The 57,671-nt window shown below is 61.7% G+C and carries 47 protein-coding genes (2 of these 47 running past the window's edge); 15 read left to right on the forward strand and 32 right to left on the reverse strand.

Translation table 11 applies throughout. From position 1 onward, the window contains the following. The 15 genes from HX792_RS10740 to HX792_RS10810 all read right to left on the reverse strand — a co-directional run. Nucleotides 1-622: the 5' portion of a DUF3829 domain-containing protein gene (locus tag HX792_RS10740; RefSeq protein WP_176996055.1), read on the reverse strand. The gene continues 362 nt to the left of window position 1, outside the view; only the first 622 of its 984 coding nucleotides appear in the window; its start codon is at nucleotides 620-622; its stop codon lies beyond the left edge, outside the window. Then, on the reverse strand, nucleotides 619-2,232 hold the full coding sequence (locus HX792_RS10745; RefSeq protein ID WP_176996056.1) for a J domain-containing protein: 1,614 nt from the start codon (nucleotides 2,230-2,232) through the stop codon (nucleotides 619-621). The genes HX792_RS10740 and HX792_RS10745 overlap by 4 nt, the downstream gene beginning before the upstream one ends. 43 nt (nucleotides 2,233-2,275) lie before the next feature. After that, complete coding sequence (locus HX792_RS10750) at nucleotides 2,276-4,768, reverse strand: fused MFS/spermidine synthase (RefSeq protein ID WP_176996057.1); 2,493 nt, start codon at nucleotides 4,766-4,768, stop codon at nucleotides 2,276-2,278. A gap of 115 nt (nucleotides 4,769-4,883) precedes the next feature. Further along, the gene (locus tag HX792_RS10755; RefSeq protein ID WP_176996058.1) at nucleotides 4,884-6,470 is read right to left on the reverse strand and encodes an arylsulfatase; all 1,587 of its coding nucleotides are present in this window, start codon (nucleotides 6,468-6,470) and stop codon (nucleotides 4,884-4,886) included. A 75-nt stretch (nucleotides 6,471-6,545) separates the two neighbouring features. Then, the gene (locus HX792_RS10760; RefSeq protein ID WP_176996059.1) at nucleotides 6,546-7,547 is read right to left on the reverse strand and encodes an HAD family phosphatase; all 1,002 of its coding nucleotides are present in this window, start codon (nucleotides 7,545-7,547) and stop codon (nucleotides 6,546-6,548) included. Beyond that, on the reverse strand, nucleotides 7,544-8,593 hold the full coding sequence (locus HX792_RS10765) for a BatD family protein (RefSeq protein WP_176996060.1): 1,050 nt from the start codon (nucleotides 8,591-8,593) through the stop codon (nucleotides 7,544-7,546). The genes HX792_RS10760 and HX792_RS10765 overlap by 4 nt, the downstream gene beginning before the upstream one ends. Continuing rightward, nucleotides 8,590-10,056, reverse strand: a complete 1,467-nt coding sequence (locus tag HX792_RS10770; RefSeq protein WP_176996061.1) for a VWA domain-containing protein — start codon at nucleotides 10,054-10,056, stop codon at nucleotides 8,590-8,592. Before HX792_RS10770 ends, HX792_RS10765 begins: the two co-directional genes overlap by 4 nt. Next, entirely contained in the window at nucleotides 10,043-11,038 is a 996-nt protein-coding gene (locus HX792_RS10775) for a VWA domain-containing protein (RefSeq protein ID WP_176996062.1), read from the reverse strand. The genes HX792_RS10770 and HX792_RS10775 overlap by 14 nt, the downstream gene beginning before the upstream one ends. Then, nucleotides 11,025-11,489, reverse strand: a complete 465-nt coding sequence (locus tag HX792_RS10780; protein WP_176996063.1) for a DUF4381 domain-containing protein — start codon at nucleotides 11,487-11,489, stop codon at nucleotides 11,025-11,027. The genes HX792_RS10775 and HX792_RS10780 overlap by 14 nt, the downstream gene beginning before the upstream one ends. Further along, the gene (locus HX792_RS10785) at nucleotides 11,486-12,409 is read right to left on the reverse strand and encodes a DUF58 domain-containing protein (RefSeq protein ID WP_176996064.1); all 924 of its coding nucleotides are present in this window, start codon (nucleotides 12,407-12,409) and stop codon (nucleotides 11,486-11,488) included. The genes HX792_RS10780 and HX792_RS10785 overlap by 4 nt, the downstream gene beginning before the upstream one ends. Further along, nucleotides 12,406-13,380, reverse strand: coding sequence for a MoxR family ATPase (locus tag HX792_RS10790; RefSeq protein ID WP_176996065.1), 975 nt, complete (start codon nucleotides 13,378-13,380; stop codon nucleotides 12,406-12,408). The genes HX792_RS10785 and HX792_RS10790 overlap by 4 nt, the downstream gene beginning before the upstream one ends. A gap of 174 nt (nucleotides 13,381-13,554) precedes the next feature. After that, nucleotides 13,555-14,607 (reverse strand): hypothetical protein, encoded by a 1,053-nt coding sequence (locus HX792_RS10795; protein WP_176996066.1) that lies wholly within the window; start codon nucleotides 14,605-14,607, stop codon nucleotides 13,555-13,557. 80 nt (nucleotides 14,608-14,687) lie between these two features. Continuing rightward, on the reverse strand, nucleotides 14,688-16,088 hold the full coding sequence (locus HX792_RS10800) for a DUF1254 domain-containing protein (protein ID WP_176996067.1): 1,401 nt from the start codon (nucleotides 16,086-16,088) through the stop codon (nucleotides 14,688-14,690). A 63-nt stretch (nucleotides 16,089-16,151) separates the two neighbouring features. Continuing rightward, nucleotides 16,152-16,913 (reverse strand): hypothetical protein, encoded by a 762-nt coding sequence (locus tag HX792_RS10805; protein ID WP_256349830.1) that lies wholly within the window; start codon nucleotides 16,911-16,913, stop codon nucleotides 16,152-16,154. A gap of 222 nt (nucleotides 16,914-17,135) precedes the next feature. Beyond that, nucleotides 17,136-17,501: a response regulator gene (locus tag HX792_RS10810; RefSeq protein WP_176996069.1), complete on the reverse strand. Its 366-nt coding sequence runs from the start codon at nucleotides 17,499-17,501 to the stop codon at nucleotides 17,136-17,138. Between the two features lie 255 nt (nucleotides 17,502-17,756). Between HX792_RS10810 and HX792_RS10815 the strand changes: the two genes are divergently transcribed. The 6 genes from HX792_RS10815 (at nucleotide 17,757) to HX792_RS10840 (ending at nucleotide 28,548) form a co-directional block, all read left to right on the forward strand. Then, nucleotides 17,757-21,254 (forward strand): response regulator, encoded by a 3,498-nt coding sequence (locus tag HX792_RS10815; protein WP_176996070.1) that lies wholly within the window; start codon nucleotides 17,757-17,759, stop codon nucleotides 21,252-21,254. Continuing rightward, nucleotides 21,255-22,085, forward strand: coding sequence for a protein-glutamate O-methyltransferase CheR (locus tag HX792_RS10820; protein ID WP_371319340.1), 831 nt, complete (start codon nucleotides 21,255-21,257; stop codon nucleotides 22,083-22,085). Continuing rightward, nucleotides 22,082-22,687 (forward strand): chemotaxis protein CheB, encoded by a 606-nt coding sequence (locus HX792_RS10825; protein WP_176996072.1) that lies wholly within the window; start codon nucleotides 22,082-22,084, stop codon nucleotides 22,685-22,687. The genes HX792_RS10820 and HX792_RS10825 overlap by 4 nt, the downstream gene beginning before the upstream one ends. Continuing rightward, the gene (locus tag HX792_RS10830; protein WP_176996073.1) at nucleotides 22,681-23,874 is read left to right on the forward strand and encodes a hybrid sensor histidine kinase/response regulator; all 1,194 of its coding nucleotides are present in this window, start codon (nucleotides 22,681-22,683) and stop codon (nucleotides 23,872-23,874) included. Before HX792_RS10825 ends, HX792_RS10830 begins: the two co-directional genes overlap by 7 nt. A gap of 79 nt (nucleotides 23,875-23,953) precedes the next feature. Further along, nucleotides 23,954-24,331: a response regulator gene (locus HX792_RS10835; protein ID WP_176996074.1), complete on the forward strand. Its 378-nt coding sequence runs from the start codon at nucleotides 23,954-23,956 to the stop codon at nucleotides 24,329-24,331. A 173-nt stretch (nucleotides 24,332-24,504) separates the two neighbouring features. Next, a complete protein-coding gene (locus HX792_RS10840; RefSeq protein WP_176996075.1) occupies nucleotides 24,505-28,548 on the forward strand; it encodes a hypothetical protein in 4,044 nt (1,347 codons plus the stop codon). 36 nt (nucleotides 28,549-28,584) lie between these two features. On the opposite strand, the gene HX792_RS10845 is transcribed toward HX792_RS10840, so the two are convergent. From HX792_RS10845 to HX792_RS10860, 4 genes are all read right to left on the reverse strand, one after another. Further along, nucleotides 28,585-30,192 (reverse strand): ATP-binding protein, encoded by a 1,608-nt coding sequence (locus HX792_RS10845; protein ID WP_256349840.1) that lies wholly within the window; start codon nucleotides 30,190-30,192, stop codon nucleotides 28,585-28,587. A 74-nt stretch (nucleotides 30,193-30,266) separates the two neighbouring features. Further along, nucleotides 30,267-31,766 carry an ATPase domain-containing protein gene (locus HX792_RS10850; RefSeq protein WP_176996077.1) on the reverse strand — a complete coding sequence of 500 codons (1,500 nt, stop codon included), beginning with the start codon at nucleotides 31,764-31,766 and terminating at the stop codon, nucleotides 30,267-30,269. A 143-nt stretch (nucleotides 31,767-31,909) separates the two neighbouring features. Continuing rightward, nucleotides 31,910-32,968 carry a tetratricopeptide repeat protein gene (locus HX792_RS10855; RefSeq protein ID WP_176996078.1) on the reverse strand — a complete coding sequence of 353 codons (1,059 nt, stop codon included), beginning with the start codon at nucleotides 32,966-32,968 and terminating at the stop codon, nucleotides 31,910-31,912. Nucleotides 32,969-33,044: 76 nt separating this feature from the next. Continuing rightward, a complete protein-coding gene (locus tag HX792_RS10860) occupies nucleotides 33,045-33,938 on the reverse strand; it encodes a bestrophin family protein (protein ID WP_176996079.1) in 894 nt (297 codons plus the stop codon). Nucleotides 33,939-34,164: 226 nt separating this feature from the next. On the opposite strand from HX792_RS10860, the gene HX792_RS10865 reads away from it, so the two are divergent. Genes HX792_RS10865 through HX792_RS10885 form a run of 5 tightly spaced genes read left to right on the forward strand, consistent with a single transcriptional unit; the run spans nucleotide 34,165 to nucleotide 39,719 of the window. Continuing rightward, on the forward strand, nucleotides 34,165-35,808 hold the full coding sequence (locus HX792_RS10865; protein ID WP_176996080.1) for an AMP-binding protein: 1,644 nt from the start codon (nucleotides 34,165-34,167) through the stop codon (nucleotides 35,806-35,808). 21 nt (nucleotides 35,809-35,829) lie between these two features. After that, nucleotides 35,830-36,597, forward strand: coding sequence for an SDR family NAD(P)-dependent oxidoreductase (locus HX792_RS10870; protein ID WP_176996081.1), 768 nt, complete (start codon nucleotides 35,830-35,832; stop codon nucleotides 36,595-36,597). 12 nt (nucleotides 36,598-36,609) lie between these two features. Continuing rightward, nucleotides 36,610-37,794, forward strand: coding sequence for an acetyl-CoA C-acyltransferase (locus HX792_RS10875; protein ID WP_176996082.1), 1,185 nt, complete (start codon nucleotides 36,610-36,612; stop codon nucleotides 37,792-37,794). 12 nt (nucleotides 37,795-37,806) lie between these two features. Continuing rightward, nucleotides 37,807-38,934 carry an acyl-CoA dehydrogenase gene (locus HX792_RS10880; RefSeq protein WP_176996083.1) on the forward strand — a complete coding sequence of 376 codons (1,128 nt, stop codon included), beginning with the start codon at nucleotides 37,807-37,809 and terminating at the stop codon, nucleotides 38,932-38,934. An 11-nt stretch (nucleotides 38,935-38,945) separates the two neighbouring features. Next, the gene (locus tag HX792_RS10885; RefSeq protein WP_176996084.1) at nucleotides 38,946-39,719 is read left to right on the forward strand and encodes an enoyl-CoA hydratase; all 774 of its coding nucleotides are present in this window, start codon (nucleotides 38,946-38,948) and stop codon (nucleotides 39,717-39,719) included. Nucleotides 39,720-39,938: 219 nt separating this feature from the next. On the opposite strand, the gene HX792_RS10890 is transcribed toward HX792_RS10885, so the two are convergent. The 12 genes from HX792_RS10890 to arnC form a co-directional block, all read right to left on the reverse strand. After that, nucleotides 39,939-41,090 (reverse strand): acyl-CoA dehydrogenase family protein, encoded by a 1,152-nt coding sequence (locus HX792_RS10890; protein ID WP_176996085.1) that lies wholly within the window; start codon nucleotides 41,088-41,090, stop codon nucleotides 39,939-39,941. A gap of 3 nt (nucleotides 41,091-41,093) precedes the next feature. Continuing rightward, nucleotides 41,094-42,197 (reverse strand): enoyl-CoA hydratase/isomerase family protein, encoded by a 1,104-nt coding sequence (locus tag HX792_RS10895; protein ID WP_176996086.1) that lies wholly within the window; start codon nucleotides 42,195-42,197, stop codon nucleotides 41,094-41,096. A gap of 131 nt (nucleotides 42,198-42,328) precedes the next feature. Continuing rightward, nucleotides 42,329-43,039, reverse strand: coding sequence for an HPP family protein (locus HX792_RS10900; protein WP_176996087.1), 711 nt, complete (start codon nucleotides 43,037-43,039; stop codon nucleotides 42,329-42,331). 164 nt (nucleotides 43,040-43,203) lie between these two features. Continuing rightward, nucleotides 43,204-43,407, reverse strand: a complete 204-nt coding sequence (locus HX792_RS10905) for a type VI secretion system contractile sheath small subunit (protein ID WP_256349841.1) — start codon at nucleotides 43,405-43,407, stop codon at nucleotides 43,204-43,206. A gap of 290 nt (nucleotides 43,408-43,697) precedes the next feature. After that, a complete protein-coding gene (locus tag HX792_RS10910) occupies nucleotides 43,698-45,320 on the reverse strand; it encodes a glycosyltransferase family 39 protein (RefSeq protein WP_176996088.1) in 1,623 nt (540 codons plus the stop codon). 3 nt (nucleotides 45,321-45,323) lie between these two features. Next, nucleotides 45,324-46,703 carry a UDP-glucose/GDP-mannose dehydrogenase family protein gene (locus HX792_RS10915; RefSeq protein ID WP_176996089.1) on the reverse strand — a complete coding sequence of 460 codons (1,380 nt, stop codon included), beginning with the start codon at nucleotides 46,701-46,703 and terminating at the stop codon, nucleotides 45,324-45,326. Next, a complete protein-coding gene (gene arnF / locus HX792_RS10920; protein WP_176996090.1) occupies nucleotides 46,700-47,113 on the reverse strand; it encodes a 4-amino-4-deoxy-L-arabinose-phosphoundecaprenol flippase subunit ArnF in 414 nt (137 codons plus the stop codon). Before arnF ends, HX792_RS10915 begins: the two co-directional genes overlap by 4 nt. Next, entirely contained in the window at nucleotides 47,110-47,457 is a 348-nt protein-coding gene (gene arnE / locus HX792_RS10925) for a 4-amino-4-deoxy-L-arabinose-phosphoundecaprenol flippase subunit ArnE (RefSeq protein WP_176996091.1), read from the reverse strand. Before arnE ends, arnF begins: the two co-directional genes overlap by 4 nt. After that, nucleotides 47,454-49,109 carry a lipid IV(A) 4-amino-4-deoxy-L-arabinosyltransferase gene (gene arnT, locus HX792_RS10930; RefSeq protein WP_176996092.1) on the reverse strand — a complete coding sequence of 552 codons (1,656 nt, stop codon included), beginning with the start codon at nucleotides 49,107-49,109 and terminating at the stop codon, nucleotides 47,454-47,456. The genes arnE and arnT overlap by 4 nt, the downstream gene beginning before the upstream one ends. Next, entirely contained in the window at nucleotides 49,106-49,990 is an 885-nt protein-coding gene (gene arnD / locus HX792_RS10935) for a 4-deoxy-4-formamido-L-arabinose-phosphoundecaprenol deformylase (RefSeq protein ID WP_176996093.1), read from the reverse strand. Before arnD ends, arnT begins: the two co-directional genes overlap by 4 nt. After that, nucleotides 49,990-51,981 (reverse strand): bifunctional UDP-4-amino-4-deoxy-L-arabinose formyltransferase/UDP-glucuronic acid oxidase ArnA, encoded by a 1,992-nt coding sequence (gene arnA, locus HX792_RS10940; protein WP_176996094.1) that lies wholly within the window; start codon nucleotides 51,979-51,981, stop codon nucleotides 49,990-49,992. The genes arnD and arnA overlap by 1 nt, the downstream gene beginning before the upstream one ends. After that, nucleotides 51,978-53,018, reverse strand: coding sequence for an undecaprenyl-phosphate 4-deoxy-4-formamido-L-arabinose transferase (gene arnC / locus HX792_RS10945; protein WP_176996095.1), 1,041 nt, complete (start codon nucleotides 53,016-53,018; stop codon nucleotides 51,978-51,980). Before arnC ends, arnA begins: the two co-directional genes overlap by 4 nt. A gap of 471 nt (nucleotides 53,019-53,489) precedes the next feature. On the opposite strand from arnC, the gene HX792_RS10950 reads away from it, so the two are divergent. Both HX792_RS10950 and xerC read left to right on the forward strand, forming a co-directional pair. Then, nucleotides 53,490-54,293 carry a M949_RS01915 family surface polysaccharide biosynthesis protein gene (locus tag HX792_RS10950; RefSeq protein ID WP_176996096.1) on the forward strand — a complete coding sequence of 268 codons (804 nt, stop codon included), beginning with the start codon at nucleotides 53,490-53,492 and terminating at the stop codon, nucleotides 54,291-54,293. A 115-nt stretch (nucleotides 54,294-54,408) separates the two neighbouring features. Further along, on the forward strand, nucleotides 54,409-55,323 hold the full coding sequence (gene xerC, locus HX792_RS10955) for a tyrosine recombinase XerC (RefSeq protein ID WP_176996097.1): 915 nt from the start codon (nucleotides 54,409-54,411) through the stop codon (nucleotides 55,321-55,323). Nucleotides 55,324-55,329: 6 nt separating this feature from the next. Here the strand turns inward: xerC and HX792_RS10960 are convergent, their stop codons facing one another. After that, entirely contained in the window at nucleotides 55,330-55,596 is a 267-nt protein-coding gene (locus HX792_RS10960) for a DUF2790 domain-containing protein (RefSeq protein ID WP_176996098.1), read from the reverse strand. A gap of 201 nt (nucleotides 55,597-55,797) precedes the next feature. On the opposite strand from HX792_RS10960, the gene HX792_RS10965 reads away from it, so the two are divergent. Continuing rightward, entirely contained in the window at nucleotides 55,798-56,559 is a 762-nt protein-coding gene (locus HX792_RS10965) for a GntR family transcriptional regulator (RefSeq protein WP_176996099.1), read from the forward strand. Beyond that, nucleotides 56,556-57,671, forward strand: partial view of a fumarate reductase/succinate dehydrogenase flavoprotein subunit gene (locus HX792_RS10970; protein WP_176996100.1) — the 5' portion only. It continues 606 nt past the right edge of the window; only the first 1,116 of its 1,722 coding nucleotides appear in the window; its start codon is at nucleotides 56,556-56,558; the stop codon falls past the right edge of the window. Before HX792_RS10965 ends, HX792_RS10970 begins: the two co-directional genes overlap by 4 nt.

A 57,671-nucleotide genomic window follows, 5' to 3' on the forward strand; every position in this document is an offset into this window, starting at 1 on the left:
GCCAGTGCAGGTCGCGGCCGAAGCGTGACTCCAGCAGCGCCAATTGCGCCGGGCGTACGCTCAGGTCTTGCTCTTCCAGCTGTTGACGCAGTTGGGTGGAGACCCTCAGGTAGTCGTCGCCTTCTTGCACCAGCTCCTGCTTCAACGATTCTGTGACGGGCAGCACCACGGCTTGCCGGCCGCTCAGCGAGAGCCGTTCGGCCTGGGTCGGCGTGACCCGGTCGGCCACGGACGTGAACCTGTGCAGCCTGTAGGCATACACCGAGGCCAGGCCGACCAATTGGCTCCCGGGCTGTTGGCGCTCCAACTTCAGGGTGTACAGCTGGGAGCAGACAGCCGCCTGGATAACGCGCGGTTCAGGCTCGCTGCTGTCGCCAAACTGATCGTGGTCCGGCGCTTCGGGCTCGGTTGAACGCATGCGGTAATAGGCCAGGCGCGTGTCGCGGTCGATGCGGTTCGCGCAATCGATGATCGGCGCCAGGGCGCTCGCTGCTGCGGTGTGGGGGCTGTCCCGTTGATCCAGCCAGAACTGAATCCGCTGCAGGGGTTTGGTGGCGCCGGCCAGGCCGAGCAAGGCCAGGCCCAGGATCAGGCCGATGGGTAACAACCATTTGGGGTTCATTGTGCGGCCTCCTGGCCGTACCACTGTTTCTGGGTGGCGGGCGCCTGACACTCGGCATCGCTGCGCGGCATGCGGCTGCACAGACGCTCGGTCCACTGTTGCAGGCCCTGGTTGCGCACGACCCGGTGGCCGTTGTCGAGCAACACCAAGCCCGCGTAGAGCGCAATCACACCGACGACGCCGAGGGCCGCACCCAACAGGGTCCAGCGCGGGTGGCTTGCGGTCCAGGGCGTGTGACGGCTCATGCTGGGGCGCTTGATCCCGCCGATCAGTGCCAAGGCCGCGATCAGCGTCACGCTGGCCAGCGGGCCGAAGATGTAGCCGAGGGTTGCCACCAGGACCAACCCGGGCACCAGATCACGTACCGGCAGCAGCGGCAGGTGGGTAGGGCTGAGCCAGCCGGGCAGGCGCTGACTAAAAGCTTCGTCCTGCACACGGTAGTGATGGGCGAGGGGGCGCCAGCCTTGCCAGGCCAGCCCGGCGCCGACCACGAAGGCCAGCGACCACAAGAGCCCGTGGCCCAGCGTCGGCACCACATTGCCGGCCAGGAACTCGGCTTTCTCCAGCACGCCCACCAGGCAGCTCACGACCAGCGCGACGACCCAGGGCCAGGTGTCCATGGCCTTGTCCCAGTCTTGCCAGAAATACACGGTGCCGCCGGGCATGGCTTCAGCGACGACCACGTGGTCGGCATAGATGTCCGCGCTGAGGCTTTGGCAGGCCTTCCAGTCGTCTTCGTTCAAGCGCTGGGCGAAGGCACGGCGCTGGCCCAGGCTCATCGGCGCCAGCAGTAAACGTGCCGCGCGTTGCTGAGGGCTGTAGGGCGGTTCAGCGGCCAATGCCCGCTGGCGTGCGAGGAAGGCTGGCCCTTGCTGGCGCTTCAACAGCAGCGTCCAATCGCTGGCAGGGCAGTTGTGGTCGGCGCCGCCGTGCCAGCCTTGGCCGGCACACACGGCATCGAACACGGCACTGGACCAGAAATGGCTCTGGGCAAGCAGCTTGGCCAGCCATTCGTTGAACCACTCGCCGTGGGGATGATTGTGCACCCACGGGTGCTCGTCACGCGCTGCATAAGCGGCAAGAAACGCCGCCTCATCTTTCTGCTCAAGCGCCAGGCGCAACGGTTGCTGTAAAGCGGCGCGGTGTTGGCGTTCTAGCGTGTCGATCAGCTCGACCGGCAGCTCCAGCCGTTGCCAGGCCGTGAGCCAGTTGAAAGCCTGGAACGCCCAGCGGGCGTCTTCGGCGCTGAGTTCGCCGTCAACGCAGCGATGCAACAGGTGGATTTCGAAAAACAACGCCGTGCCGTTGGCCATTGCCGCTTGATAGCGTTGTTCCAGGGTTTCCTCCACGTGTTCGGTGACGACCTCAACGGCTTCACCCACGTGCTCGATGACCACCTCAGCGGTTTCCCCCACATGCTCGATGACCACCTCAACAGTTTCCCGCTGCTCCTGACTCCACCGCAGAGCCTGCTCGTAGGCTTCGCGCAGGCGCTGGAACCCCTCGGGATCATCGTCCGGCCGGGTTTTCTTCAGCAGCGCAGCGTATTGGCGCTTGATCGCGCGGCTGTCGGCGTCAGGCGTGAGGCCCAGGATATTCCAGCAGGTCATGTGCGGCGCAACTCCCTAAACAATCGCGCGCACATTACCTGTTTTAGGGGCTGATAAACCAGCGGTAGTAGGGGTTGGCACTGTCTTGTTGCAGCACGTCACGAATATCCCGGCCCCAGGCGTCGCGGTCACCGTCGTAGGCATGCAGGCTGGCGCGGTAGAACTGCATCAAGCGTTGTTGTTCAGCGGCCAGGGTGCGGGCAAAAGACGCCTCTGCGTTGATCAGCGGCGCCGGTACACGCAGGTCCAGCAGGGCCGGCAATACCCGGGTGATTTCCTTGCTGCGCACCCATGGGGCGTATTCGATGCGCGGCCTGTCGTCGGTGACCGGCAGCGCATCTGCGGCAAACCGCTCCAGGCCCTGGCGGTCAGTGACCCAGGTGGCGAGCAGCGTGGCCGCCGAATCGATGCCGACCTCAGCCAACGCCGAACGCACCTGGGGCTGTTCAAAGCGCTGGCGAATACGCTCGGCGTCCAGCGCCATAGGCTCCAGGGAGCCCACTAGCAACATCTCGTGGAACTCGCTGGTCCATAGCGAGGCGTGGGGGAATACATTGAGGAAACTGCGTACCAACGCGCGGGAGTCATCGATGTTTTGCGTGGGCAGCGGCAGCCACTGAGCCAGCAGCCCATGTTTTTCCAGCCGTGTTGCAGCCAACGCATAGAAGTCCTGGGAATACAGGTTGACCACCCCTGCAGCAGACGGCGGCGGTGGTTCCAGGGTGATCAGGTCATAGCGCTGGGCATTGCGCAGCAGTTCCTGGCGGCCATCGCGCAGGCGCAGGTCGATGGCCGGGTCCTGGGCAGCATTGAAGTTGCCCTTGAACAGCGACGCAGCCTGCACCACCGACGGCAGCAACTCAGCCACCACCCGATGCTCCAGCCCCGGGTAACGCAACAGCGCACCCGCTGTGATCCCGGTGCCAAAGCCAATCACCAGCGCCGACTTGGGCTCGGCATTGTGGATCAGCAATGGCAGCAACGCCTGGACGCGCATGTAGCGCAACGACGGCATCGCATCACCGGTATTGGAAACACCCTGGATATACAGACGCTGAAAAGCCCGCGCCCCTTGACCCTGGGTGACCACGGCCACCGTCGCGCCGCGACCTTCCTGGTAAAACGCCAAGCTGGCGTTGCGTGCGCCGGGCAACAGCTTGGCCAGGCGGTCCACCGGGGTTAGCCCGGCAACCGCCAGCGACACCAGGCCCACCACGATCACCGCCTGGCGCCGCGATTTTTTCACCCCATGGCTGCGACGTACCGCCAGATAACCCACGGCGCCGGCAATCACTGCCAGCAGGCCGAGGGTGCGCACCAGGCCCAACCAGGGAATCAGCACAAACCCGCAAAGCATTACCCCGACGATCCCGCCCAAGGTGTTGAACGCCACTACCGCGCCGACATCACGACCGACATGGCGATTACCCACGCTCAAGCGCAACGCCAACGGAAATGCCGCCCCCAGCAGCAAGGTCGGAACAAACACAATGCACAGTGCCGCCACGGCGAACCGTGCACTCATGCCCGGCAATTCGCTGCCGCCCAGGCTCAGCACCAAGGCTTCAGCCTGGGTTTGCAGCAGAATCAGCCAGCGCCCCAGCACCGCAATTTCCAACAGCGCCACCAACCCCGCGCCCGCAATCAGCAGGCCAAACACACCCCAGGGATCGCGAATGCGCTCAACCCGCTGTGACATCAATTGGCTGCCGATAAACAAGCCGGTCAGATAGGTGGCCAGCACCACGGCGAACGCGTAGGTGCGCGTGCTCATGAACTGCACGATGGACTGTGACCACACCACTTCATAACCGAGGGCGACACCCCCCGCGATGGCATACAGCACCAGCGCCAGGCGGGCCGGTTGAACGCTGCGCGCAGGGGCGACAACGACGGGAGCGTGATGACGCACAGACAACAACGCGCTGGCCGCTGCGACCAGGTTCAGCATCGCCGCCACCAGCGCACTGCCACGCACGCCAAACTGCGCGATCAACACAAACGCCGTGAGCAGGGTGCCGGCAATTGCCCCTGCGGTGTTGGCCGCGTACAAACGGCCACCGGCCTGGCTCAGGCCCTTGGCATTGATATCCAGTGCACGCACCAGTACCGGCAGCGTGCCTCCCATCAACAGCGCAGGCAGGCCCACCAACGCAAAAGGCAGCGCCCAGGCCGCAAGGCCGATGCGTTGTTCCAACCAGGCAAACGGCTCGGCCGCCATACCCAGCGCCACGGTGGCGCCCACGCCGAACGCGGCGACCAATAATTCCAGGGCGGCATACAACAGCAGCGGCCGCGAAAAGCGGTCTGCCAGCCGTCCAAACAACACACCACCCAGGGCCAGCCCGGCAAAAAACGCGCTGATGCCCGTGGTGATCGCATACACCTCCACGCCCACCACCAGCGACAGTTGCTTGATCCACAGCACCTGATAGACCAGCGCCGCGCCACCTGAGACAAACAGGAGCAGGGCAGGGATCAGGGTCGAGGTGGCATTGCCGATTTCAACAGGCTTGCTGGCGGTGCGAGAAGTCATTACAAAATTCCAGAACGTACAAAGAACCCCTGTAGGAGCCGGCTTGCCGGCGATAGCGGTGTGTCAGGGTAAATCGCTATCGCCGGCAAGCCGGCTCCTACACAGGGTGTTTGAATCAGGACGCCGGGACGGCCTTCATCTTCTCTTCAATCTTCTTGTCCACCGCCCCACGGATCTGGTCGATGCTGAAGCTCGCCGGTTTCTGGCTGGGTGGGTACTCGATAAAGGTCTGGAGGAACTTCGCGGATTTGGTCACGGCGACCGCCACGAGGTAGACGTTTTTGGTACTCCAGTCGTAATACTGGTCAGAGACCACGTCCGCCCGTTCATAAGGGTCCATGCGCAGGTTGAAGATCTTCGGCACCCGCAGGCACACGAAGGGCTCGCTCCACACGGCAAAACCACCCGGAGCACGCTGCTCGCAGTACACGGCTTTCCAATTGCCGAAGCGCGCCGACACCAGCACACCGTCATCGTTGAAGTAGTAAAACTCGTCACGAGCGCCCTTAGGTTGCTGGCCTGTCAGGTAGGGCAACTGGTTGAAGCCATCCAGGTGCACCTTGAAGCTCTGCCCGCCGGATGTCGGGGCCCAGCCCTTGAGCAGCTTGTCCTTGACGTCGGCGTCACCCGCTGCCGCCAACAGGGTCGGGAACCAGTCCATGCCCGAGAACATTTCGTTGGAGACCTCGGCCGGCTTGATCTTGCCCGGCCAGCGGATCATCGCCGGCACGCGATAGGCGCCTTCCCAGTTGGAGTTCTTCTCGTTACGGAACGGTGTCGTCGCCGCGTCCGGCCAGGAGAACTGGTTCGGCCCGTTATCGGTGGTGTAGACCACGATGGTGTTGTCGGCGATTTTCAGGTCGTCGAGGGTCTGCAGCAGTTTGCCCACATCGCCGTCGTGTTCCAGCATGCCGTCGGCGTACTCGTTGCCGGGCATGCCGCTCTGGCCCTTCATCGAGTCACGTACATGGGTGAACAGGTGCATGCGCGTGGTATTCATCCACACGAAGAACGGTTTGTTGGCCTCGGCTTGTTTCTTGATGAACGCCTGGGCTGCCGCGGTGGTTTCGTCGTCGATGGTCTCCATGCGCTTGGTGGTCAAGGCGCCGGTGTCCTCGATCTTGCCGTCCGCGAAGCTATGAATGACGCCACGGGGTGAGTTGGCCTTGACGAACTCGGGGTCGTCCTTGGGCCAGTAGGGGCGTTCGGGTTCCTCTTCGGCATTGAGGTGATAGAGGTTGCCGAAGAACTCGTCGAAACCGTGATTGGTCGGCAGGTATTCGTCTTTATCACCCAGGTGATTCTTGCCGAACTGCCCGGTGGCATAACCCAGAGACTTCAGCGCCTGGGCAATGGTGATGTCGCGCTTTTGCAGACCGACCGAGGCCCCTGGCGCACCGACCTTCGACAGGCCCGTGCGCAACGGCGTCTGGCCGGTGATGAAGGACGAACGCCCAGCCGTGCAGCTGTTCTCCGCGTAGTAGTCGGTGAACATCATGCCTTCTTTGGCGATCCGGTCGATATTGGGCGTCTTGTAGCCCACCACGCCCATGGAATAGGCGCTGATGTTGGTTTGCCCGATGTCATCGCCGAATATCACCAGGATATTCGGCTTCTCGGCGGCCAGGGCGGATGCCGAGGCGCCTATTACCGACACCGCCACCAGGGCGAGTTTCGGCAGCCACTTACGTATGCGAGTCATAAGACTTGCTCCTTTTAGGGCTTGAGTCGCATTGCCTGCGACCAACGTTTTTGTACAGTCCGTCGTGACGTTTTGTTATTGCACCTTTGCTTGCACAGCCGGCTCGAAGGGGTAGATACGGCGCCAGTCGCTCGCCATGTCCACCACGATCCAGCCGTTTGCCCTGGCCAGGTCCAACGCCTTGTCGAGGCGCCCCACCTGAGAGTTTCGGTCATAGGCCCACTCGCGCTGGGCGTCGGTGTGGTGCACCAGGCCCATCAAGCGCTTGCCACTGCCAGCGGCGGTCCACTGCAGCATTTGCAGGTCGCCGTCGGAGTTGCCGAAGGCCAGCAGGGGCCGCCGGCCGATAATCGCGTCGATGCTTTCCGGCTTGCCCGGGCCATCGTCGTTGTGCGCCAGCTTGGCGGTGCGCAGGATCTGGGGTTTGCCGTCCTTGAGCTGGTACTGGGTGACAAAGTTGGTGCCGATCACCTGTTCCGGTGGTACGCCATACACCACCTCGGCAAAGGCGCGCATGAAGGCCGTGTCGCCGCCCGAGACGATGTAGGTCTTGAATTGCTGGCTGCGCAGGTAGTCGAGCATTTCCAGCATCGGCTGGTAGATCATCTGGTCGAAGGGCTTGCCCGTCTTGGGGTGGCGCGCCTGCTTCAGCCAGGCTTTCGCGTTGTCGATGAAGGCTTCGGTGCTGATGCCGGTGTGGGTGGCGCCGATGATCTTCAGCAAGCCCTGCATGCCCGTGGCCGCGAGGGCCTGGTGGTCGCCTTCGAGTACCGCCTGGAATGGCTGGGTGGTTTTCCACTCGGGGTGCTGGGGCGCCATGCGCTTGATTTCATCGAAGGCGAACAACACCTCGAAATAGGCCGGTTGTTCGGTCCAGAGCGTGCCGTCGTTGTCGAAGACGGCGATGCGTTCGGCGGGTTTGACATAGTCCCTGGAGCCTTCGACGGTGACCGCCTGCACGAAGTCGACAATCTGTTTTTTGCTGGGGCCATCGTTCCATGACGGCAGTGGATCAGCGGCCAGGGCCGGCAGGCTGAGGAGAAAAAGCAGGGGTAAGGCAGAACGCAGCGACGTCATGGGAAGTCCTTTTCGTGACGAGGGTTCAGTGGAACCAAGCGTAGTTGACGACACACCCAGCGCAATGTTGTGCACACGTTTCGCCACAGTGGCGGCAGGCGTGGCCACAGCGCATGGAGCAGGTAACCGGCAAGAATCAGCATGGTCACCGCGGCAATCCAGGCAAACAGGTGCCGCGAGACTGACCAGCGGCTGTGCTGCCCGAGGGCCTTGAGGTCGTCGGCAATGGAGAAGGTGGGCGTGTAGACGCTGCCCGCCTGGGCCTCGAACGTAAGGGCGGGCAACTGGGCGGTTTGCACGCGCCGGTTGCGGCTGTCCCACCATTTCACACTGACCGATGGCAAGGTGTAATGACCCCCTTGCTCGACGCGATACACCAGCCGGTCGATGCGCTGGCCACCGGTGATTGCGCCTCGGCCGTCGTCCAGGTTGCTGATGCTCGGCGCTTGCGGGTACAACCGCAGGCCCTGGATGGGCGCGGAGGCGGGCGGTGGCAGGGAAAGTCCCGGCGTGTCGTCGGCTTGCAGCGTGAGGGTGCGGGTCAGGCTGTCGCCTACCTTGAGGTCGGTGGCTGACAGCGTCTGACTCAGGCGCAGGCCACTGGCGACCAGCACCGGCTCCCCGGGGGCGAACCCCGGTGGTTGGGTGGCGGTGAACGACAGCGGCGTGCTCTGGGCACTCAAGGGCGCAGTGGCCTGGCCCGGTTGGGCGCTGACGGTCAGTGCCGGCACCGTGAATGCCTGGGCGATATTCGGCGTGATGCGGTAGCGGTAGCGCATGCCGTAGAACATCTGCCCGCCAATCTCTTGGGTGGTGTGTTCAGCTTCGCCACCCGGGGGCTGTACCCGTGCACCGGCCAGTTTCAGCACCGGCAGGCTGGCGCCGGAGGTAAACCAGGTGTCGGTGAGCACATCCACCTGCACTTGCAATTGTTCACCTACCACCACCGCAGCGCCGGGCAGCAGGTGTGCCTGCACTTTGAGCTGCGGCTCGGCCGCCCACAAGGGCCCGGAAAGCAACAACAGCACGCCGCAATAGCGGTTCATCGCGTCGCCTCCTGATCCTGCAGGCTGAATTTGCGCCGCAGGAAGTTGGCCGGTGAGGTCGTCAGGTTCTGCAACCACAGGGCATCGTTGTTGGCTTGTTCGGTCTGGATCGCCTTGCTTTGGCCCTTGCCCGGTGCCTTGTCGAACTTGATCTCATCGGGCTTGACCTCGGGGGTGTTGTTCGCTGCGCTTTCGGTGTCCTTTTTCAGCGCAATGGCCAGGGCCAGGTTGGCGCTGGCCTCGGGAAACGTCGGTTGCAGCTGTAAAGCACGCTGATAGGCCACGATGGCGTCGTCGAACTTGAAGCGGCGCACATGGATGTTGCCCATATAGAACGCCGCCTGTGCGGTGTCGAGGGTGGTGAAGGTGGTTTCGGCCAAGGCGTAGTCGGCCGCGTTATAGGCGGCAATGCCTTTCCAGTAAGGGTCCTGGAACAGGGAGGCCGCCTCGGGGTAATGATGATGCTCGAACGCCCAGCGGCCTTGCTGGTCGGCGGTGAGGAACGGGTTGGCTTCGGCGTGCAGCGGTTGCAGCAACAGGCCGAGCAGTACCGTCGCCATCCAGTTCAGGCTCCAGCCGCGTCGCAGGCTCAGCAGCACCACCAGCAACAGCGGCCAGCACAGCCAGTAACCGGCGTCCTTCCACTGCAACAGGCGCTGTTGCTCATCGGCATTTTGGAAGTGCTGCTGGGCGTGCAGCTCGATCCAGTCCAGATCGTCGTCATTGAGGGTCAGGCTGCCCAGTGGCGCGTCGGTGGCCGAGGCCAGTTGCTTGAGGGCGGGATTGCTGCCCAGCGCCAGTACCAGCACTTGCAGCGGGCTGTCGGCCAGGTGTTGCTTGAGGCTTGGCAATTGCGTGCTGTCGGCGCCATCGGTGACCAGCAACAACGTGCCGGGCGATTGTGCCAACAACCGTTTGGCCTGGTCGATGACGCCGGCGACATCCTTGCCGGCTGTGCTGATCAAGTCGGTGCCAAGCGCCTGGATGAAGGTGTCGAGCAGCGCCGGATCATCGGTCGGCGGCAACACCAGATGGGCACTGCCGGCATACACCAGCAGCGCAGTGCGCGCCCCTTTGCGCCGCTGTACCAGGTCCTGGAGCTTGTGCTTGGCGGCGGTCAGGCGGGTCGGTGGCACATCGGCGGTGTCCATGGACGGCGACAGGTCCACGGCGATGATCAACGGCGCGCGGTTTTCCAGGAAATCCGGACGGTCCTGCTCCCACGTCGGCCCTGCAGCGGCGACTGCGCCGAGCATCAACAGCACGCTCGCCAGGTGCACCGGGCGTAGACGGTGCGAATCCGTCGGGGTGAGCAACAAATGCGGCAGCAGGTGTGGAGCGATATTGCCACGCAGACGACGTTGCAGGTCGCGGCTGCGTTGCCAGGCCAGTGGCAATAAAGCCCCCAGTAAGGCCAGCAATAGCCACGCGGGGCGCAGGAAGTGGAAGTCACTGAAGTCCATCGGCGACCTCCCGTTTGATCCGGTGGGGCCATAACGCCGCCAACAGGTGGTACAGCGCAAACAGCCCAAGCGCCGCGCACAGCGGCCACCAGAACAGGTCGCGCTTGGGTTGGTGGCTCAAGGTCTTCACTTGATGCGGGGTGATCTGGTCGAGCGTTGTATACACCTGGTTCAGGCTGTCGCGGTCTTCGGCACGGAAATAGCAGCCGCCGGTGGCGCTGGCGATATCTTGCAATGCGCCGAGGTTGACCTTGGCTTCGCCGCTGGCCTGCGGGTCGCCAATACCAATGGTATGGATGACCACGCCCTTGGCGGCCGCCATGTCGGCGGCATGGTCGGGGGTGATGGCGCTGCTGGTGTCGTTGCCATCGGTGAGCAGAATCAGCACTTTCTCAGGTTCATGGGCCTGGTCAAGCAGCTTGAGCCCCAGGCCGATGGCATCGCCAATGGCGGTGTTTGGGCCGGCCATGCCGATACCGCTGTCATCCAGCAGCAGAGACAGGCTGCTGTGATCAAGGGTCAACGGCGCCTGGGGGTAGGCGCCGCTGCCAAACAGAATCAGGCCGATACGATCGTCTTTGCGGCGCGCGATAAAGTCATGGACCACCTGTTTGACGGCGGCGAGACGGTCGATCTTGTGCCCGGTTGCGTCGGTAAAGTCCTGGGTTTGCATGGACTGGGAGATATCGATGGCGAGCATCAGGTCGCGCACCGGCTGCTGGCGTTCGATGGGTTTTTCCACCCACACCGGGCGGGCAACCGCCAGCACCAGCAGTACCCAGACCAGCAGGTTGAGCACGAGCTGGCTGCGATTATTACGCACGCCGCTTGCAGAGGGCGCGCCACCGACGGCCTGGCTCATGCCGGTGAAAAACGGCACCCGCACGGCGCTGCGGGCTTCGAGGTAGGCAGGTAGGTACCGGTACGCCAGCCAGGGCAGCGGCAGCAGTAGCAACAGCCACGGGTTATCAAGCTGCCACATGGTGCTGCTCCACCCAGGCTTTGCACTGGGCCAGTAGTTGCGTGTGTTGGGCGTTGGGCAAAGGCGCGGCGTAGGCCAGCTCAGCCAGTTGCTGGCTCAAGTCCTCGGGGATCGGTGCGCCTGCGTGGCGCTGCAAAAACGCTTGCCAATCAGCCCCCGTCAACGTCGGGATGGAGGCGTGTTCCTGCGCCGGGAGTGGCATCGACAGCGCCACACGCTTGAGCAGTTCGGGCAATTCACGCAGGTCGGTCAGCGCGTCCAGGCGTGCCACGGCCTCACGTCGATAGGCATCGCGGCGCCAGTGCAGCCAGTTGCGTACCGCCAGCACCAGCAGAGCCAGCACCACCAGGCCAAGGACTACCGCCCACCCCCAGGTTTGCGGCCAGTAACTGACGGGCGCGGGCAAACCCAACTCCTGCAGTTGTTCGATGCTCGGCACAGGGGTACTCACTGGCGTCTACCCAGTTCGCTGCGCAGTTGGTCGGCAGCTGGCAGGGCGGTGCTGATCATCAGCAACGGCACTTGGCTGCGGCGCAGCAGGGTCGCGACGTCCTTGATCCGCCCGCCCAGATAGTCCCCCAAGGGCTGGCGAACCTGGCGTTTGTTCACGGCCAGCTCCACTTGCAACTGGCCCTGGGTGACCATCAGTTGCCCGCTGTCGGGCACGTTGAGGGCCAGGGGGTCGTACACCTGCAACGCCACCACGTCGTTATGCGTTGACAGTTCGCGCAGCAGTTGCAGGGTGCGCGGGCCGGCACCGGCGAAGTCACTGACCAGGCAGATCAAGTGATCATGCCCGGCCACTGCGCGACACTGCTGCAGCACGCGGTCAAGCTGGCTGTCGCCTTCGTGGTCGGGGCAGGTAGCGTTCAGTTCGCCGTTTTGCTGGGCGATACGACTGCACAAGGCTTCAACGCGTTTGCGACTGCGCAGCGGTGCCACGCTGTCGATGCGCGTGTCATTGAACACCAGGCCGCCGACCCGATCCCCGGCGTTGAACACCATCCACGCGGCGAGGGCGCCCAGTTCGGCGGCAACCGCCGATTTGAAGCTGCGCACCGAGCCAAAAAACATCGACATGCGTTGGTCCACCACGATCAAGGCCGGGCGGTCGCGTTCTTCGGTGAAGGTGCGCACCACCGGTTTGCCGGTGCGCAACGAGGCGCGCCAATCCAGGTGGCGCAGGTCATCACCGGGCTGGTAGCGCCGCAGTTCGTCGAAATTCAGCCCACGCCCGCGCAGCCTTGAGGCGTGGTTGCCGGCCAGGACGCTGCCCTGGGGCTGGCGCGCAACAAAACTCAAGTCCCGCGCCTGGAACTGCAAGGCCATCAGCTGCGCCAGGCTGATGTAGACGAAGCCGTCGGCGTTCATGCCGGGATCGCCACTGTGCTGAGCAGGCGGTCGAGCACCTGGTCGGCCGTCACGCCGTCTGCCACCGCGTCATAGCTTAATTGCAGGCGGTGGCGCAGCACCGGGTGCACCACCGCCTGCACGTTGTCCGGGGTCACGAAGGTTTGGCCTCGCAACCAGGCATCCGCCCGCGCACAGCGATCCAGCCCGATGCCGCCCCGTGGGCTGGCACCCAGGCTGATCCAGCGGGCCAGGTCGGGATCGTAGTCGGCGGGGTGGCGCGTGGCGTTGATCAGGTCGATCAGGTAGCGGTCGATGGCCGGCGACACCTGGATCGCGCTGACCTCCTTGCGGGCGGCAAAGATCACCTCCTGTTGAAGGGTAAAGCCCTGAGTCGCCTGGGCGGCGTCGGCCTGTTCTTCCTCGCGTAACAGCCGCAGTACCTGGCTTTCGTTGTCGGCACTGGGGTAATCCAGCAGCACCTTCATCACGAAGCGGTCCATCTGCGCTTCCGGAAGTGGGTAGGTGCCTTCCTGCTCGATGGGGTTTTGCGTGGCCACCACGATAAACAACGCGGGCAGTGGGTGGCTGGCCCCGGCGACGGTGATTTGCCGTTCTTCCATGGCCTCCAGCAACGCGGCCTGAACCTTGGCAGGCGCGCGGTTGATCTCATCGGCCAGGATCAAATTGCCGAACAGCGGGCCGGGCTGGAAGCGGATCTGGTTCTGGCCGTCGACCTGGTGCAGCACTTCGGCGCCGGTGATGTCCGAGGGCAACAGGTCGGGGGTGAACTGGATGCGGCTCATCTTCGCCTCCAGGTGCCGCGCCAGGGCCTTGACCGTGCGGGTCTTGGCCAGCCCCGGCAAGCTTTCCAGCAACAGGTGACCATTGGCCAGGAGGCCCAGCAGGATCTGGCGGATCACCTGGTCCTGGCCGAGTACGCTTTCAGCCATGCTGGCCTGCAGGGCATTCACATCGTTGAGTGCTGTCATGCCAATCGTCCTTGAAGCAGTGGGTCACCAGGGCGCGGCGACCACGATGTATTGCACGGCATCGCCGATATAACGCGGCGGGTACAAAGTGGGCCCGCAGTGCTGGCGCCGATGCGAAAGGCCAAGGATTACGACCCTGCGTGTGCGATGAAAACGCGACATGGCGCACCTCGTTCACAGCATGAAAGTGGGGATCACCGGGATAAACGACACGCGGAAATTCCAGCGGCTGCTGATCAGGTCGTCAGCGTGGATCACCGAGTACTGCACTTCACCGGAAATACGCACCGGCAACTTACCGAAATTGACGATGCGTCCGGCGCCGATGCCGATGGGGAAGTTGACCTTGTTGCCACCTTCGGCTTTCCAGTTGACGGTGACATTGGGCGTCATGCCCACCCGCCATTGCCCCGGGCCAGGAATGGCGCGTTGGATGAAGTACTGGATGTTGGTCAGGCTGACGTCCTTGCGTCGCGCATCGCCACCCACAGACCACCAATGCTGGGGGAATACGCCCAGGGTCCAGTCTTCGCCCAGGTAGGCCGCGACAAAGGCAGGGCCAAGTGAGTATTTGCCGGTGCCCAGCACGTCTTTCTCGGCCGTCGGGAACATGGCCGTGGGGCCGAAGCCCCAGACCATCTTGCCGCCATTGGCAAAACGCACCGGCTGCTTGGGCGAGAACACCCCCACGTACGCCAGGTCGCCGAAGCCCGAAGTGCGGTCGAACGGGTCGTTGACCACCGAGGGGAAGTCGCGGTCAGTCAGCACGCCATAGGGGCTCATGCCGATCAGGTCACCGGCCTTGGAATTGACCGGCGCGCTGACATAGCTCACCGGAAGGCGGTTGATCAGGTTCCAGTCGTCCCCCAGTGAGATGGGAAAGGTCGGCATGAAGCTGTATTTGCCCAGGTAGCGCGTGCCGTTGCTATGGGGGCCTTTGAGGGCGCTGTAGTCGAACTGGTTGAACAGCAACACCAAGTTGCCCACCGGGTTGTCCATCAACTTGGCGATCTGCTCGGTTGACGGCTCGCAACCGGCCTTGACCACTTGCTTGAGGTCGATATCGAAGTCTTGCTGGAGGCGATGGCAGGTTTCGGCATCGGCCTTGGGGGGCGGTGTGGGGCTGCCCAGTTGCGGCAGGTTGGCCGCCGACACACCGCAGCTGGTGAGCAGGCTGAAAACCAGAGGCGTAGCGCGGAACCCTTGCGCACGAGCAGGTGAAATCATGGCGTCATCCATCCTTGTATCGGCCTGATATCAGGGGGTTACATGCCCGGCCTAACCCTGTAGCGGCCGGGCATGCGGCGTTACTTGAGCGGCGTCAACGGCGGCAGTTTCCATTGACCATTACCCACCTCAGGCTTGGGCAGGTAAATCCGCAGTACGGCGTAAAACGGGCCGGGAGGTGCCGGCAGCCAATTGCTCTGTTCGGCTTTCGGCGGCTCGTGGTGCTGCAACGCCAGGGTCAGGCCGCCGTCGGCGTCCAGTTTGAGGTTGGGCAGCATCCGCGAGTTGATCAGGTAGCGTTTCTTCAGGTTCGGCGCCAGTAGCTTGGTCTTGGCGTCGTACATGGTCAGCGACCAGAAGGCGTCGGCGGGCGGCAGTTGGTCCTTGGCGAAATGCACGGTGTAGCTGTGGCGTGCGCCGTTGGCCGGTTTACCTTCGCTGTCGACGAAGTAGGTCATGTAGATCGCTTCGTCGGTGGAATTGCCGAAAATGCCCAGGTCGGCACCGGCGTAGCGGTACAGGTAGTTGTTTTTCAGGCGGTCACGGCTGCCGAACAGGTCGCCGCTGGACACCTGACGAGTGTCGATTTTGTCTTTCTTGAAGGCCGCAAATTCAGCTCGGGCGTCGGCGATACCGTCTTCCAGGGCCTTGCGTTGCTCAACCGTCAGCTCTTTGACCTTGAATGGCGCGCCCGGGGCGATGCCAATCTTGGCAAACCGTGCGAGCAGGTCCTTTTCGCTGTCCTGGGGCGCGGCGAAGCTCAGCATGAAGTTGAGGTAGCGGAACAGCTGCGGACCTTCGGTCATGGTGGCCATTGGCTTGGGCCATTCGATCTTCGGCACGGCGGCCGGTGCCGGCTGTTTCACATAGCTGCTCAGCGACTGCACTTTGTAGCCGTTCTGGATCTGCTTGACCTTGTTCAGGTCCTTCTCATCAAACAACTGCGTGCGGTACAGGGCGTAGGCGATGTTGCTTTCGCTGTAGATCACCCGGTCGACGTCTACCGGCTGCTGACCTTTCCAGTCCGGGCCGGCGATCATGTAGTGGCCGCCATTGTTGCCGGTGCTGCGGGTGCCCAGGTAGGCGATGTTCTGGGTATACAGGTCGATCAGTTGCACCGAGTAGTAACGGTTGTCTTCGATCTTCGGCAGGGTCAGGACGAGGGGTTCCTTGCGCAGGTCCATCCACACGAAGGAGTAGGGCGTGTCCGAGTTCGGGGTGACGAACGCGGTGTCCTTGGGGCTGAACACCTGGGCGGTGTTGCCGATATGGTTGAACGGGGCCTTGAAGTTGGCACCGCCTTTATCAACGGCCTGGGTGTAGAGCGTCTTGTACATCGCCACGACCGGGTAGCCATACAGGTACGCCTCCTTGGCAATGGCCCGGGCTTCGGCGGGGGTGGCCGTGAAGTCGGCCAGGGCGCCGGTACTCATCAGAATCGAGAGGCTCGCCAACAGCAGGCGCGTCGGTTTTCCAATCATGTTGTTGCGTCCTTCCAGAGATCTTTTTAAAGGGCGTGGGATGAAAGCGCCGAGTTTCCAGTTTTATTTGCCGAACGTCACGTTAATCCCTGCAAACAAGGTGAACTGGGGCAGGCCATCGCCTTTGCGCGCCACGGTCCATTGCGGCTCGACATAAGCGTTCACGATGTTGGTGCCGGCTTTCCAGGCTTTGCCCGCGCCGACACCGACAGGAATGTAGTGGGTGTCGTTCTTCAAATCGAAGGTCCAGGTGCCGGTGGAGCGCAGGTACCAGCCCTTCGGCAGGTTATGAATGATAAACGGCTGAAAAGTTGCACTCTCCACGTGCGCTCGGTCACGGTCGCCGGCAAATGAACTTTGGTATTGCACCAGCGCACCCAGCAACCCTCGGGGTGACGCATCGATGGCAATGGCCGCCAGCCCGGCCTGCCATTTGCCGGTGCCCAGCTCATCGTGCTCAGCCGTGGGCGCGGTGATTTGCGGGCCGATGCCCAGTTGCACGCCTTCGGTCTTGAGCAAGAAGATATCGAACAGGTTCAGGTCGCCGATGCCGGTGCTGTAGCCGCTGTGTGGGTCGGGTCGCGTGCTGATGGGCAATGTGGCGCGCAGCAGTTGCGGCACGCCGATGAAGTCCGAGGGCGCGACCGGCAACGTGCCGCGCAGTAACAGGTCGTTGGTGTGGGCGTTGGTGTCGAAGAGCCTGGGGGTGTAGTAGTCCTGCAGGTTGGCACCCGGCGCTAGGTTGAGGGGGTTGTTGCTCTTGTTCGCCGTCTCGGCGTTGTCGGCCAGGGCGCTGGCGCCGGGCAGTGTCAAAATGGCCAGCATCCATGCCGACCTGTGCGGCGACTTGAACATGCGCGCTCCCCCCATACCTGGGCGACTATTCCTTGTGATTAATACCTGTAGAGCATGTCGATTGAAGCTAGCAGCTAAATCCGGACGCGCTAGGCAAAACGGAGAATTAGTGCAGGGGTGAGGGGGCTGTCACAGGTGTGTCATAAGGTGCCAGGCGCCGCCCAGACTGGGCGGCGAGGGGCAAGGCGGGCGTCAGGCGCTGGGCAGCATCGATTTGACTTTGTCGCGCAATTGATCGATCGAGAAAGGTTTGCCGATCACCTGCATGCCGGGCGGTACATCGATATTTTCGGCATAACCGCTGGCGAACAGGATGGGCAGGGCGGGGCGCAGTTCGCGCACGTTGGTTGCCAGTTGCTTGCCGTCCATGTCAGGCAGGCCGACGTCGGTCATCATCAGGTCGATGGCCTGGGCCGAGTCCTGCACGATCGCCAGGGCCTCCTCGGCATCCGCGGCTTCAAGCACCCGAAACTCCAGTTCTTCGAGGACATCGACGATCAGCATGCGCACGATGGCGTCGTCTTCGACTACAAGGATGGTGGAATCAGCGGCGGACATAAGTAGGGTTCCCGAGAAGTGGAGGTGCAGGTCTTGATCGGATAAAGACCATCCTCTAATGAGTCATGACAATCTCGGCAAGTTCCCGGCCTGGGGGTGGCATTGTGAAGGCATTCGTAGGGAATGTCTCGCTCGAACCGCTCTTGCTCCGTACGAATCGGCAGGCATTTGCCCCAAGTTGTCGCGTAAACATAGCCCTGGCCATGGACTTTGGGGCAAACTCCCGGTTTTTCCACACTTGGCCAAGGCATGCCCATGACTCCTGCGTCGTCCGTCGATGAAAAGAGCTTTCGTAACCTACTGAGCCGAAATGTGGCCTTGCCCCTGGGTGTGGGCGTGCTCAGCGCGGTGTTTTTCGTCTGCCTGATCACCTACCTGTTGACGGTGATCCAGTGGGTGGAGCACACCGACCGCGTCATCAATAACCTCAATGAGTCCTCCAAGCTGACGGTCGACCTGGAAACCGGCATGCGCGGCTTCCTGATCACGGGCGACGAGCATTTCCTCGACCCTTACGAAGTGGCCAAGCCGCGGATCATTGCCGACCTGCGCAATTTGCAGGACCTGGTGGCGGACAACCCCCAGCAGGTCGACCGCCTCAAGCGCCTCGAAGCCTTGCAGATCGAGTGGAACAAGTACGCCCAGTCGATGATTGATATGCAGCGCGAAAGCGGTGACTACCGCAGCGCAGTCAAGGCGGGGCGAGGCAAGCGCCTCACCGATGAGATCCGCAAGGAATACGACGATGCGGTGGCGATGGAGCAGCAGTTCCGTATCACCCGTAACGAAGAGGTCACCCGTACAACGGTGGTCAGTGTCACGTTGTACTTGGCCTTTGTGCTCGGCCTGAGCGGTTTTCTGGCCTATATTGGTCGGAAAAATCTTTTAGCATTATCAGAGAGTTACAACGCAAACCTCGCGTCACAGCAGAGGATTGCAGGGCGCCTGGAACAGCAGGCCTGGCTGCGTAATGGCCAGACTGAACTGGCTGAACAGGTGCTGGGGCAACTGACCCTTAACATGCTCGGCCGCAATATCCTGCAGTTTTTTGCCCAGTACATGGGCTCGGCCGTGGCCGCGCTGTATGTGCGCGAAGAGCATGGCGGCCTGCGGCGCGTGGCCACTTATGGCTTCTCCCGTGAACAGGAGCAGTTGGAGCAGTCGATCTACAGTGACGAAGGTATTGTCGGCCAGGCTGCCCAGCTGGATCGCCTGATCCGCTTGGACGATGTGCCAGTGGATTACTTCAAGGTCAGCTCCGGCCTGGGCGAAGGTTCGACCCGTAGCGTGCTGGTGATGCCCACCAGTGATGATGACCGCGTCAACGGCGTGATCGAACTGGGCTTCCTGCGCCCGTTGCAGGAGCGTGACGTGGAACTGCTGGAGCTGATCGCCGGCAATATCGGCACCTCCATTGAGGCCGCCCGCTATCGCCAGCGCCTGCAAGAAGTCTTGACCGAGACCCAGCAGCTCAACGAAGAGCTGCAAGTGCAGCAGGAAGAGCTCAAGACCGCCAACGAAGAGCTGGAAGAACAGTCGCGCATCCTCAAGGAGTCCCAGGCCCACCTGGAAACCCAGCAGGCCGAGCTGGAGCAGACCAACGAGCAACTGGCCGAGCAGACCCAGACCCTGGCCGAGCAGCGCGACGCCATGGACCGCAAGAACGTCGAACTCAACCAAGCCCAGATGGAGCTCGAAGACCGCGCCGACGAACTGCAGCGATCGAGCAAGTACAAGTCCGAATTCCTTGCCAACATGTCCCACGAGCTGCGCACACCGCTGAACAGCTCGCTGATCCTGGCCAAGTTGCTGGCCGAGAACCCCCAGGAAAACCTCAGCGCCGAGCAGGTCAAGTTTGCCGAGTCGATCTATTCGGCCGGCAACGACCTGCTGAACCTGATCAACGACATCCTGGATATTTCCAAGGTAGAAGCCGGCAAACTGGAAATGCGTCCGGAGAACTCCAGCGTCGCACGCCTGGTGGATGGGCTGCGCGGCATGTTCGAGCCGCTGGCGGCCGATCGCAAGCTGGGCTTCCAGGTACAGGTCCAGGCAGACGCGCCGGCGATGTTGTTCACCGACCGCCAGCGCCTGGAACAGATCCTCAAGAACCTGCTGTCCAACGCGGTCAAGTTCACCGAGCAGGGCGATGTGAGCTTGTCGGTGTCCCGTGCGCCGGGGGAGGGCATTGCCTTTACCGTGCGCGATTCCGGCATCGGTATTGCCGCGGATCAGCAGGAAAGCATTTTCGAAGCCTTCCGCCAGGCCGACGGCACCACCAACCGCCGTTATGGCGGCACCGGGCTGGGCCTGTCGATCTCCCGCGACCTGGCCACCTTGCTCGGCGGCTATATCAGCGTGACCAGCGAACCGGGCAAGGGCAGCGTGTTCACGCTGGTCATGCCTGAGCAGTACGTGGAGCGCGTAGAGGATGCGCCGGCCATTGAGCAACCGCGCCAGGTGGTGACGGCGCCCGCGCCGACGCCAATCAAGGTGTCACCGTTGCCAGTGGCTGACACGGCCGCCATCCCGCGCTTTGCCGACGACCGTGACAAGGCACCGTTCACCAATCGCTGCATCCTGGTGGTGGAAGATGAGCCCAACTTTGCGCGCATCCTGTTCGACCTGGCCCATGAGCTGGGTTACCACTGCCTGGTGGCCCACGGTGCCGATGAAGGCTACAGCCTGGCCGAAGAGTTCATCCCGGACGCGATCCTGCTGGACATGCGCCTGCCCGACCACTCCGGCCTGACCGTGCTGCAACGCCTCAAGGAACACGCCGATACCCGGCACATTCCGGTGCACGTGATTTCCGTGGAAGACCGCGTCGAAGCCGCCATGCACATGGGCGCCGTGGGTTATGCGGTCAAACCCACCACCCGCGAAGAACTCAAGGACGTGTTCGCACGCCTGGAAGCCAAGCTGACCCAGAAGGTCAAGCGTGTGCTGCTGGTGGAGGACGATGACTTGCAGCGCGACAGCATTGCCCGCCTGATCGGCGACGATGACATCGAAATCACCGACGTCGGCTACGCCCAGGCCGCACTCGACCTGCTGCGCACCAACGTCTACGACTGCATGATCATCGACCTCAAGCTGCCGGACATGCTCGGCAACGAGCTGCTCAAGCGCATGGCCACCGAGGACATCTGCTCGTTCCCGCCGGTGATCGTCTACACCGGGCGCAACCTGACCCGGGATGAAGAGGCCGAGCTGCGCAAGTATTCGCGCTCGATCATCATCAAGGGCGCGCGCTCGCCGGAACGCTTGCTGGACGAAGTGACACTCTTTCTGCACAAAGTCGAATCCCAGCTGTCCCATGACCGCCAGAAGATGCTCAAGACCGCGCGCAGCCGCGACAAGGTCTTCGAGGGGCGCAAAATCCTGCTGGTGGACGACGATGTGCGCAACATCTTTGCCCTGACCAGCGCCCTGGAGCACAAAGGCGCCGTGGTGGTGATCGGGCGTAACGGCCGTGAAGCCATCGACAAACTCAATGAAGTCGACGATATCGACCTGGTGTTGATGGACGTGATGATGCCGGAAATGGACGGTTACGAGGCCACCGCCTTGATTCGCCAAGACCCACGCTGGAAAAAGCTGCCGATCATCGCGGTGACGGCCAAGGCCATGAAGGACGATCAGGAGCGCTGCCTGGCAGCCGGCTCCAATGATTACCTGGCCAAGCCGATTGATCTGGACCGTCTGTTCTCACTGATTCGCGTGTGGCTACCCAAGATGGAACGCATTTAAGTGGAGCGAAGTTTTTTGGACAAAAGCAGCGATATTGAGCTGCGCCTGTTGATCGAGGCGATTTACCTCAAGTACAGCTACGATTTTCGCGACTACTCCGGCGCGTCGGTCAAGCGCCGGGTGGCGCATGCCCTGCGCCAGTTCGACTGCGCGACGATTTCGGCGCTGCAGGAGCGGGTGCTGCATGACCCGGCGGCGTTCATGCAATTGCTGCAGTTTTTGACGATTCCGGTGAGCGAGATGTTTCGCGACCCCTCGCACTTCTTGGCGATCCGCCAGGAGGTGGTGCCGCTGCTCAAGACGTACCCGTCGATCAAGATCTGGATCGCCGGCTGCAGCACGGGCGAGGAGGTGTACTCCATGGCCATCCTGCTGCGTGAGGAAGGGTTGCTGGAGCGCACGATCATCTACGCCACGGATATCAACCCGGCGTCGCTGGACAAGGCCAAGCAGGGGATCTTCTCCCTGGAGAACGTGCGGGCCTACACCGCCAACTATCAGCAAGCCGGTGGCCAACGTTCATTTGCCGACTACTACACCGCGGCATACGATTACGCGATCTTCGACAAGACGTTGCGCGAGAACGTGACCTTCGCCGACCACAGCCTGGCAACCGACAGCGTATTCTCAGAAACTCAATTAATTTCGTGTCGCAACGTATTGATTTACTTCAATAAGAAATTGCAGGATCGTGCGTTCGGGTTGTTTCATGAGTCGCTGTGTCACCGCGGCTTCCTGGTGCTGGGCAGCAAGGAAACCCTGGATTTTTCCGCGTTCGGCAAACAATTCGAACCCTTGGTCAAGCAAGAACGGATCTACCGAAAACTATGAACACAGTGGCGGCCGGCCCGGCACGTATCCCGGGGATAGAGGCGATTGTGATCGGCGCATCCGCAGGCGGCGTTGAGGCCTTGTTGACGGTGTTTGGCGAGCTGCCGAGCGATTTCGGCTTGCCGATCATCACCGTGCTGCACTTGCCGGACGAGCGCCGCAGCCAACTGGCCGAGGTGTTCGACCGCCGTGTGGCGATGCCGGTGGTCGAGGCGCGTGACAAGGAAACGATCCGCCTTGGCACCCTGTATTTTGCCGGCCCGGGTTATCACCTGTCGGTGGAGCATGACCGCAGCCTGTCATTGAGCCAGGAAGACCGGGTGCACCATTCGCGGCCGGCCATCGATTACCTGTTCGAGTCCGCCGCCGATACGTATGGCCCAGGCCTGATGGCTATCCTGCTGACCGGCGCCAACCATGACGGCGCCCGTGGCCTGGCCCACGTCAAGCAGCAGGGCGGAACCACCGTGGTGCAAGACCCTGCCGAAGCACGGGTGGCCGTGATGCCCCGGGCGGCCCTGGCACTGCATACACCTGACCACATTCTTTCTCTGAGCCGCATTGGCTCATTGCTGGCTTCCCTGGAATATTCCCCATGTTAAGTACTGTCCAGGCCAAACTGCTGATCGTTGACGATCTGCCGGAAAACCTGCTGGCCCTCGAAGCGCTGATCAAGCGCGAGGACCGCCAGGTGTTCAAGGCATTGAGCGCCGACGAGGCCTTGTCACTGTTGCTGGAGCACGAGTTCGCCATGGCGATTCTCGACGTGCAGATGCCCGGCATGAACGGTTTCGAGCTGGCCGAACTGATGCGCGGCACCGAAAAGACCAAGAACATCCCGATCGTGTTCGTCAGCGCCGCAGGCCGCGAACTCAACTACGCGTTCAAAGGCTACGAAAGCGGCGCCGTGGACTTCCTGCACAAGCCGCTGGATATCCATGCGGTGAAAAGCAAGGTCAACGTATTCGTCGACCTGTACCGCCAGAGCAAGGCCATGAAGCAACAGGTCGAAGCCCTGGAACGCAGCCGGCGCGAACAGGAACTGCTGCTGACGCGTCTGCAGGCCACCCAGGCCGAGCTGGAGCAGGCAGTGCGCATGCGCGATGACTTCATGTCGATCGTCGCCCATGAAGTGCGCACGCCCCTCAATGGCCTGATCCTCGAAACCCAGCTGCGCAAGATGCACCTGGCCCGGGACAACGCCGCCGCGTTCACCCTCGACAAGATGCACGCCATGGTCGACCGCGATGAACGGCAGATCCAGAGCCTGATCCGCCTGATCGAGGACATGCTCGACGTGTCGCGCATCCGAACCGGCAAGCTGTCGATCCGACCTGCGCGGTTTGACCTGGCGCAGCTGGTGCACAACCTGGTGGAAAACTTCGCGCCGCAAGTGGCCGCCGCCGGGTCGTCGATGCAACTGACCGTCGAAGGGCCTGTGGAAGGCAACTGGGATGAGTTCCGCATCGAACAGGTCATCACCAACCTGCTGACCAACGCCCTGCGCTACGGGGCCAAGAGCCCGGTGGATGTGCGTGTGTACACCGAACACGGTGAAGCACGGGTGGAAGTACGTGACCGGGGCATTGGTATCAGCGAAGAAAACCAGAAGCGCATTTTCCAGCAGTTCGAGCGGGTCTCGGCCAGCCACGTCGCGGCCGGGTTGGGCCTGGGTCTGTTTATTTCCGAGCAGATCGTCGCGGCCCATGGCGGCACTATCGAAGTCGAAAGCCAGATAGGCGAGGGCGCACTGTTCCGGGTGTGCCTGCCCCTTGAAGCGCCGGCATGAAATCAATCGTCAGCTTGACGCAACCTTCTGCGTGACCCCATGGTCGTAATTGCAGCTATTGACCGGACAAAGGCTTCCCATGAGTGAAGATGCACAAGATGTCGTCCTGATTGTTGAGGACGACGAATCCATTATGTTTGTGCTGGGTGAATACCTGGCGGGCCTGGGTTATCGGGTATTGAAGGCGATCGACGGCGAACAGGCCTTCGAAATCCTGGCGACCAAACCGCACCTGGACCTGATGGTCACTGATTACCGCTTGCCGGGCGGCATTTCCGGGGTACAGATCGCCGAGCCCGCGATCAAGCTGCGCCCGGAGCTGAAAGTCATCTTTATCAGCGGTTATCCGCAGGAAATTCTGGAATGCAACAGCCCGATTACGCGCAATGCGCCGATTCTGGCCAAGCCGTTTGACCTGGATACCCTCCAGGAGCATATCCAGAGATTGCTCGCCTGACGCCATTTGGGCTGCTGCAAGGCAGCCCGTAAGCGGCTCATAGCCACTCACATCTGTTTACAGCACCGCCTCCAGCACCGTGGAACGGTCTTACAACCCTGAACGACTTAAGCGATAGCCCGAAGAGTGCAGTTCTTCGTCGGCACATCCCTTTTTCTTTTTCAGGGCTTCACATGATCCGGTCCCACGCTTCGCTCGATTACCGACTGCCGTCAACTTCCGCCACTCAAATCCGAAACAAACGGGAAGTGCCCAATGAGGGCGCCTCGCCTGTTATCGGCCTTGCGAGCACTACGTCGGGAGACAAGGGTGTTTTAGAGCTGTACGTGAAGGCCTTGCGCAATGTGGCCGGAGGTTCAACCGACGGGGTAAACCTCGACAATATTCCCGCTGACTCGACGTTCGGTCAGTGGTGGCAACAGCTTTACAACGCAGTCAAAAGCCCACGTTTTGAAGCACTTGCCAAAAAGCTCGATATCGATACGTCGAGCCCGATGACTGTTGATCACATAAACGAAACGCTGACGGCCATGGTCAACGGCGAGCCGATGACCTTTAGTACTTCCCAGTTGGGGCGTGCATGGGCCGAGGCCACGGCGCCAATCCTGTCCGCCGCGCGCGCGCTGGGTTACAGCCGCATCAAAATTCCTACCCATCCAACAACGGCGCCGGTGCAGGAGGTTGCGCGATTTTATGGCGAAGTGCTCCTGGCAGACAGAAAAGAGCAGACGTTGGCACGCGCCACTCAGTTGGAGCACAACCAAACCTTTGACCAAAAAGGGCTCGACAAACCTTTTGTAAACCTCAAGGCGCGTGCCCCCGAGCAGTTGGAAGAGCAGGTGACAGCGCTGGGCAATAACAACGTCAAGTTCAACCTGCTGAACCGTCTGATGCAATTCAACAGCAACGAACACGTGTCCTTGGCGGACTTTTTGCGCGATACAAAAATGCCACTTGCCCCCAACTCCAGCTATACAAAAGACACGGGACACAGTGAAGTCAGCCTCGAAGATGTGCTGGCTACCTACGACTGGCATATCCCGAAAAACCAGCAGGAACTGAACAGCCTGATCAACAACTTGGCTGAACCGGCGCTCAGCCGTCCACAGGACGGTAACTTTGCCGGGGCGCTGGCGTGGCCAACACCGTTGACCGTAGAGGAGCGCGCAGAGGTTTTCCGCACGCTCGCCGATAACCATCCAAGGTTACCGGTAGTGGACCCGGATACCTCGCTGGGCAGTGTCGATGTGCTGGGCGCATTGGTCAGCCGCGTGCCTTCGTTCATCCTCAGGCAAGATGACCCGCTGGCCGTGATCGAATGGATCCTCAACGCCGAGGAAGGTCAACAGTTGGGTGCTGAACTGCTCAAGCGCGCGGGGGATAAGGCTGGTGGTGCAAGCCCCAGGACCTGGTTGCTGACAGTGATGGGGATCATGCTCGATGTGAAGAGCCTGAAGGAGCCGCAAGCCAACCACGTTGCCGGGTTCAACCTTGGCGGGCACGAGGGTCAAACCCCCGCTCAGATCAAGCAGGCGTTGATCGATCACCTTAGTCGCACGTTCGTGACAACCCCTCAGGCTGCGCCCATGGCAGCGGTATTGTTGCTGTCTCGTGCGGCCCCCGAACTGCTGGTCAAAGACATCCCCGAGTACATCACCAAGGGTTCGTTCGAGTGGTTGGCACTCAAGGCAGCCGTTGCGCGTATCGAAGCGCTGAGCCCTGGCGCCAGCACGCGCATGAGCTATGGCGAAGTGCTCGCCTTCGACGAGGTTTCTCCCGCGACTGACGAGGAAGCCGAGCTGCAGCGAGAGTCCCAATTGCCGGCGATCATCGACTGGGGCGAGAGCCACGGTACGTTGGGCCTGACTGGGCCGCATAGCCCACAGAATATCGAGTACACCCGCCGCACGATTGAAGCGCAGCAGAACGCCCTGGCTCGCGCTTACGCGGCGCTGAAGGAACAGGCGCCCAGCCAGCGAAGCGTCGCCTTGGCCGAACTCAAGGCCACCTTGGGTGAAGGGATCGATTTCGAGGCGAAAACTATTCGTGCCCACATCGTGAAGACGGACGGGCACAGGCTGACCCCTTCACTGACCAAAGATCCCGTCGGCCACTACTCGCTCCTGGATTTGTACCTGGCGAAGCGGGCGGGCGACGATGTGGGCTGGTTTTCCAGCAACCCCAAGATTACCCAGTCAATGATCAAACGGGTGGGCACGCTGCCGGACCCCATCGCGAAACACGAAAAGGCATTTGACACGTATGAAAGTGAGTTGACCCAGGGCTGGGCCACGCTCACCAAGAACCTGATCGCCAATCTCCCGATGGGCGATCGCAAGAATATTGAATACGGCAAGCTCACGGTCTACCAGACTGGCGAAACCACGCGTTCGGACATCTCCACCGGTTCAGGGTCGATGTCGGTCAATAACGGGTTTGCGCAAACCGGCAGCGACCGTTCACTGATCATCAAAACAGAACGTGACGGTCAGGTGACCTATTATCAGATTGACCCGCAACATTACGTGATCCGCAAACGTGAAGACTTGAACGCCACCTTCAAGGAAGGCGCTCAAGGTGAGTGGGTAGAGCGCCCCAGCAACAGCTATCTTGCTAAGAATTTCGCCGTGGCCACTGTTCGGCCAATAGCGACGAGCAGCGAACACGCCGCGACGGAGGGTGACAGCGTCCCCGTGTCTTTCACCAGCCCCCGCAGCGAATACGTGGGCAAGCTGCTCTCTGACAACATCGTGCCGCTGTACAGGTTAGGCATGCAGAAAGACGCGTCCAGAGAAGTCACTACGTTTGACCGCGAGGCCAGCCTGAAGAAAACATTTCACGAGATATTCCTGGGTATCGTGCCGGGCGCCTCGGCTATCCGGCACATCATTAATGGCGATTACGTGAGTGCTGCTGGCGATACCCTCTTCGACCTTGTGATGGGCGTGACCCTCAAAGGCTTGAGTCCGGGCAAGGCAGCCGGCAAAGGTCTGCGCTCCCCTGGCTTGAAACAAATTGGGCGAACACTTAAAGGCTTCGGGCATGTCGTGGGCAGAGGTGCTGGCAGCACAGTACCAAGGTTTTTTCATCGTCTGAAAACCCAGTTGGGGGCCAAGCCCGCCACAGCGAATGCTTCGCCAGCGCTGAGACTCACGCCAGAACAAGCACGAGCGGTCGCTGCGCGTAAGGATCTTTTTGAAGGTATCGCGACATCGGGAAACGGTGTTGCCAAGCGTACGATTGCCAAATATGACGCGGCTACCAGCAGGTGGCGTGAATTTGACCCGACCACGGGCGGCACGGCTTCTGTCCTGCATACTTTCGACCCCATCGTCACCACGCATCTTGATACCCAGTGGATGAACACCATCAGGAAAGCTGAGAACGGCCCGCAGGGCGCTGCGTATCGCACGGGTTACCTTGAGGGTAAACCGGAGGGGGTTCCAGGTTATGCGCCAGGGATGACCTCGGCACAAATCAAGAAGCTGACGGTCTCGGGCAACCTGTCACCCAAGGACATCGGCACCCTGGTCAGGCAACAGGAAAGGCTGGCGGTGAACAGCAGCCTCAACGGCGTGATCATTTTCAACAAAGAGGTCCGCGCCGCTGGCGGGCGTATTACGCCTATGCCGCAGCTGTTCTACCTGAGCCAGACACAGCCACTGTCCCAAGGACAATGTGCGGCACTGTCCCACCTCATGCTTGAAGCCATGCAACGCGGCAAAGGGCAGGCACTGATTGATAATTTCTACGCAGTGGCCGCCAATCCCAAATCAGCGGCCTCGAGACAATTCATCAATACCCTGAATGACATGCAAGCCAAGCTAACGACGCCAACGGCCTTCCACGGGGGGAGCGCAGCCCGTGTTCCCTATTCCACCGTCGCCGATCAGTTGATCGATGCCAACGGATCCAAGACGCTTCTGATTGGGGACAGCGGGCACGCAATGACAGCAGGCGTGCGTGTGGAGAGCGGTGCGAAGAAGTATTTCTTCTACGAACCCAACTACGGGCTGGCAACGTTCGAGAGTGCTGAAAGCTTCAAACAGGGGCTGGACAATATATTTACCAGCAAAGCGTTCTCGCGAAAGTACACGACGGTGGACCCGGGCAGCAGCGAGGTGCTGTTTACCGTCAGTGACTACAAACCCAACGCCCTGAATCAAGTGGGCATAAACTCCAAGGCGTTGGAAGACCTGTATTCCACGCCGTTGTAGGTCACCTTATAAAAGCAAGGTACCGGGCGCATGAACTCATTGATCTGATGATCTATGAATCATTTCCCGTACCTTCGCCGTCAGCAGGTCAAAGGTGAACGGCTTGGTGATCAACTGCATCCCGGGGTCCAGGAACCCACCACGAACCGCCGCGTGTTCGGCATACCCGGTGATGAACAGCACCTTCAATTCGGGACGAATCTGGCGGCCGATTTCTGCCAGTTGTCGGCCGTTCATGCCCGGTAACCCGACATCACTGATCAACAGGTCGATACGCTGGTCCGACTCGATGATCGGCACTGCCGTATCGGCGTCGCCGGCTTCGACAAACCCATACCCCAGCTCCTTGAGCACCGCACTGACCAGCACCCGTACCGCCGGGTCATCCTCGACAATCAGCACAGTTTCACCGGCATTGGCAAATGGCAGCAGCGCAGGGTTGGCCGCCTCGACCTGGGCGATTTCGCCGAGGAAGCGCGGCAGGAACAGGCTCACGGTGGTGCCTTTGCCGACTTCACTGTGAATCGTCACATGCCCATGGGACTGGCGGGCAAAACCGTAAATCATCGACAAGCCCAGCCCGGTGCCCTGGCCGATCGGCTTGGTGGTAAAAAACGGGTCGAACACCCGGCTCAAGAGGGTTTCCGGAATGCCGCAGCCGGTGTCGCTGACGCTCAGCTCCACGTAATCACCGGGTTTCAACGTGCCATAAGCGGCAGTAAACACGCTGTCGAGGTGACGGTTGGTGGTTTCGACCATCAACTGACCGCCGTTGGGCATGGCATCCCGGGCATTGATCACCAGGTTGAGCAGGGCGCTTTCCAATTGGTTGGGGTCCGCTTCAGCGGTCCACAGTTCATGGGGCAGGCGCATGTCCAGGGCGATGCTTTCGTTGATGCTGCGCTGCAACAATTCACCCATGGAACTGACCAGTTGGTTGATCTCCACGGGTTTGGAGTCCAACGACTGGCGACGGGAAAAGGCCAGTAGGCGATGGGTCAGGCCGGCAGCGCGGTTGGCCGAGGTCACACCCAAGTCGATCAGGCTGTCGAGGTCGTCCAGCTTGCCACGGGACACACGCCGGCGCAGCAGCTCCAGGCTGCCGATGATGCCGGTGAGCATATTGTTGAAGTCGTGGGCGATGCCGCCGGTCAATTGGCCCACCGCTTCCATTTTCTGCGACTGGCGCAATGCATCCTCGTTGTAACGCAGCTGCGCGGTGCGTTCTTCGACCTGCTGCTCCAGGGTTTCCAGGGTGCTTTGCAGGCGCCGTTCGCTTTCACTCAAGTCGATCAGGCGGTCCCGCGCGTCATATTGCCGGCGTCGCCCGCGCAGGGCGGCGCTGACCATACTGATCAGGGTGACCGGGTGAAATGGCCGCTCCAGGAAGGTTACGTTGCCCAGCAGGCCGCTCAGGTGTGACGAGCCGTTCTGCTCGCTGCCACCGTGATGGGTCATCAGCACGATCGGCAGGTCAGACCACGCCGGCTGCTGATGCAGGAACTCCAGCAAAGGCTCCAGCTCAACGCCGCGCAAGGCTTCGGCCGCGATCACCAGCAAGCCGGCACCTTGCTCCAGCGCGTCGCACAGGTGGGCCAGGTTGTTGGCAACGATGCCGCTGTAGCCGGCTTCGTTGAGCATCATCAGCGCCAAGGTGCTGTCGCGTCCCAATGGCGCAAGGATGATCGCGCGCTCGGAGACCGGGTTCGGGTCGGCCACTAGCCCTCATCCTTGAGCAGAGGCGAACCGGCACCCAGGTAGGTGGGAATGCCGCGCAGTACGCCCTGGAAGTTGTCCAGCGGTTCGCCTACGGTCATGCCACGGCTACCGATGCGGTATTCACGGATGGTCGATTCATGGGAGCCGGTGCGCTTCTTGATGATCGAGATCGCTCGGCGCACTTTGCCCAGCGCTTCGAAGTAACGCAGCAGAATCACCGTGTCGGCCAAATAAGTGATGTCCACCGGCGCCTGCATGTCGCCGACCAGGCCATGCTGGGCCACGGTCATGAAGGTCGCTGCACCGCGACGGTTGAGGTACAGCAGCAGCTCGTGCATGTGCAGGATCAGCGCATTTTCTTCCGGCATCGCGGCCTGGTAGCCATTGACGCTGTCGATCACCACCGTCTTGATCCCGCGCTCATCCACACAGCGACGCACGCGATGGGAGAACTCGCCAGGTGACAGCTCAGCGGCGTCCACCTGTTCGATCAGCAGATTGCCGGTGGCTTGCAGGGCCTCCAGGTCGATGCCCATGTTTTTCATGCGCTCGAACAGCAGGCCCAGTTCTTCATCGAAGATGAAGAGGGCGGCTTTCTCGCCCCGCGCCACAGCGGCGGCAGCAAAAATCATCGAGATCAGCGATTTGCCCGTACCGGCCGGGCCGAGAATCAGGCTACTGGAGCCGGTCTCGATACCGCCGCCCAGCAACGAATCCAACTCTTTTATGCCGCTGGTCAAGGTTTCACGGTTGTAGCCACCCCGATGTTCGGCAGCGACCAGGCGCGGGAACACCTGCACGCCGCCCTGCATGATGGTGAAGTCATGGAAGCCGCCACGGTATTTCTGACCGCGGTACTTCACCACCCGCACCCGACGCCGTTCGGCACCGTAGTTGGGGGTCAGTTCTTCCAGGCGAATCACCCCGTGGGCCACGCTGTGCACGGTTTTGTCGAGGGATTCGGTGGTCAGGTCGTCCAATAGCAGGACGGTGGCGTCGTAGCGCACGAAGTAATGCTTGATGGCCAGGATCTGCCGGCGATAGCGCAGGGAGCTTTGGGCCAGCAGGCGGATCTCGGACAGGCTATCGACCACCACGCGGGTGGGCTTGACCCGTTCCACCACTTCGAAGATCTGCCGGGTCGCTTCGCCCAGCTCCAGGTCCGAGGAATACAGCAGGCTCTGCTGGTGCTCGGCGTTGAGCAAACTCTCGGGTGGGGTCAGTTCGAAGATATGGATGTTGTCATCCAGGTCCCAGCCGTGGGACTTGGCGCCCTGGCGCAATTCCCGCTCGGTCTCGGACAAGGTGATGTACAGCGAACGCTCACCGTTTTTGGCTCCGGCCTGCAGGAAGTGAAGGGCCACGGTGGTCTTGCCGGTCCCCGGCTCACCTTCCAGCAGGAACAGGTGGCTACGCGAGAGCCCCCCGGAAAGAATGTCATCAAGACCTTCGATCCCGGTGGCGGCTTTGTCGTTTAACAGCGCATTGGATGTAGACAAGAAGTACCCTCAAGTCACGTACAAGTAGAGGTGCGCGCCGCCCGGGGCGCGCCATATTCACTTGACCGTAGTGGCACGTGGCGGTTCAACGCTTGTTGAGATTTGTACAACGAGAGCTTGGTTTTACAAGTTTTTGGAGTCGACTACAGGCCTTGCTGCAACGCGGGGTCGTCCGGATTCTGCTGTTCAAGCTGCGCCAGCAACACCTGCACATTCTGCAACTGACCGGTTTCCTTCCAGTAGTTGATCAGCAACACCCGGGCTTTGCGATTGGCGGGGTGGCGTTGGACGATCTCTTCCAACTGGCGTTGGGCGGCTTCCAGTTCTTCCTGGGCATGCAGGGTGGTGGCCAGGTCGTAGCGGTAATCCTGATTGTCCGGCTCCAGTTCCACAGCCTTGGACAATCCGAGCAGTGCGTACGGGCGTTCACCATGGTGCAGCAGCCACATGCCCAGGGCGTGTTGCAGGTAGGCTGACTCCGGGTGAGCCGCCAATTGGCGCGCCAGCAGTTGGCGGGACTCTTCGGTCTTGCCTTGTTTATCCAGCAGCTCAATTTGCGCGACCACCGCTTGCAGGTTGTCCGGCTGCAGGCGCATGGCTTGCTCCAAGGCGTTTTGTGCGTCTGGCAACAGGGCGCTGTGAATATAGAGGCGCGCCAGTTGAATCCAGCCCTCGGCGGTTTCGGGTTGGCCCTTGAGCTTTTTCACGAATTCATCGAGTACTTGCTGCAAGGGCCCGAAGTACAAGCCCAGGGTGTCCGGCGAGAGGCCGAGCAAGGCGTTGGCGGCGGCGAAGCGCACGTCTTGTTCCGGGTCATCCAGCACAGGGCCGAGCAACAAGGTGCGTTGGCCGGTGGGCACCAGGCCGACAATGCTGTGGATCGCGGCTTCGCGTACCAGCGGGGCATCGTTGGCCAAGTCTTTATCCGCCAGTTTCAACGCCTGGGGGCTTGGGTAGTTGGGCAATTCGGCGTGCAGCGCGGCGCGCCGCTCAGGTGAAAGGTCCGGGCGGCCCAACTGTTGATACAACACACGCGCCGCTCCCGGCTCACCGTTATGGGCCTGGCGCAGGGCCTTGGCGTAACCATGGGCGATCGCCGGGGGCACGGTCACTTGGGGGGAGCGGGAGAAAAACCAGGTGATCAGCACAATAGACAACAGGGCGCACAGGCCGATGAGGGCGTAACGGCGTGACTTTGACATGCAGGCGTCCAAAAGCTGGGGCAGCTATCGCAAAGCCACCAGCTTCGGTCAGACCAGGGCGAGTGTCAAACCCGCATCAGGTGAGCACGTACTCCACGGGCTCCAGGGCAGGGGGCAGGTCGGTTTCGCCCAAGGCGGCACGGACCTCCCGTTCCAGTGTGCGCAGGATGGCATTGCAGGGCAGGTCGTTTTCGTCGAAACCGAAGGGGTCTTCCAGGTCATCGCCAATTTCATCCAGGCCAAAGAACGTGTAGCTGACGATGGCGGTGAACACCGGCGTCAACCAGCCCAGCGGCTCGGCCATGGCAAACGGCAGCAGGATGCAGAACAGGTAGATGGTGCGGTGCAGCAGCAGGGTGTAGGGGAAGGGCAGCGGCGTGTGCTTGATCCGCTCGCACGAAGCCTGCACCTGGCTGAGGCTGACCAGCCGGGCTTCCAGTTGGGTGTAGCGCCACTCACTGATCACGCCTTGCTCGGTCATCTCCGAAAAGCGTGCGCCGAGCCTTTGCAAGACTCGATCGGGCAGGTTCGGATGCCCTTGATCGACCGGGGTCCAAGCGGCAATTGCGCGAACTTCGTCTTCCAGGCGCAAGCGCGCGATCAGCCCATGGGCAAACCCGCAGAGCCCGCGCAAAACGCCGGCACGCTCAGGCGTATCACCAAGCATCTGAGTCTCGCGGATCAACGAGCGCACATCAATGATCATTTGCCCCAATTGCTTACGCCCCTCCCACCAGCGGTCATAGCAGGCGTTGTTGCGAAAGCTCATGAAGATCGACAGCGACAGGCCCAGCAACGTGAAGGGCGTGGCGTTGACCTTGGAAAAGTAGGCCGGGTGCCAGGTTTCTACCAGCACGATCACCGAAGCCAGCAGGGTCACCAGCAGGCTGCGCAGGGCAATGCGCTTGGCAATCGAGCCCTTGAGGGAAAACAGGATACCCAGGAGGTTGGGTTTGGGGCGGACGATCATCGGGCGGGGCTTCTTAGGTGGCGCAGGCCCTCAGGTTAGAAGCTGGCACCCGCGACGTCCAATCGCTTGGGTCGACCCATTGATAAGCGCGATCAATGATTGGCCAAACCAGTCAGCTATGTTGAAAGCTTTGACCATTGCCGCTGCGCCGCTCTAGAGCGACTATTTCCGCGATTCGTGTGATGCAAAATGTCCTGAAAATAAAAATACAGAAGGATTTGAAGCAATGCGTGAGTATTTGGCTGCCACTACCGAGTTCGATTACCAGCACACCGTCGACGCCGCACTGGCCGGCACCCTGCAGGGCCTCAATGCCTGCGTGGAGTGTTGCGATCGCCACGCGCTGCCGGGGCGCATCGCCTTGTTCTGGGAGGGCAAGGACGGCCGCAGCGCCACGTCCACCTTCACCGAGTTGCAAGACCAGGCCTCACGTTTTGCCAATTTCTTGCTGGCCCAGGGCGTCACGCGCGGCGACAAGGTGGCCGGCCTGCTGCCGCGCACGGCCGAATTGTTGGTGGTGGTGTTGGCCACCTGGCGCATCGGCGCCGTGTATCAACCGCTGTTTACCGCCTTTGGCCCCAAGGCCATCGAACACCGCCTGGGCAGCTCGGGGGCCAAGTTGGTGGTCACCGACGCGGTGAACCGGCCCAAGCTCGCCGAAATCGAGAGCTGCCCGACCATCGTCACCGTCGCCGGGCCCAAAGGCGAAGGCATCGTGCGCGGCGACTACAGTTTCTGGGCCGAGCTGCCCAACCATTCCAATGATTGCGCGCCGGTGCTGCTGGGCGCCGATGACCCGTTTCTGCTGATGTTCACCTCGGGCACCACCGGCCCGTCGAAGGCGCTGTCGGTGCCGCTCAAGGCCATCGTTGCGTTCCAGAGCTACACCCGCGATGCCGTGGATTTGCGCCCCGAAGACGCGTTCTGGAACGTCGCCGACCCGGGCTGGGCCTATGGCATTTATTTCGGCGTCACCGGGCCGCTGTCCATGGGCCACCCGATTACCTTCTACGATGGCCCGTTCACCCTGGAAAGCACCTGTCGGGTGATCAACAAATACGGGATCACCAACCTTACCGGTTCGCCGACCGCGTACCGCCTGCTGATTGCCGGTGGCGAGCAGTTCGCCCAGTCGATCAAGGGCAAGCTGCGCATTGTCAGCAGCGCCGGCGAACCCCTGAACCCGGAAGTGATCCGCTGGTTTGCCGACAACCTCGGCGTGACCATCCACGACCACTACGGCCAGACCGAACTGGGCATGGTGCTGTGCAATCACCATGGGCTGGAGCACCCGGTGCACGTTGGTTCGGCGGGTTTTGCCTCGCCGGGGCATCGCATCGTGGTACTGGACGACGACCACCAGGAACTGCCGGCCGGGGTGCCCGGCATCCTGGCCATCGACCGCGAACAATCACCGATGTGCTGGTTCGCCGGCTACGACGGCGTGAAGACCAAGGCCTTCGTCGGCAAGTACTACCTCAGTGGCGACACCGTGGAACTCAACCCCAACGGCAGCATCAGCTTCGTAGGGCGCAGCGATGACGTGATCACCACCTCCGGCTACCGGGTCGGCCCGTTCGACGTGGAAAGCGCCCTGGTGGAGCACCCAGCGGTGATCGAAGCGGCCGTGGTGGGCAAACCCTGCCCGCAACGTACCGAGCTGGTGAAGGCCTTTGTGGTGATCAATGCGCACTACCGCGCCACCGAGGAACTCGCCGAAGAGCTGCGCCAGCACGTGCGCAAGCGCCTGGCGGCGCATGCGTATCCCCGCGAAATCGAATTCGTCAGCGACTTGCCCAAGACCCCGAGCGGCAAGCTGCAACGCTTTATTTTACGCAATCAGGAAATCGCCAAGGCGGCGGTGGCCTGACCTTTCTTCAAGGACACAATGATGCATATCCAAAACAAGGTTTTTCTGGTCAGCGGCGGTGCTTCGGGCCTCGGCGCGGCAACTGCCGAGATGCTGGTCGCGGCCGGCGCCAAGGTGATGCTGGTGGACATGAACGCCGACGCAGTAGCGGCCAAGGCCAAACAGCTGGGGGATAACGCACGCAGTGCAGTCGCCGATATCAGCCAGGAAGCCGCTGCCGAAGCCGCCGTGCAGGCCGCCGTCGCCGCCTTTGGCGGGCTGCACGGCCTGGTGAACTGCGCCGGTGTGGTGCGCGGCGAAAAAATCCTCGGCAAGAACGGCCCCCACGGGCTGGCCAGCTTTGCCCAGGTGATCAACGTGAACCTGATCGGCAGTTTCAACCTGCTGCGCCTGGCTGCTGCTGCCATCGCGGAAACCGAAGCGAATGCCGATGGCGAGCGCGGCGTGATCATCAACACCGCCTCGGTGGCCGCGTTCGACGGGCAGATCGGCCAGGCGGCGTATTCGGCCTCCAAAGGCGCGATTGCCAGCCTGACCCTGCCTGCTGCCCGCGAGCTGGCGCGCTTCGGCATCCGCGTCATGACCATCGCCCCAGGCATTTTCGAAACCCCGATGATGGCCGGCATGACCCCTGAGGTGCGTGAGTCGTTGGCGGCCGGCGTGCCATTCCCGCCACGCCTGGGCAAACCTGCCGAGTACGCCGCCCTGGTGCGACACATCATTGAAAACAGCATGCTCAATGGCGAGGTGATCCGTCTCGACGGCGCCTTGCGCATGGCAGCCAAGTAAGGAGCACACCCCATGAGCGATCCGATTGTTATTGTCAGCGCCGTCCGCACGCCAATGGGCGGTTTCCAGGGCGACCTCAAGGGCCTGACCGCACCGCAGCTGGGTGCTGCGGCCATCCGTGCGGCGGTCGAGCGCGCCGGAATTGCCAGCGACGCGGTCGATGAAGTGCTGTTCGGCTGCGTACTGCCAGCGGGCCTCGGCCAGGCACCGGCGCGGCAGGCCGCATTGGGCGCCGGCCTGGATAAATCCACGCGTTGCACCACCCTCAACAAAATGTGCGGCTCGGGCATGGAGTCGGCGATCCTGGCCCACGACTCGCTGCTGGCCGGCAGTGTCGAGGTGGTAATTGCCGGTGGCATGGAGAGCATGTCCAACGCGCCGTACCTGTTGGACCGCGCGCGCAGCGGCTACCGCATGGGCCACGGCAAGGTGCTGGACCATATGTTCCTCGACGGCCTGGAAGACGCCTACGACAAGGGCCGCCTGATGGGCACCTTTGCCGAGGACTGCGCGGTGCACAACGGTTTCAGCCGCGAAGCCCAGGACGCGTTTGCCATTGCCTCCCTGACTCGCGCGCAGGAAGCGATCAACCATGGCAACTTCGCCGCCGAAATCGTGCCGGTCCAGGTCACCGTGGGCAAAGAGCAAAAAACCATCCTGCATGACGAGCAGCCGCCCAAAGCCAAGATCGACAAGATCGCCAGCTTGAAGCCGGCCTTTCGCGAAGGCGGTACGGTCACGGCGGCCAACTCCAGTTCGATTTCCGACGGTGCGGCGGCGTTGCTGATGATGCGTCAGTCCGAGGCGCAAAAGCGTGGCCTAAAGCCGCTGGCGGTGATTCATGGGCACGCTGCATTTGCCGATGAGCCAGGGCTGTTTCCGGTGGCGCCAGTCGGCGCGATCCGCAAACTGATGAGCAAGACCGGCTGGAACCTGGGTGAAGTGGACCTGTTCGAGATCAACGAAGCCTTCGCCGTCGTCAGCCTGGTGACCATGAGCAAGCTGGAAATCCCTCACGCCAAGGTCAATATCCACGGTGGCGCCTGCGCCCTGGGCCATCCGATCGGCGCCTCAGGCGCACGCATTCTGGTGACGCTGCTCTCGGCCTTGCGCCAAAAAGGCCTCAAACGCGGCGTTGCCGCCATCTGCATCGGCGGTGGTGAAGCCACGGCCATGGCCGTCGAATGCCTGTATTAAGGACTCACCCCCATGCTGCCCAATGACGAACAACTGCAAATCAGCGACGCGGCCCGGCAATTTGCCCAGGAACGCCTCAAACCCTTCGCCGCGGAGTGGGACCGTGAGCACCGCTTTCCCAAGGAGGCCATTGGCGAGATGGCCGAACTGGGCTTTTTCGGCATGCTGGTGCCGGAACAGTGGGGCGGTTGCGACACCGGCTACCTGGCCTATGCCATGGCCCTGGAAGAAATCGCGGCCGGTGACGGGGCGTGCTCGACCATCATGAGCGTGCACAACTCGGTGGGGTGTGTGCCGATCCTCACGTTCGGCAACGACTACCAGAAAGAGCACTTCCTCAAGCCTCTGGCCAGTGGCGCCATGCTCGGCGCGTTCGCGTTGACCGAGCCGCAAGCCGGTTCCGATGCCAGCAGTCTGAAAACCCGTGCGCGGCTGGAAGGCGAGCACTACGTACTCAACGGCTGCAAGCAGTTCATCACCTCGGGGCAGAACGCCGGCATCGTGATTGTGTTTGCCGTGACCGACCCTGCGGCGGGTAAGCGCGGGATCAGCGCGTTTATCGTGCCTACCGATTCGCCGGGTTATACCGTGGCGCGGGTCGAAGACAAGCTCGGCCAGCATGCGTCCGACACTTGCCAGATCCTGTTCGAGGACGTGAAGGTGCCGGTGGCCAACCGCCTGGGCGAGGAGGGTGAAGGCTACAAGATCGCCCTGGCCAACCTCGAAGGCGGCCGCGTCGGTATCGCCTCGCAATCGGTGGGCATGGCCCGCGCCGCCTTTGAAGCAGCCCGCGACTACGCCCGTGAGCGCGAAAGTTTCGGCAAGGCGCTGATCGAACACCAGGCCGTGGCCTTTCGCCTGGCGGACATGGCCACGCAAATCGCCGTGGCCCGGCAGATGGTGCACTACGCCGCCGCCCTGCGTGACAGCGGCCAGCCGGCGCTGGTGGAAGCCTCCATGGCCAAGCTGTTTGCCTCGGAAATGGCCGAGAAAGTCTGTTCGGCCGCCTTGCAAACCCTGGGCGGTTACGGTTACCTGAGCGACTTCCCGTTGGAGCGCATCTACCGCGATGTGCGGGTTTGCCAGATCTACGAAGGCACCAGCGATATTCAACGCATGGTCATCTCACGCAATCTCTAAGGAGCCCATACATGAGTTACGAAACCATCCTGCTTGACGTCCAGGGCCGTGTCGGCCTGATCACCCTTAACCGTCCGCAGGCCTTGAACGCTCTCAACGCGCAACTGGTCAGCGAACTGAACCAGGCACTGGACGGCCTGGAAGCCGACCCGCAAATCGGCTGCATCGTGTTGACCGGCTCGAAGAAGGCCTTTGCAGCCGGTGCCGATATCAAGGAAATGGCCGAGCTGACGTACCCGCAGATCTACCTCGACGACCTGTTCAGCGACAGCGACCGCGTGGCCAACCGCCGCAAGCCGATCATTGCCGCCGTCAACGGCTTTGCCCTGGGCGGCGGCTGCGAGCTGGCGCTGATGTGCGACTTTATCCTCGCAGGCGACGGCGCCAAGTTCGGCCAGCCGGAAATCAACCTCGGCGTGCTGCCGGGCATGGGCGGCACCCAGCGCCTGACCCGCGCCGTGGGCAAGGCCAAGGCCATGGAAATGTGCCTGACCGGGCGCTTTATCGATGCAGTGGAAGCAGAGCGTTGCGGCATCGTGGCCCGTATCGTGCCAGCCGATGAGCTGTTGGACGAAGCGTTGAAAGTTGCCACCCTGATCGCGGGCAAATCGGTGCCGATCAGCATGATGGTCAAGGAAAGCGTGAACCGTGCCTTTGAGGTGAGCCTGTCTGAAGGCGTTCGCTTTGAACGCCGCGTGTTCCATGCCGCGTTCGCGACCCAGGACCAGAAGGAAGGCATGGCCGCGTTCGTGGCCAAGCGCGCGCCCGACTTCAAAGACCAATAACCCGCCCCACCATCATTGTAGGAGCCGGCTTGCCGGCGATGCAGACACCTAGGTCTATCAGGTACACCGAGGCGATTCCATCGCAGGCAAGCCAGCTCCCACAGCGGAGAGTGGTTTTCCAGGCCCCGCAATTCTCCTGTAGGCGCTGGCTTGCCGGCGATACAGACACCTCGGTTTATCAGTAACACCGAGGTGATTCCATCGCCGACAAGCCGTCTCCTACAGTTGGTAGTGTTTGAGCTCCCGGGCAATCACCATCCGCTGAATCTCGCTGGTGCCTTCGTATATCTGCGTGATCCGCGCATCCCGGTAGTAGCGCTCCACCGGGTAATCCTCCAGATACCCATAGCCGCCATGAATCTGCATCGCCGAGGAGCAGACCTTTTCGGCCATCTCTGAAGCAAACAATTTGGCCTGGGACGCTTCCGACAGGCACGGCTTGCCAGCACTGCGCAGGCGCGCAGCATGCAGGATCAGCAGGCGTGCGGCATTGAGCCGGGTCTGCATGTCGGCCAACAGGTTGGCGACGCTCTGGTGTTCGATGATCGCCTGGTTGAACTGCACACGGTCACGGGCGTAGGCCAACGCCGCCTCGAAGGCAGCGCGAGCAATGCCCAGGGCCTGGGCGGCAATGCCGATACGACCGCCTTCCAGGTTGGACAGGGCGATGGCCAGGCCTTTGCCACGCTCGCCCAGCAGGTTGGCTTCCGGCACGGTGCATTGGTTGAGGGTGACGGCGCAGGTGTCTGACGCCCGAATACCCATCTTGTGTTCCGTGCGGTCGACCACAAAGCCTGGGGTGTTGGTCGGCACCAGGAACGCCGAGATACCTTTCTTGCCCAGGTCCGGGTCGGTGACCGCAAACACGATGGCCAGCTTGGCGCGCTTGCCGTTGCTGACAAACTGCTTGGCGCCGTTGATCACCCATTGGCCGTCGCACAATTCGGCGCGGGTGCGCAAGTTATGCGCCTCGGAACCGGCTTGGGGCTCAGTGAGGCAAAAGCAGCCAATGGCCTGGCCACTGGCGAGGTCGGCCAGCCAAGTCTGTTTCTGTTCGGTGGTGCCGTAGTTGAGGATCGGCCCGCAACCCACTGAATTATGGATACTCATGAGGGCGCCGGTAGCACCGTCGCCGGCTGAAATCTCTTCCACCGCCAGGGCATACGCCACGTAGTCGACATAGGTGCCGCCCCATTCTTCAGGGACCACCATGCCCAACAGGCCCAGCTCCCCCATCTTGGCGACCAGCCCATCGTCGATCCAGCCGGCTTTTTCCCAAGCCTGGGCGTGAGGGGCGATTTCGCCACGGGCAAAGTCGCGCGCCATGTCGCGGATCATCACTTGTTCTTCTGTGTATTCAATGTCTTGCATGGCTTAGTGAACCTTCTGCGCGAAGTCGTGAAAGAAGCTCTCGACGTGGGTGGCGTCCAATCCGTGCAGCGTGGGCGGATTCCAGTGCGGGGTTTTGTCCTTGTCGATGATCAAGGCGCGAACGCCTTCGATCAGGTCGCCACGCTCGAACCACTGGCGATCCAGGTGCAATTCCAGCGCGAAGCACTGTTCCAGCGGCAGGCGACGGCCGCGACGCAGCATCTCCAGGGTGACGGCCATGGCCAAGGGGGAACGCGTTTGCATCAGGTCGGCGGTGGCCAGCGCCCACTCATGGCTGTCGGCGATGGTGACGGCGCGCAATTGCTCAACGATGCTCGGCACGTCCGGCAACGCGAAAAAATGGTCGATGACGGGGCGCAGCGCGGCCAGCGGCGCGTCCGGCAGTTGTTGCACGGCGAGCTTGGCGAGTACGCCTTGCAGGTCCTTGAGGGGCGAGTCGTGCCACTGCAGGCGGTCGAGCTTCTGGTCCAACTCGGCGAGCCTGGTGCTTTCCAAGTACCAGTCGGCCAACCCGCAATACAGGGCGTCTGCGGCACGAACCTGCACGCCGGTCACGCCCAGGTAAATGCCCAGCTCACCCGGAATACGCGGCAGGAAATAGCTACCGCCCACATCAGGGAAATACCCGATGGCCACTTCCGGCATCGCCAGGCGGCTGCGCTCGGTGACGACGCGCAGATCGGCGCCTTGCACCAGGCCCATGCCGCCGCCGAGGACGAACCCGTCCATCAGGGCCAGCACCGGTTTGCGGTAGTGGTGGATAGCCAGGTCGAGGGCGTATTCCTCGACGAAGAAGTCTTGGTGCAGGGTGTCGCCGCCTTTGAAACTGTCGTACAGCGAGCGAATATCGCCCCCGGCACAGAAGGCTTTTTCGCCGGCACCACGCAGGACCACGGCGTACACCTGCGGGTCATCGGCCCAGGCCTGGAGCTGCTGGGTCAAGCCACGTACCATGTCCAGGGTGATGGCGTTCAAGCCCGCCGGGCGATTGAGGGTGAGGTGGCCGATATGGTTGCGAACCTCGGCCAGCACCTCGTCTTGAAGAATGTCGGCGCGGCTTGCTTCGGATGAAACCTGAGCAGTCATCTCTAACTCCCTGCTTTTATTGTTCTTTATCAAGATGTTCGTAGGCGAACGCTCTCGCGATCGTACCAGTGCAAATTTGCCCCGTACAACCGTGAATCATGCAGGTCGTTTTTGCATTTTTGCAGAGGAACTCAAGCTGCCCGATGGGCCAGCACCTCACCGATGCTGCGCCGACGCGCATGGCCTTCAGCCGCGTGGATCAGTTGCTCAAGCTCAGTGGGTTCGATGTCGTAGAACTGCTCCATTTCGGCCAACGCCAGCTTCAGGTCGGCGGCCGTGATCGTGGGGTCGGTGGCGGGCGTCGGCGTGCCCATCACCACGGCAGGCGATTCGGCCGCGCCCTTGGGATAACGCGTGCGGGTGGCATTGTTGTAGGCCAGTGCACACAGCAACAACGCACTGGCGCCGAACATGACCGGCGCCATTTCGTACCAGCCGAGGCTGATGGAAGCCGGATCGGCCAGCACCAGGCTCATGGCCAGGCCGCCGGCGGGTGGATGCAGGCAACGCAGCCAGCAAATCAGCACCACCGTGATGCCGGCCGCCAGGCAGGCGCTGCCCAAGGTTCGCCCCAACACCCGCGCCACCAGCAGCGCGACGACGCCGGCACACAAGTAGCTGCCGATGATCGACCAAGGTTGCGCCAGGGCGCCCGACGACACGGCAAACAGCAGCACCGCCGAGGCGCCGAGAGGGCCGAGCAAGTGCAGCGCCACGTCCATGCCAAACACGTGGGCGCAGGCCCAGACACTGAGCATCGTGCCCAAGGCCATGCCGATGGCGGCGCGGCTCCATTCGGCGGGGCGCGTGTTGATTGCAGCGGGTAAAAAACGAGCGAGCATTAAAAAGGGTCCATAAACAGCGGGCGAAAAAAAAGGCTTGCCTGGTTTCCCGGAAAAGCCCTTTGAAAGTTCCAACATTTGGGGGAGGAACCTGTGCAGTGTGCCGATCTAGGTGAGCGGCCACCAGTGCATATTAATGAGGGTTGAGTGCAATAATAATGAAGTTAAAGGACGGCACCAAAGGGAATCTGGCGCACGCTATGCAGATCGGGGATGTTGACCTTGCCGAGTACGCGGCAATCGGTCTCTTCGTTGAACAGGTGTTTTTGCAGGTTTTTCTTCAGTTCAGGGTCGTCAGCCAGCGGCCCCTTCAACGCCACCAGGGCGTCCCGCAAGCCCATCAGTCGTTCCAGTGCCGGCAGGGGCAGGGTCACTCGATCATCTCGCACAAAATTCTCCTCTCAGTGAAAGAGGCCACCACGGTGGGGGATGGCCTACAGCGTCCTTGTTGTTATGCGTGTTAAAAACCTTAGGGCCTGGTGGTAGATAGTTAAGGCACTTGGTGAGCGAGTCTACATTTGGGGTATGAGCGCCGGAAGAGGCGAGTGCCCCAGGCATTACGCATTGGGCCGTAGGATGTTTCTTGGCGATAAGAATGCAAAACGCCCACTCTTTGAGGAGTGGGCGTTCTTTCGTACAGAACCACGCAACAGCGCTATCAATGCGGCGTGGATTTGGCCAGGTGCAGCAGCACGTAAGGGTTCTTGTCGAACTCCCCGGTGAGCGTGGGAGTAATGGAGCGCAACCGAGGGTCTTGCAGCCCCTCGTAATCTTCCTGGCTCATCACCAGCCAGGCGGGACCTTGCACCGGGGCCAGCTCGGCTGGCAACTGGGTGAACAGGGGCACCCGGTCGCAGTCGAGGTTGACCATCAACTTGATGGCTTTCGCGTCTTTGCCCAGTGCATGCAGCACCACGGGCGCCGGTTGCTGGTTGATCTGTGCCTTGACCGCCAGGCTGAAGGTGCGGGTGTCATACAGGCTGCGCTCAAGCGGCTCAACCACCACGATGTACGTCGTCCAAATCGCCAACACGGCCGCCAGCGCAGGGCCGGCCGGGCGAAACCGCACGTTGAACAGCGCCAGCAACGCGAGCACTTGAAGCACACCCAGCACGACAAACATCAGCGTCAGGCTACCCAACTGCTCCGCATAGCGGCGGCGCGCAACCAACAAGCCAATGGCCAACAGGGCAGGGAACAACGTCCAAATGCCCAGCATCAGGCTACGCAAGGCGGCGAACAGCCGTCCCTGGGTCACCTGGAACGGGTACGCCGCAATGATTGCCGCCATGGGCAGCATGGGCAGTATGTAGCGCGCTTTCTTCGCCTGGGGAACCGACAGGCCGAGCATCACCAGCAAACCTGCCGCTGCGCAGTACAACACCAACTGCAGCGCAGGATCCGGCACACGTCGCCCGTTCAGCGCCACCGCCAGTAGCACCAGCAACGCCACCGGGTAAGCCAGCGCGTAATTGCCGATGGAACTGGTGAAGTAGTACAGCACGCCGCTGGAACCTTCGGTGCCGTCCATGCGCCCCAGGAACTGCATGCGAATCACATCCCGCATGAAGTCTTCACCGCCGCTGAGCTTGGCCAACAGCAACAACAGGCCAACACACGCCGCCAGCAACGCAAGGGCCAGCAAGCCGAAGCTGAACAACTGGCGCCATTGGCGGTTGATGAGGTAATAGCTGCACAGCACACCCGTGGGGATCACCAGGCCGATGGGCCCACGGATCGCAAAGCCGATGATCAGCAGCAGGAACAGCCAGTGCAGGCGCTTGCCCGCACCGAAGTGGTCGTGGGCATAACCCAGGTAGAACACCGCCAACGCCACGGCCGCGAGCATCTGGTCAAGAGACACCGCACGGGTTTCGCTGATGAAGGTGCTGCTGAGCAGCAACATCGCCACACTCAGCAGGCCCCAACGCGGGGAGTAGGGCGCCGTGAGGCGGTACACCAGGGTGACGATCACCGCCGAAGCAATGGCCGTCGGCAGCCAGGCCGTGAAGCTGGTGACCTGCCCAAACGGCAGGGAAAACAGCCAGGTCAGCAGGGTAGAGGTGGCGAGGTAATCGGCATAGGGCTGCCCGTACGTGGTGGGGAAAAAGCTGGGCCCATGGCGCAGCATTTCCTGGGCGAACACCACGAAACGCGAGTCGAAGCCGATGATTGCCTGGTGCCAGTTACCGGCAATGAACAGCACCAGCGCCAAGAGCCCAAGCCCCAGCGACTGGTGTCGAATCGTTGCATTGAGCAGCGGCGGATGAGCTTTGTTCACGTATCAGGCTTCCTGACCTTGCGGCACCCACTGTTGCTGAGGGATTGGCAATTCACAGGAGTCACCACGCCCAATCGGGAAGTACTTGAAGCCTTTGCGCGACAGACGCTCGCCGTCGTACAGGTTGCGGCCGTCGAAGATCACCGGGGTTTTCAGGCGCTGGTGGATCAGGTCGAAGTCCGGCGCCTTGAACTGCTGCCATTCGGTGCAGACGATCAATGCATCGGCGCCGCTCAGGGCCGATTCCGGAGTGCCCAGCAGCGTCAGGCGCGATTCATCGCCGTAGATGCGCTGGGTTTCCTGCATGGCTTCCGGATCGAAGGCACGTACATTGGCGCCGGCGGCCCACAGGGCTTCCATCAGTACGCGGCTGGGCGCATCGCGCATGTCATCGGTGTTGGGCTTGAACGCCAGGCCCCACAGGGCGAAGGTCTTGCCCTTCAACTCGCCTTTGAAATAGGCGTTGATGCGTTCGAACAGCTTGCTCTTCTGGCGCTGGTTGATGGCTTCGACGGCTTCCAGCAGGTCGCTGGAGCAGTTGGCCTCTTTAGCGCTGTGGATCAGGGCGCGCATGTCTTTGGGGAAGCACGAGCCGCCGTAGCCGCAGCCCGGGTAGATAAAGTGGTAGCCGATGCGCGAGTCGGCACCGATGCCCAGGCGCACGGCTTCGATGTCGGCGCCCAGGTGCTCGGCCAGTTCGGCGATCTGGTTGATAAAGCTGATCTTGGTGGCCAGCATGCAGTTGGCGGCGTACTTGGTCAGTTCGGCGCTGCGCAGGTCCATAAAGATGATGCGGTCGTGGTTGCGGTTGAACGGCGCGTACAGGTCGCGCATCACTTCACGCACTTCTTCACGCTCGCAACCGATGATGATGCGGTCCGGGCGGCGGCAGTCGGCAACGGCCGAGCCTTCCTTGAGGAATTCCGGGTTGGAGACGATATCGAAGTCCAGGTGACGGCCGGCCACGCGCAGGTTCTTCTCGATGTGCGCGCGCAGGGTGTCGCCGGTGCCGACGGGTACGGTGGATTTTTCCACCAGGATCACCGGCTCTACACGGTGACGGGACACCGCGTCGCCGACCGACAGCACGTACTTCAGGTCGGCCGAGCCGTCTTCGTCGGACGGTGTGCCCACGGCGATGAACAGCACTTCACCGTGTTCCACGGCGAGTTTTTCGTCGTGGGTGAAATGCAGGCGCCCGCTTTCCAGGTTCTCTTTCACCATCGCGGCCAGCCCCGGCTCGAAGATGGTCACATGGCCTTTTTGCAGCGATTCGACCTTGTTCTTGTCTACGTCCATGCAGATGACATCGTGACCGACTTCGGCCAATACGGTGGCCTGCACCAGACCGACGTAACCACTACCAAATACACTGATTTTCATGGGGCATTCCTGGGACTTGTGGTGCTAGCACGACGAGAGTTAATAACCAGTACACCGAGGATGACCAGCGCCACCCCCAGGGTTTTCGAAAGCGAGAAATGTTCGTTGAACACCGGCAGGCTGGCGGCCAACAGGTACACCAGCGCGTAGCTGATGCTGAGCAATGAATACGCACGGCCGAGGGGCAGATCCTTGAGCGCGCCGAGCCAGCAGAGCATCGACAGCGCATAGGCGATGATCGCCAGGATCACCACGCCCAGGGCGCCAAGGTCGATGGCATTGCTGTTGAAGGCTGTGAGCCATTCAGTCGGCAGCGGCAGGCGCGTCATGCTCCAGCGCATGCCCAACTGGGCGGCGCTGACCAGTCCGACGCTGCCCAGGGCCAGGGCAAAACCACGCGCCCGGCTCATACCTGGCGCCCCAGCAGCACGACACCGGCGATCACCAGCACCACGCCCAGCCAGTGGCGGCCGTCGATGTGTTCGTGGAACACAAAGCGCGCCATCAGCGTGACCAGCACAAAGTTCAGGCTGAGCATGGGGTAGGCGATGCCGACTTCCAGGCGCTGCAATACCAGCAGCCACACCAGCAGGCCCAGGCCCAGGCAGATCAGTGCCGACCACAGCCACGGCGAGCGCAGTTTCAACGCCCAGCCGTCGGGCTGGTCACGCCAGCTTTCTACGGCAAACTTTTGCGAAACCTGGCCCATGCAGGTGAGCAGACAAGCACCGAGTAATAGAAGCAGGGTGATCATGGAGCAGCCTTGGGGAAGATCAGGATCACGATGTTGCCTTGCTCGTAACGCTTGCCATCCTGGGGCAGCAAGTTCACTTCAGCGACCTCATCGTCACCCTTGACGCGCATCACCACACCGACCGGGCCTTGTTTGCGCGCATCGCTCATCCATTGCTGGACCTGGCTGATGTCCACCTTGCGATGGGCCGTGTCTGCGAAGGCAAGACCGTATTTCACTTCACCGACGGTGTTGTAGAGGGTCACGTCCGGGCGGTGCAGGCGCCACGCCAGGGCCGACGCGGCGCCCAGGTCATTGCTCAGCAGTGCGGTGGTCGGTTGCAGTTCCTGCAGGTGATCAATGATGAATTGGTCCGGGGTCTTGTTGTACACCACCGAATGGGGCAGTGCGGCCGGCACCAGGGCCACCAGCAGCCAGCTGCCGATCGCCGGTGCTGCCCAGAGTTTCAAGGGGCGCGCCGCTTGCAACAGATTGACCAGGATCCAGCCGAACAAGAAGGTAAACACCAGCACCAGGCTGAGGGTTTCCTGGCCATGCTCGTACACCGGCTTCTTCATTTGGAACCAGCTGAGGGCCAACATCGCCACCAAACCCATCACCAGGTTCAGCCAGCCGTTGATGCGCAGCGCACGCCCACGGTTTTGGGCCAGCTTGTCGGCCAGGGTCGAACCCATCAGCAGGGCCAGGGGCAACAGGCACGGCATGATGTAGGACGGCAGCTTGCCTTTGGCCAGGCTGAAAAACGCCAAAGGCATCAACAGCCACAGCAGCAGGAAGGCGGTTTTCGGCAGGCGCTTGTCGTGCCAGGCCTGTTTGACCGTGGACGGCAGCAGCGCCACCCAAGGCAACGAGAACGCAATCAACAACGGCAGGTAGTACCAGAACGGCTCGGCGTGCTGGGCGTCGTCACCGGCAAAGCGTTGGATATGCTCGTGCCAGAAGAAGAAGTTCCAGTAGTCCGGCTCCTGCAGGTGCACGGCCAGCGCCCACGGCAGGCTCACGACAATCGCCACGACCACCGCCACCAGGCCGTAGCCGAGCAATTCACGAAAGCGTTTTTGCCAAATGGCGTAGGGCAGGGCGATGAGCACCGGCAACAACCAGGCCAGGAACCCTTTGGTCATGAAGCCCATGCCACAGGCAAAACCCAGCAAGGCCCAGGCGCCCAGGCGGCCACGGCGCGTGGTGTTGTCGAAGCAGAACCACAAGGCGACGCCGGTCAGGTTGACCCAGAAGGTGAACTGCGGGTCGAGGTTCGCATAGCCGCCCAGCAGGGCCACACTGGCGAAACTCATGTAGAGCACGGTGCTGACCAGGCTCTTGCGCGGGTCATTCCACAACCGGCGCGACACCAGGTACACCAGCAGGATGCTCAGGCCGGTGCTCAAGGCGGAGGCAAAGCGCACGCCGAACAGGTTCTGTCCGAAGATCGCCTGGCCCAGCGCGATCATCCAGTAGCCGGCGGCGGGTTTTTCAAAGTAGCGGATGCCCATGAAATGCGGCGAGGCCCACTTGCCGGTCAACAGCATTTCCTGGCTGATCTGCGCGTAGCGGGTTTCATCCGGGATCCACAGGCCATGGGTGGCCAGCGGCAACAGGTAGAACACGCCAAACGCCAACAGGAGCAGGGGCAATGCCAGGCGCCGGATCATGCTTGTTGCACTCCGAGCCAACCCTCGCGCCCAGGCAGGGCGCCACGCACCAGCTGTTGCTGGGGCAAGGTGGTCACATCGGCGGGCAACAGGTCGCCCAGCGGTTTGAAATCGATGCCGCGCTGCCCAGCCTGGGCAAGCAACTGGCGAAAATCATTAGCCATCAGAATCCCTTCTACTTCGGCATGAATCGTGTAGACGTTCAGCTTGGACTCGGCAAAGCGGTCCAGAATGAAGCCGTTGAAGTCTTTGGCAGCCACTACCGGCCCGACGACTTCGTCGAAGGTCGGCAGGTCTACCGGAATTTGTGGGGTGCCCGCGCTGCCATCGGCCAAGGTTGGACGAAACAGGCTGGTGCCCCGGCAATCACTGTTGTAGCGAAAGTTGAAACCTTGCTTGGCTTGCACCACGCGTTCATCGGCACGCCAACCGGCTGCCGCTGAACAATCGATACGCTCGCCGAGGATGTCGCTGAGGGTGTCGACGCCACGGCGGATCTGCTCGATCAGCTGTGCCTCGCTCCAGCGCCCGGTGTTGGCCTGCCAGCCGTGGTGGTCCCACGCGTGCAGGCCCACTTCATGCCCGGCAGCCTTGGCCTGGCGCATCAAATGCCCCAGGTCGCGGCCAATCGGCTTGCCCGGCCAGGCGGTGCCGGCCAGCAAGATGTCCAGGCCATACAGACCGACGGCGTTGGAGCGCAGCATCTTCCACAGGAACTGCGGGCGGATGAGGCGCCACAAGTGGCGCCCCATGTTGTCCGGCCCAACGCTGAAGAAGAAGGTTGCCTTGACCCCGGCTTCATCCAGGGATTCAAGCAACCGCGGCACACCTTCACGGGTGCCACGGTAGGTGTCGACGTCGATGCGAAGGCCTGCCTGCATTACTTCTTGTCCGCGATTTCGAGCATGGCTTCTTTCAGGAAGAAGTCCAGGGTGTTACCGATGGTCTCGCTCATCTCGACGGTCGGCTCCCAGTTCAGCAGGCGCTTGGCGTTTTCGATGCTTGGCTTGCGGTGCGCCACGTCCTGGTAACCGGTACCGTAGAACGCCTTGCTTTCCACGTCGCGGAAACCGGCGAACGGAGGGAAGTTGCTACGCAGCGGGTGCGCTTCGAACTGACGCAGCAGTTCTTCGCCCAGCTGACGAATGCTGGCTTCGTTTTCCGGGTTGCCGATGTTGACGATCTGGCCGTCGCACACGCCGTTTTCGTTATCAATGATGCGTGCCAGCGCTTCGATACCGTCGGCGATGTCAGTGAAGCAACGTTTTTGCTCGCCGCCGTCGAACAGACGGATCGGAGTACCTTCCACCAGGTTCAGGATCAGTTGGGTGATTGCACGGGAGCTGCCGATACGCGCCGAATCCAGGCGGTCCAGGCGCGGGCCCATCCAGTTGAACGGACGGAACAGGGTGAATTTCAGGCCTTTGTCGCCGTAGGCCCAGATCACGCGGTCCAGCAGTTGCTTGGAGACCGAGTAGATCCAGCGCTGCTTGTTGACCGGGCCGACCACCAGGTTGGAGGTGTCTTCGTCGAAGTACTGGTCCTGGCACATGCCATACACTTCGGAGGTCGACGGGAAGATCACGCGCTTGTTGTACTTCACGCAGTAGCGAACCAGTTTCAGGTTCTCTTCGAAGTCGAGTTCGAATACGCGCAGCGGGTTACGGGTGTATTCGATTGGGGTGGCGATGGCCACCAGCGGCAGCACCACGTCGCACTTCTTGATGTGGTACTCGATCCACTCGGTGTGGATGCTGATGTCGCCTTCCACGTAGTGGAAGTTCGGGTGGCTGCGCAGGCGCTCGATAGCGTCGGAACCGATGTCCAGGCCGTAGATTTCGTAGCGGTCGTCACGCAGCAGGCGCTCGGACAGGTGGTTACCGATAAAGCCGTTCACACCCAGGATCAGTACACGGGTACGACGTGGCTTGCGACCGGACTCGGCGCCGCGCAGCACGGAACCGTCTACCAGGCCCAGGACATCCGCCAGGGCAGGGCCGGCCAGGAACAGGCCATCGGCGTTGCGCTGGCCGAACTTGACCACCAGGGAATCTTCGCCGCAGGCGATGCGCAGCGGGTTAACGCTGATCACACGACCTGGCGCCAGGCCTTCGTTGCCCTTGACCACTTCGGCTTGCCAAACGATCAGTTTGTGCTCGCCCACGGCGCAGAAGGCGCCCGGGTACGGCTGGGTCACGGCGCGAACCAGGTTGAACAGTTCTTCAGCCGGTTTTTTCCAGTCCAGTTTTCCATCGGCAGCGGTGCGGCGGCCGAAGTAGCTGGCCTGGCTTTCGTCCTGGGCGGTTTCGCTCAGCTTGCCGGCAACCAGTTGTGGCAGGGCATCGCGCAGCAGGTTGGCGGCGGCGTCACGCAGCTTGGCATGCAGGGTCAGGCCGGTGTCGGTGCGGTCGATGATGACTTTTTGCTGGGCCAGGATCGCGCCGGCATCGGCGCGCTTGACCATGCGGTGCAGGGTCACGCCGGTTTCGGTTTCGCCGTTGACCAGCACCCAGTTGGCCGGGGCGCGGCCACGGTATTTCGGCAGCAGGGAACCGTGCAGGTTGAACGCGCCTTTCTTGGCGGTGGCCAGCAGCGCTTCGCTCAGCAGGTTGCGGTAGTAGAAGGAGAAGATGAAGTCCGGGTTCAGCTTGGCGATGCGCTCGATCCACAGCGGGTGGTTGGCGTCTTCCGGTGCATGCACCGGGATGCCGTTGCGGGCGCACAGTTGGGCGACGGAGCCGTAGAAATTGTTTTCCTTGGGGTCGTCGGCATGGGTGAACACGGCAGCAATGTCGTAGCCGGCAGTCAGCAGGGCTTCAATGCCTGCACAGCCAATATCGTGGTAAGCGAAGACAACGGCTTTTGAATTCATGACGAAACCTGATCGGAAGGAGAAGTAGAGGTGGAGGTATGGGAAGACACCAGGCCGTCAACGACGACCACGGGTGCCGGTGCTGCCGGTGTGTTACGCAGCACTTTTTCAATAAAGAAGCGCGGGCGCGCCCGCACGTCGCTGTACATGCGGCCCAGGTATTCACCCAAGAGGCCCATACCGATGAACTGGCCACCGGTGAACACGAACAGCACCGCAAACAGTACGAACATGCCGTCGCCAGCCCACTGCGCGCCGAAGGCCAGGCGCAACACGATCAGGGCAATGGCGAACAGCACGCCCAGGGCCGCCAGGCTGAAGCCGACCACGGAGAGCAAACGCAAAGGCGTGGTGGTCATGCAGGTCAGCAGGTCGAACATCAGGCTGATCAGCCGCATCGGGCTGTACTTGGACTCGCCGTGCTCGCGCTCGGCGTGGTGCACGAGGATTTCCGTGGTGTGGCGGGCAAAGCCGTTGGCCAGGATCGGGATAAAGGTGCTGCGCTCGCGGCAGGCGAGCATGGCGTCGACGATGGTGCGGCGGTAGGCGCGCAGCATACAGCCGTAGTCGGTCATGGCCACGCCGGTGGAGCGCTGCACGGCCAGGTTGATCAGGCGCGAAGGCCAGCGGCGGAAGGCCGAGTCCTGGCGGTTGTTGCGCACGGTGGCGACCACGTCGTAGCCCAGGGCGGCTTGCTCGACCAGGCGCGGGATTTCTTCGGGCGGGTTCTGCAGGTCGGCGTCGAGGGTAATCACCACCTCGCCACGGCACTGCTCGAAGCCGGCCATGATCGCCGCGTGCTGGCCGTAGTTGCGGTTGAGGATCACCGCCACCACGTTGCTGCCATCTTCTGCAGCAGCGTCTTCCAGCAGTTGGGCTGAATTGTCGCGACTACCATCATCGACCAGGATGATTTCGTATTCGTAGGCCAGTTGCTTGCAGGCTGCCGTCGTGCGACGCAGCAATTCAGGCAGGCTCTCTTGTTCGTTGTAGACCGGGATAACGATCGACACGCAATGAATAGGGTAGGGTTTCAAAGATTCATGACCTCGGGGCTAGAGCAGGTTGGAGCGTGAAAACGGCAGTAACCAGCGGCTGAAAGCTCAGTGAACTGATTAAACATGGCGTGGGGTTGCGGCATTCATTCGACTTTCCTGAGGACGGGCATTGGTTTCTTCCATGGCTAGCTGAGTAAAGACGAAATATATGAAAGGTAAAGCGTAATCAACAGGTTAGTCGTAGAACACGCGGCTTGTTCTCAAGTCCTGGGGCAGAGATTAAGCGGAAAAATGTTGAACGAATATGAAAGGCTGATGAAAAACTCGTTTATTTGACAGGTAGACAGCTAGGGTTCAGCTAAGTGACTGACGCGCCAACGGATACTGTTTGCGGGCAAAAACCCAGGGTTTTCCCTAGCGTGTGGAGCGCTCCCCGGTTTATTCAACAATCTTCTCTGCATTGGCCTTCAAGTGCCGGTAAAGTAAGCCATCTCTTGCCAGGGTACTCGGATGAATAGCGTGCAGCTTTTGCGCGGCCAGTTGCGGCCGGCGTTGATGGGATTGTTGATGGCCGTTGCGTGCGTCACCACCGTGCGGGCCGATGACGGCGTGGCACTGACCAGCATCGACCAGGTGCCGGACGGCGTGGAAGTCCGTGGCAAGCAGGTCGCGGCCTACACCTGGGACGACCATCAGGGCAAGAACCTGCTGGTGCTCGCCGAGCAGGTCAGCGAGCGCGATGATGACGGCACCCAGTCGGCGTTCGTCTACGCGGCGCAATACCTGCTGAGCGGCGACCATCCCAAGCGTGTCTGGATGCTCTACGACGATGTGCAGCACTGCCAGTTCGATGCGTCGTTGCGCTTTGACATGGCTGCCACCAAGGTCACCGATCTGTCCGGCGACGGCATCACCCAGGCCACGGTGGGCTACTCACGCACCTGCACCAGCGATGTCAGCCCCAACGAATTCAAGTTGATCATGCACGTGGGCAAGTCCCAGAAGTACCGACTGCGCGGTGTCGACCGCGTGGGCGCCAGTTGGTGGGATGAGGAGGCGGGCGCCCTGCGCGGCATGCCGCTGCCCAAGGATTGCAGCGTGGCGGCGCAACAGGCGTTGGTCAGCCAGTACAAGGAGCAGGGCACTGAATTGCCGCTGCCGGGTTGCTACAGCGAAGAGAAGGATTTCGCCAAGGCGCCGGAGGGCTACCTCACGTTCATGCGCCAGCACTGGTTTGCACTGATGCAGAAACAGGACGCCGACTGGAGCCAATCCCAAGCCCAGCCGCAGGACCCGACCGACGACGATGAGTAAGCCGTGATTTTGTGCCAGGGCCGATCGTGGGGTAGACTCGGCCCTTGCCAATTCACTAAATACCTCTATTAAACAATGGCTTGTTAGAGGTATTTAATCCAAAGGCTGATCTACCTTGACTGAGTCTATCCGCAACCCGCTGACCCTTTACCTCACCCGCCTAGCGCCCTCCAGCCAGCTGACCATGCGCTACGTGCTGCAAGATGCGGCCGACCGCCTGGGCTTTGAAGACATCAACCTCGAAGACATCGACTGGCATTTGCTGCAGCCGGAGCATGTGATTGCCCTGGTGGCCGCGCTGCGTGAGGACGGCTATGCGCCGAACACCTCGTCGCTGTACGTGAACGCGGTGCGCGGCGTGATGAACGAAGCGTGGCGGATGAGCCTGATCAGCCAGGATCACTTATTGAAGATGCGCTCGGTCAAGGCAGCTCCCGGCACCCGCCTGGGCCAGGGGCGCAACCTGCGCCGTACGCTGATCCGCGAAATGATGGCAGTGTGCGCTGCTGACCCCCGCCCCCAGGGCCTGCGGGATGCGGCGGTGATCGGCATCCTCTATGGCTCGGGCATGCGCAAGTCGGAATCGGTCAACCTGGACCTGGCCCAGGTCAACTTTGACGAACGCAGCCTGCGGGTGACCGGCAAGGGCAACAAAGAGTTGATCAAGTACGCGCCCGCCTGGGCTTTTGAAAAGCTGCAGGCGTGGCTGGCGTTTCGTCGCGAGCAGCTCAAGGAAGGCGAGCAAGACGATGCTTTTCTGTTCAATCGCATTCGCCGGGGCAGCCACATCACCCGCGAGCGCATTACCAAACATGCGATCTACTACATCGCCCGCCAACGGGGTGAACAGGTGGGGGTGAAGATCATGCCTCACGATTTTCGCCGCTCGTTCATCACGCGGGTGATCGAAGAGCATGACCTGTCAATTGCGCAGAAACTGGCGCATCACACCAACATCCAGACCACCGCCAGCTATGACGTGCGTGAGGATAACGAGCGGCGCCGCGCAGTCGACCGCTTTGACCTGTAGCGCGGATCAACCGTGCTGGCAGGCGTCGCCGACGCGCACGTAGTCCAGCTCATGGCGCACGCCCTGGCTGTCCACGTACACCACGTGGCCCTTGACCGGCCCGCAAGCGGTCGACGCTGCGCTGGTGTTGCGCACGGCCTTGGCGATGTCCAGGTCTTCGGAATAATCGTCGGCTTGGTTGGCCGGCGCATTGGCGCCGGGGTGGGGTGTGTCTTGGGCGGCAGCGAAGGTGCTGAACAGGCTCAGCACAGCAGCAATAAGCACATAACGCATGATGACCTCCAGCACCGATCGGTAACGGTTTGACTGTGGTCGCCATTCTATAAAGCCTGCCTGCGCGTCAGAAGGCATTGCGGCCGATACCGGACATCAGCCAAAACAATAGAAGTTTAAGCTTATGCATAAACGGTATTTCCATGCCGATGCTTAGGCTTCTTAAGATCACGTCATAACTCGTTATGACAAGTGGCCTTGATGAACGAATCCGCCGTTGCCTTATCCCCGCTGTCCAGTATTCCCCTGCATGCGCAACTGCGTGATTTGTTGCGCAGCGGCATCCTGGATGGCCAATACGCCCCCAATACGCAAATGCCGTCCGAAGCCGAATTGGGCGCGCGCTTCAAGGTCAGTCGGATCACCGTGCGCCAGGCCTTGGGCGACCTGCAGAAAGAAGGGCTGATCTTCAAGATCCACGGCAAAGGCACCTTCGTGTCCAAACCCAAGGCCTACCAGAACGTCAGCACCCTGCAAGGCTTGGCGGAATCCATGACCGAACGCGGCTATGAAGTGATCAACCGCCTGCGCAGCTTTCGCTTTGTGCCAGCCGACAAGCAAGTAGCCGAGCGCCTGGGCGTGGAGGAGGGCACCACGGTTGCGCAGATCAAGCGGGTGCGCCTGATCAACCGCGAGCCGGTGTCCCTGGAAATCACCTACCTCAACCAGGCATTGGGCGAGCGCCTGGAAAAAGCCGACCTGGTCACCCGTGACATCTTCCTGATCCTGGAAAACGACTGCGGCCTGCAACTGGGCCATGCCGATGTCGCTATTGATGCAGTCCTGGCCGACAGCGACCTGACCCAGGCGCTGAACGTGGAGCCCGGTTCGCCGATCATGCACATCGAACGCCTGACCCACACCGCCGACGGCCAGCCCGTGGACTTCGAGCACCTGTACTACCGTGGCGATGCGTTCCAGTACCGCCTGCGCATCGATCGCGAGCGAGGAGCCCGCCCATGAGCCGCCAGACCCTGGAACTGGAATACGACATCGTGGTGATCGGTGGCGGCACGGCCGGCCCCATGGCGGCGATCAAGGCCAAGGAAGCCAACCGCGACCTGCGCGTGCTGCTGATCGACAAGGCCAACGTGAAGCGCAGCGGCGCGATCAGCATGGGCATGGACGGGCTGAACAACGCGATCATCCCGGGCCACTCGACGCCCGAGCAGTACACCAAGGAAATCACCATCGCTAACGACGGCATCGTCAACCAGGCCGCGGTGTATGCCTACGCCACCCACAGTTTTGAAACCATCGAGCAACTGGACCGCTGGGGCGTGAAGTTCGAGAAGGACGAGACGGGCGACTACGCAGTGAAGAAGGTCCACCACATGGGCGCCTATGTGCTGCCCATGCCCGAAGGCCATGACATCAAGAAGGTCCTTTACCGCCAGCTCAAGCGTGCGCGGGTGAACATCACCAACCGCCTGGTGTGCACGCGCCTGCTGACCGACAGCGAGGGCGCAGTCAACGGGGTGATGGGCTTTGACTGCCGCACGGCGGACTTCCAGGTGATCAAGGCCAAGGCGGTGATCCTATGCTGCGGCGCGGCCGGCCGCCTGGGCCTGCCGTCTTCGGGCTACCTGATGGGCACCTATGAAAACCCCACCAACGCCGGCGACGGCTACGCCATGGCCTACCACGCCGGGGCGGAGCTGGCGAACCTGGAATGTTTCCAGATCAACCCGCTGATCAAGGACTACAACGGCCCTGCCTGCGCCTACGTCACCGGCCCATTGGGCGGCTACACCGCCAACAACAAAGGTGAGCGCTTCATTGAGTGCGACTACTGGAGCGGTCAGATGATGTGGGAGTTCCACCAGGAGCTGGAAAGCGGCAACGGCCCGGTGTTCTTGAAGCTCGACCACCTGGCCGAGGAAACCATCCAGAACATCGAACAGATCCTGCACAGCAACGAGCGGCCCAGCCGAGGCCAGTTCCACGCTAACCGGGGCACGGATTACCGCAGCGACATGGTGGAAATGCACATTTCCGAGATCGGCTTTTGCAGCGGGCATTCGGCCTCCGGCGTGTGGGTCAACGAACGGGCGGAAACCTCGGTAAAAGGTCTG

Origin of the sequence: Pseudomonas sp. B6002, from assembly GCF_013385985.1 — a bacterium.
Taxonomy (GTDB): domain Bacteria; phylum Pseudomonadota; class Gammaproteobacteria; order Pseudomonadales; family Pseudomonadaceae; genus Aquipseudomonas.

What these genes read in the sequence shown, in the direction of transcription:
- HX792_RS10795 (WP_176996066.1), bottom strand. Translation starts at nt 14,607, where the DNA reads ATGATTTCACCTGCTCGTGCGCAAGGGTTCCGCGCTACGCCTCTGGTT.
- HX792_RS10755 (WP_176996058.1), bottom strand. Translation starts at nt 6,470, where the DNA reads ATGACTCGCATACGTAAGTGGCTGCCGAAACTCGCCCTGGTGGCGGTG.
- HX792_RS10885 (WP_176996084.1), top strand. Translation starts at nt 38,946, where the DNA reads ATGAGTTACGAAACCATCCTGCTTGACGTCCAGGGCCGTGTCGGCCTG.
- HX792_RS10810 (WP_176996069.1), bottom strand. Translation starts at nt 17,501, where the DNA reads ATGTCCGCCGCTGATTCCACCATCCTTGTAGTCGAAGACGACGCCATC.
- HX792_RS10800 (WP_176996067.1), bottom strand. Translation starts at nt 16,088, where the DNA reads ATGATTGGAAAACCGACGCGCCTGCTGTTGGCGAGCCTCTCGATTCTG.
- HX792_RS10915 (WP_176996089.1), bottom strand. Translation starts at nt 46,703, where the DNA reads ATGAAAATCAGTGTATTTGGTAGTGGTTACGTCGGTCTGGTGCAGGCC.
- HX792_RS10790 (WP_176996065.1), bottom strand. Translation starts at nt 13,380, where the DNA reads ATGACAGCACTCAACGATGTGAATGCCCTGCAGGCCAGCATGGCTGAA.
- HX792_RS10770 (WP_176996061.1), bottom strand. Translation starts at nt 10,056, where the DNA reads ATGGACTTCAGTGACTTCCACTTCCTGCGCCCCGCGTGGCTATTGCTG.
- HX792_RS10880 (WP_176996083.1), top strand. Translation starts at nt 37,807, where the DNA reads ATGCTGCCCAATGACGAACAACTGCAAATCAGCGACGCGGCCCGGCAA.
- arnA (WP_176996094.1), bottom strand. Translation starts at nt 51,981, where the DNA reads ATGAATTCAAAAGCCGTTGTCTTCGCTTACCACGATATTGGCTGTGCA.
- HX792_RS10890 (WP_176996085.1), bottom strand. Translation starts at nt 41,090, where the DNA reads ATGCAAGACATTGAATACACAGAAGAACAAGTGATGATCCGCGACATG.
- HX792_RS10785 (WP_176996064.1), bottom strand. Translation starts at nt 12,409, where the DNA reads ATGAACGCCGACGGCTTCGTCTACATCAGCCTGGCGCAGCTGATGGCC.
- HX792_RS10875 (WP_176996082.1), top strand. Translation starts at nt 36,610, where the DNA reads ATGAGCGATCCGATTGTTATTGTCAGCGCCGTCCGCACGCCAATGGGC.
- HX792_RS10965 (WP_176996099.1), top strand. Translation starts at nt 55,798, where the DNA reads ATGAACGAATCCGCCGTTGCCTTATCCCCGCTGTCCAGTATTCCCCTG.
- HX792_RS10840 (WP_176996075.1), top strand. Translation starts at nt 24,505, where the DNA reads ATGATCCGGTCCCACGCTTCGCTCGATTACCGACTGCCGTCAACTTCC.
- HX792_RS10750 (WP_176996057.1), bottom strand. Translation starts at nt 4,768, where the DNA reads ATGACTTCTCGCACCGCCAGCAAGCCTGTTGAAATCGGCAATGCCACC.
- HX792_RS10865 (WP_176996080.1), top strand. Translation starts at nt 34,165, where the DNA reads ATGCGTGAGTATTTGGCTGCCACTACCGAGTTCGATTACCAGCACACC.
- HX792_RS10805 (WP_256349830.1), bottom strand. Translation starts at nt 16,913, where the DNA reads ATGCTGGCCATTTTGACACTGCCCGGCGCCAGCGCCCTGGCCGACAAC.
- HX792_RS10760 (WP_176996059.1), bottom strand. Translation starts at nt 7,547, where the DNA reads ATGACGTCGCTGCGTTCTGCCTTACCCCTGCTTTTTCTCCTCAGCCTG.
- HX792_RS10950 (WP_176996096.1), top strand. Translation starts at nt 53,490, where the DNA reads ATGAATAGCGTGCAGCTTTTGCGCGGCCAGTTGCGGCCGGCGTTGATG.
- HX792_RS10900 (WP_176996087.1), bottom strand. Translation starts at nt 43,039, where the DNA reads ATGCTCGCTCGTTTTTTACCCGCTGCAATCAACACGCGCCCCGCCGAA.
- HX792_RS10815 (WP_176996070.1), top strand. Translation starts at nt 17,757, where the DNA reads ATGACTCCTGCGTCGTCCGTCGATGAAAAGAGCTTTCGTAACCTACTG.
- HX792_RS10835 (WP_176996074.1), top strand. Translation starts at nt 23,954, where the DNA reads ATGAGTGAAGATGCACAAGATGTCGTCCTGATTGTTGAGGACGACGAA.
- HX792_RS10745 (WP_176996056.1), bottom strand. Translation starts at nt 2,232, where the DNA reads ATGACCTGCTGGAATATCCTGGGCCTCACGCCTGACGCCGACAGCCGC.
- HX792_RS10775 (WP_176996062.1), bottom strand. Translation starts at nt 11,038, where the DNA reads ATGTGGCAGCTTGATAACCCGTGGCTGTTGCTACTGCTGCCGCTGCCC.
- HX792_RS10960 (WP_176996098.1), bottom strand. Translation starts at nt 55,596, where the DNA reads ATGCGTTATGTGCTTATTGCTGCTGTGCTGAGCCTGTTCAGCACCTTC.
- HX792_RS10860 (WP_176996079.1), bottom strand. Translation starts at nt 33,938, where the DNA reads ATGATCGTCCGCCCCAAACCCAACCTCCTGGGTATCCTGTTTTCCCTC.
- HX792_RS10830 (WP_176996073.1), top strand. Translation starts at nt 22,681, where the DNA reads ATGTTAAGTACTGTCCAGGCCAAACTGCTGATCGTTGACGATCTGCCG.
- HX792_RS10845 (WP_256349840.1), bottom strand. Translation starts at nt 30,192, where the DNA reads ATGATGCTCAACGAAGCCGGCTACAGCGGCATCGTTGCCAACAACCTG.
- arnF (WP_176996090.1), bottom strand. Translation starts at nt 47,113, where the DNA reads ATGAGCCGGGCGCGTGGTTTTGCCCTGGCCCTGGGCAGCGTCGGACTG.
- arnD (WP_176996093.1), bottom strand. Translation starts at nt 49,990, where the DNA reads ATGCAGGCAGGCCTTCGCATCGACGTCGACACCTACCGTGGCACCCGT.
- HX792_RS10765 (WP_176996060.1), bottom strand. Translation starts at nt 8,593, where the DNA reads ATGAACCGCTATTGCGGCGTGCTGTTGTTGCTTTCCGGGCCCTTGTGG.
- arnT (WP_176996092.1), bottom strand. Translation starts at nt 49,109, where the DNA reads ATGATCCGGCGCCTGGCATTGCCCCTGCTCCTGTTGGCGTTTGGCGTG.
- HX792_RS10825 (WP_176996072.1), top strand. Translation starts at nt 22,082, where the DNA reads ATGAACACAGTGGCGGCCGGCCCGGCACGTATCCCGGGGATAGAGGCG.
- HX792_RS10870 (WP_176996081.1), top strand. Translation starts at nt 35,830, where the DNA reads ATGCATATCCAAAACAAGGTTTTTCTGGTCAGCGGCGGTGCTTCGGGC.
- arnE (WP_176996091.1), bottom strand. Translation starts at nt 47,457, where the DNA reads ATGATCACCCTGCTTCTATTACTCGGTGCTTGTCTGCTCACCTGCATG.
- HX792_RS10855 (WP_176996078.1), bottom strand. Translation starts at nt 32,968, where the DNA reads ATGTCAAAGTCACGCCGTTACGCCCTCATCGGCCTGTGCGCCCTGTTG.
- HX792_RS10895 (WP_176996086.1), bottom strand. Translation starts at nt 42,197, where the DNA reads ATGACTGCTCAGGTTTCATCCGAAGCAAGCCGCGCCGACATTCTTCAA.